Annotated in this window: 59 protein-coding genes, 5 tRNA genes and 4 pseudogenes (1 of these 68 cut by a window edge); 21 read left to right on the top strand and 47 right to left on the bottom strand. The window is 41.0% G+C overall.

Annotation, left to right across the window (positions count from 1 at the left end; genetic code table 11):
• Positions 1-94: 94 nt before the first annotated feature.
• The 4 genes from HMPREF9064_RS00465 to HMPREF9064_RS00450 all read right to left on the bottom strand — a co-directional run bounded on the left by HMPREF9064_RS00465 (position 95) and on the right by HMPREF9064_RS00450 (position 475).
• Positions 95-170 (bottom strand) — tRNA-Thr (locus HMPREF9064_RS00465).
• A gap of 3 nt (positions 171-173) precedes the next feature.
• A tRNA-Gly gene (locus tag HMPREF9064_RS00460) sits at positions 174-248 on the bottom strand.
• Positions 249-285: 37 nt separating this feature from the next.
• Positions 286-370: transfer RNA gene (locus HMPREF9064_RS00455), tRNA-Tyr, on the bottom strand.
• A gap of 29 nt (positions 371-399) precedes the next feature.
• Positions 400-475, bottom strand: a tRNA-Thr gene (locus HMPREF9064_RS00450).
• 241 nt (positions 476-716) lie between these two features.
• Between HMPREF9064_RS00450 and coaA the strand changes: the two genes are divergently transcribed.
• Positions 717-1,646 (top strand): type I pantothenate kinase, encoded by a 930-nt coding sequence (coaA, locus tag HMPREF9064_RS00445; RefSeq protein ID WP_006719810.1) that lies wholly within the window; start codon positions 717-719, stop codon positions 1,644-1,646.
• A gap of 53 nt (positions 1,647-1,699) precedes the next feature.
• Here the strand turns inward: coaA and gyrB are convergent, their stop codons facing one another.
• The 3 genes from gyrB to cyaY form a co-directional block, all read right to left on the bottom strand.
• Positions 1,700-4,120, bottom strand: a complete 2,421-nt coding sequence (gyrB, locus tag HMPREF9064_RS00440; protein ID WP_006719812.1) for a DNA topoisomerase (ATP-hydrolyzing) subunit B — start codon at positions 4,118-4,120, stop codon at positions 1,700-1,702.
• 96 nt (positions 4,121-4,216) lie between these two features.
• Complete coding sequence (gene recQ, locus HMPREF9064_RS00435; RefSeq protein WP_006719813.1) at positions 4,217-6,106, bottom strand: DNA helicase RecQ; 1,890 nt, start codon at positions 6,104-6,106, stop codon at positions 4,217-4,219.
• On the bottom strand, positions 6,106-6,414 hold the full coding sequence (gene cyaY / locus HMPREF9064_RS00430) for an iron donor protein CyaY (protein WP_006719815.1): 309 nt from the start codon (positions 6,412-6,414) through the stop codon (positions 6,106-6,108). Before cyaY ends, recQ begins: the two co-directional genes overlap by 1 nt.
• Positions 6,415-6,535: 121 nt before the next feature.
• Between cyaY and lptM the strand changes: the two genes are divergently transcribed.
• Positions 6,536-6,655 carry an LPS translocon maturation chaperone LptM gene (gene lptM / locus HMPREF9064_RS10070; RefSeq protein ID WP_006719816.1) on the top strand — a complete coding sequence of 40 codons (120 nt, stop codon included), beginning with the start codon at positions 6,536-6,538 and terminating at the stop codon, positions 6,653-6,655.
• An 18-nt stretch (positions 6,656-6,673) separates the two neighbouring features.
• Entirely contained in the window at positions 6,674-7,924 is a 1,251-nt protein-coding gene (lysA, locus tag HMPREF9064_RS00425) for a diaminopimelate decarboxylase (RefSeq protein ID WP_006719818.1), read from the top strand.
• Positions 7,925-7,995: 71 nt separating this feature from the next.
• On the opposite strand, the gene HMPREF9064_RS00420 is transcribed toward lysA, so the two are convergent.
• The 4 genes from HMPREF9064_RS00420 to HMPREF9064_RS00405 form a co-directional block, all read right to left on the bottom strand.
• Complete coding sequence (locus HMPREF9064_RS00420; RefSeq protein WP_006719820.1) at positions 7,996-8,385, bottom strand: RidA family protein; 390 nt, start codon at positions 8,383-8,385, stop codon at positions 7,996-7,998.
• A 75-nt stretch (positions 8,386-8,460) separates the two neighbouring features.
• Entirely contained in the window at positions 8,461-8,919 is a 459-nt protein-coding gene (gene recX, locus HMPREF9064_RS00415) for a recombination regulator RecX (protein WP_006719822.1), read from the bottom strand.
• Positions 8,920-9,000: 81 nt separating this feature from the next.
• Positions 9,001-10,053 (bottom strand): recombinase RecA, encoded by a 1,053-nt coding sequence (gene recA, locus HMPREF9064_RS00410; protein ID WP_006719824.1) that lies wholly within the window; start codon positions 10,051-10,053, stop codon positions 9,001-9,003.
• A gap of 130 nt (positions 10,054-10,183) precedes the next feature.
• Positions 10,184-12,109, bottom strand: coding sequence for an ABC transporter ATP-binding protein (locus tag HMPREF9064_RS00405; protein WP_006719826.1), 1,926 nt, complete (start codon positions 12,107-12,109; stop codon positions 10,184-10,186).
• Positions 12,110-12,187: 78 nt separating this feature from the next.
• Between HMPREF9064_RS00405 and HMPREF9064_RS00400 the strand changes: the two genes are divergently transcribed.
• On the top strand, positions 12,188-12,805 hold the full coding sequence (locus HMPREF9064_RS00400) for a MarC family protein (RefSeq protein ID WP_006719828.1): 618 nt from the start codon (positions 12,188-12,190) through the stop codon (positions 12,803-12,805).
• A gap of 51 nt (positions 12,806-12,856) precedes the next feature.
• Here the strand turns inward: HMPREF9064_RS00400 and HMPREF9064_RS09660 are convergent.
• The 8 genes and pseudogenes from HMPREF9064_RS09660 to HMPREF9064_RS00370 all read right to left on the bottom strand — a co-directional run.
• Positions 12,857-13,270 (bottom strand): annotated as a pseudogene (locus tag HMPREF9064_RS09660) (transposase); the annotation flags it as partial.
• 228 nt (positions 13,271-13,498) lie between these two features.
• Positions 13,499-13,869, bottom strand: a pseudogene (locus tag HMPREF9064_RS09665) (transposase).
• Between the two features lie 87 nt (positions 13,870-13,956).
• Positions 13,957-14,844, bottom strand: a complete 888-nt coding sequence (locus HMPREF9064_RS00390) for a DUF4189 domain-containing protein (protein ID WP_032998220.1) — start codon at positions 14,842-14,844, stop codon at positions 13,957-13,959.
• A gap of 117 nt (positions 14,845-14,961) precedes the next feature.
• A pseudogene (locus HMPREF9064_RS10085) lies at positions 14,962-15,036 on the bottom strand (YbaK/prolyl-tRNA synthetase associated domain-containing protein); the annotation flags it as partial.
• Between the two features lie 73 nt (positions 15,037-15,109).
• The gene (locus HMPREF9064_RS00385; RefSeq protein WP_006719839.1) at positions 15,110-15,877 is read right to left on the bottom strand and encodes a type 2 periplasmic-binding domain-containing protein; all 768 of its coding nucleotides are present in this window, start codon (positions 15,875-15,877) and stop codon (positions 15,110-15,112) included.
• A 20-nt stretch (positions 15,878-15,897) separates the two neighbouring features.
• Positions 15,898-16,332, bottom strand: a complete 435-nt coding sequence (locus HMPREF9064_RS00380; protein ID WP_006719841.1) for a DUF4189 domain-containing protein — start codon at positions 16,330-16,332, stop codon at positions 15,898-15,900.
• Positions 16,333-16,385: 53 nt separating this feature from the next.
• The gene (locus tag HMPREF9064_RS00375) at positions 16,386-16,925 is read right to left on the bottom strand and encodes a DUF4189 domain-containing protein (RefSeq protein ID WP_006719843.1); all 540 of its coding nucleotides are present in this window, start codon (positions 16,923-16,925) and stop codon (positions 16,386-16,388) included.
• An 88-nt stretch (positions 16,926-17,013) separates the two neighbouring features.
• On the bottom strand, positions 17,014-17,454 hold the full coding sequence (locus HMPREF9064_RS00370; RefSeq protein ID WP_006719845.1) for a DUF6636 domain-containing protein: 441 nt from the start codon (positions 17,452-17,454) through the stop codon (positions 17,014-17,016).
• Positions 17,455-17,951: 497 nt separating this feature from the next.
• On the opposite strand from HMPREF9064_RS00370, the gene HMPREF9064_RS00360 reads away from it, so the two are divergent.
• Entirely contained in the window at positions 17,952-18,350 is a 399-nt protein-coding gene (locus HMPREF9064_RS00360) for a pyrimidine dimer DNA glycosylase/endonuclease V (protein WP_006719848.1), read from the top strand.
• 54 nt (positions 18,351-18,404) lie between these two features.
• Here HMPREF9064_RS00360 and HMPREF9064_RS00355 read toward each other — a convergent pair whose 3' ends face one another.
• The 8 genes from HMPREF9064_RS00355 to rpe all read right to left on the bottom strand — a co-directional run bounded on the left by HMPREF9064_RS00355 (position 18,405) and on the right by rpe (position 24,418).
• Positions 18,405-19,262, bottom strand: a complete 858-nt coding sequence (locus HMPREF9064_RS00355) for a cysteine ABC transporter substrate-binding protein (protein WP_006719851.1) — start codon at positions 19,260-19,262, stop codon at positions 18,405-18,407.
• Positions 19,246-20,010 carry an amino acid ABC transporter ATP-binding protein gene (locus tag HMPREF9064_RS00350; protein WP_006719853.1) on the bottom strand — a complete coding sequence of 255 codons (765 nt, stop codon included), beginning with the start codon at positions 20,008-20,010 and terminating at the stop codon, positions 19,246-19,248. Before HMPREF9064_RS00350 ends, HMPREF9064_RS00355 begins: the two co-directional genes overlap by 17 nt.
• Before the next feature lie 18 nt (positions 20,011-20,028).
• On the bottom strand, positions 20,029-20,697 hold the full coding sequence (locus HMPREF9064_RS00345; protein ID WP_006719854.1) for an amino acid ABC transporter permease: 669 nt from the start codon (positions 20,695-20,697) through the stop codon (positions 20,029-20,031).
• The gene (locus HMPREF9064_RS00340; protein WP_006719856.1) at positions 20,687-21,346 is read right to left on the bottom strand and encodes an amino acid ABC transporter permease; all 660 of its coding nucleotides are present in this window, start codon (positions 21,344-21,346) and stop codon (positions 20,687-20,689) included. The genes HMPREF9064_RS00345 and HMPREF9064_RS00340 overlap by 11 nt, the downstream gene beginning before the upstream one ends.
• Positions 21,347-21,519: 173 nt before the next feature.
• Positions 21,520-21,705 carry a hypothetical protein gene (locus tag HMPREF9064_RS09945; protein ID WP_006719858.1) on the bottom strand — a complete coding sequence of 62 codons (186 nt, stop codon included), beginning with the start codon at positions 21,703-21,705 and terminating at the stop codon, positions 21,520-21,522.
• A 235-nt stretch (positions 21,706-21,940) separates the two neighbouring features.
• Positions 21,941-22,945, bottom strand: coding sequence for a tryptophan--tRNA ligase (gene trpS / locus HMPREF9064_RS00335; protein ID WP_006719860.1), 1,005 nt, complete (start codon positions 22,943-22,945; stop codon positions 21,941-21,943).
• Positions 22,946-23,066: 121 nt separating this feature from the next.
• On the bottom strand, positions 23,067-23,741 hold the full coding sequence (locus HMPREF9064_RS00330; protein ID WP_006719862.1) for a phosphoglycolate phosphatase: 675 nt from the start codon (positions 23,739-23,741) through the stop codon (positions 23,067-23,069).
• A 2-nt stretch (positions 23,742-23,743) separates the two neighbouring features.
• The gene (rpe, locus tag HMPREF9064_RS00325; protein WP_006719863.1) at positions 23,744-24,418 is read right to left on the bottom strand and encodes a ribulose-phosphate 3-epimerase; all 675 of its coding nucleotides are present in this window, start codon (positions 24,416-24,418) and stop codon (positions 23,744-23,746) included.
• A 154-nt stretch (positions 24,419-24,572) separates the two neighbouring features.
• Between rpe and ftsB the strand changes: the two genes are divergently transcribed.
• From ftsB to HMPREF9064_RS0109595, 11 genes and pseudogenes are all read left to right on the top strand, one after another.
• A complete protein-coding gene (gene ftsB, locus HMPREF9064_RS0109590; protein ID WP_032998222.1) occupies positions 24,573-24,851 on the top strand; it encodes a cell division protein FtsB in 279 nt (92 codons plus the stop codon).
• On the top strand, positions 24,851-25,546 hold the full coding sequence (gene ispD / locus HMPREF9064_RS00320; protein ID WP_006719867.1) for a 2-C-methyl-D-erythritol 4-phosphate cytidylyltransferase: 696 nt from the start codon (positions 24,851-24,853) through the stop codon (positions 25,544-25,546). The genes ftsB and ispD overlap by 1 nt, the downstream gene beginning before the upstream one ends.
• Positions 25,543-26,022, top strand: coding sequence for a 2-C-methyl-D-erythritol 2,4-cyclodiphosphate synthase (gene ispF / locus HMPREF9064_RS00315; RefSeq protein WP_005702371.1), 480 nt, complete (start codon positions 25,543-25,545; stop codon positions 26,020-26,022). The genes ispD and ispF overlap by 4 nt, the downstream gene beginning before the upstream one ends.
• Complete coding sequence (truD, locus tag HMPREF9064_RS00310; protein WP_006719872.1) at positions 26,019-27,029, top strand: tRNA pseudouridine(13) synthase TruD; 1,011 nt, start codon at positions 26,019-26,021, stop codon at positions 27,027-27,029. The genes ispF and truD overlap by 4 nt, the downstream gene beginning before the upstream one ends.
• 14 nt (positions 27,030-27,043) lie before the next feature.
• Positions 27,044-27,784: a 5'/3'-nucleotidase SurE gene (surE, locus tag HMPREF9064_RS00305; protein ID WP_006719874.1), complete on the top strand. Its 741-nt coding sequence runs from the start codon at positions 27,044-27,046 to the stop codon at positions 27,782-27,784.
• Between the two features lie 27 nt (positions 27,785-27,811).
• Complete coding sequence (locus tag HMPREF9064_RS00300) at positions 27,812-28,387, top strand: YqaA family protein (RefSeq protein ID WP_006719876.1); 576 nt, start codon at positions 27,812-27,814, stop codon at positions 28,385-28,387.
• Positions 28,388-28,400: 13 nt separating this feature from the next.
• On the top strand, positions 28,401-28,589 hold the full coding sequence (locus HMPREF9064_RS00295) for a lipoprotein (RefSeq protein ID WP_006719878.1): 189 nt from the start codon (positions 28,401-28,403) through the stop codon (positions 28,587-28,589).
• An 11-nt stretch (positions 28,590-28,600) separates the two neighbouring features.
• The gene (gene nlpD / locus HMPREF9064_RS00290) at positions 28,601-29,785 is read left to right on the top strand and encodes a murein hydrolase activator NlpD (RefSeq protein WP_006719880.1); all 1,185 of its coding nucleotides are present in this window, start codon (positions 28,601-28,603) and stop codon (positions 29,783-29,785) included.
• A gap of 145 nt (positions 29,786-29,930) precedes the next feature.
• Positions 29,931-30,025 (top strand) — tRNA-Sec (locus HMPREF9064_RS09950).
• A 147-nt stretch (positions 30,026-30,172) separates the two neighbouring features.
• Positions 30,173-30,259 (top strand): annotated as a pseudogene (locus HMPREF9064_RS10120) (hypothetical protein); the annotation flags it as partial.
• 35 nt (positions 30,260-30,294) lie between these two features.
• Entirely contained in the window at positions 30,295-30,573 is a 279-nt protein-coding gene (locus HMPREF9064_RS0109595) for a hypothetical protein (protein WP_155811792.1), read from the top strand.
• Positions 30,574-30,802: 229 nt separating this feature from the next.
• On the opposite strand, the gene HMPREF9064_RS00285 is transcribed toward HMPREF9064_RS0109595, so the two are convergent.
• Positions 30,803-31,012 (bottom strand): YnbE family lipoprotein, encoded by a 210-nt coding sequence (locus HMPREF9064_RS00285; RefSeq protein WP_006719884.1) that lies wholly within the window; start codon positions 31,010-31,012, stop codon positions 30,803-30,805.
• Positions 31,009-33,735 (bottom strand): YdbH family protein, encoded by a 2,727-nt coding sequence (locus tag HMPREF9064_RS00280; RefSeq protein WP_032998044.1) that lies wholly within the window; start codon positions 33,733-33,735, stop codon positions 31,009-31,011. Before HMPREF9064_RS00280 ends, HMPREF9064_RS00285 begins: the two co-directional genes overlap by 4 nt.
• A gap of 251 nt (positions 33,736-33,986) precedes the next feature.
• On the opposite strand from HMPREF9064_RS00280, the gene deoC reads away from it, so the two are divergent.
• Entirely contained in the window at positions 33,987-34,658 is a 672-nt protein-coding gene (deoC, locus tag HMPREF9064_RS00275) for a deoxyribose-phosphate aldolase (RefSeq protein ID WP_006719887.1), read from the top strand.
• An 86-nt stretch (positions 34,659-34,744) separates the two neighbouring features.
• Here the strand turns inward: deoC and HMPREF9064_RS00270 are convergent, their stop codons facing one another.
• The 13 genes from HMPREF9064_RS00270 to zapB form a co-directional block, all read right to left on the bottom strand.
• Positions 34,745-35,173, bottom strand: coding sequence for a F0F1 ATP synthase subunit epsilon (locus HMPREF9064_RS00270; RefSeq protein WP_006719889.1), 429 nt, complete (start codon positions 35,171-35,173; stop codon positions 34,745-34,747).
• Between the two features lie 41 nt (positions 35,174-35,214).
• Positions 35,215-36,588, bottom strand: a complete 1,374-nt coding sequence (gene atpD / locus HMPREF9064_RS00265; RefSeq protein ID WP_006719891.1) for a F0F1 ATP synthase subunit beta — start codon at positions 36,586-36,588, stop codon at positions 35,215-35,217.
• Positions 36,589-36,604: 16 nt separating this feature from the next.
• Positions 36,605-37,474 carry a F0F1 ATP synthase subunit gamma gene (gene atpG / locus HMPREF9064_RS00260; protein WP_006719893.1) on the bottom strand — a complete coding sequence of 290 codons (870 nt, stop codon included), beginning with the start codon at positions 37,472-37,474 and terminating at the stop codon, positions 36,605-36,607.
• Between the two features lie 15 nt (positions 37,475-37,489).
• Positions 37,490-39,031, bottom strand: a complete 1,542-nt coding sequence (atpA, locus tag HMPREF9064_RS00255; protein WP_006719895.1) for a F0F1 ATP synthase subunit alpha — start codon at positions 39,029-39,031, stop codon at positions 37,490-37,492.
• 12 nt (positions 39,032-39,043) lie between these two features.
• On the bottom strand, positions 39,044-39,592 hold the full coding sequence (atpH, locus tag HMPREF9064_RS00250) for a F0F1 ATP synthase subunit delta (protein ID WP_032998046.1): 549 nt from the start codon (positions 39,590-39,592) through the stop codon (positions 39,044-39,046).
• A 13-nt stretch (positions 39,593-39,605) separates the two neighbouring features.
• Entirely contained in the window at positions 39,606-40,076 is a 471-nt protein-coding gene (gene atpF, locus HMPREF9064_RS00245; protein ID WP_006719898.1) for a F0F1 ATP synthase subunit B, read from the bottom strand.
• Between the two features lie 49 nt (positions 40,077-40,125).
• On the bottom strand, positions 40,126-40,380 hold the full coding sequence (atpE, locus tag HMPREF9064_RS00240; protein WP_005702422.1) for a F0F1 ATP synthase subunit C: 255 nt from the start codon (positions 40,378-40,380) through the stop codon (positions 40,126-40,128).
• A 58-nt stretch (positions 40,381-40,438) separates the two neighbouring features.
• Complete coding sequence (gene atpB / locus HMPREF9064_RS00235; protein ID WP_006719902.1) at positions 40,439-41,227, bottom strand: F0F1 ATP synthase subunit A; 789 nt, start codon at positions 41,225-41,227, stop codon at positions 40,439-40,441.
• A 19-nt stretch (positions 41,228-41,246) separates the two neighbouring features.
• A complete protein-coding gene (locus HMPREF9064_RS00230; RefSeq protein WP_006719904.1) occupies positions 41,247-41,621 on the bottom strand; it encodes an ATP synthase subunit I in 375 nt (124 codons plus the stop codon).
• A 108-nt stretch (positions 41,622-41,729) separates the two neighbouring features.
• The gene (rsmG, locus tag HMPREF9064_RS00225; protein ID WP_006719905.1) at positions 41,730-42,359 is read right to left on the bottom strand and encodes a 16S rRNA (guanine(527)-N(7))-methyltransferase RsmG; all 630 of its coding nucleotides are present in this window, start codon (positions 42,357-42,359) and stop codon (positions 41,730-41,732) included.
• Positions 42,359-44,248, bottom strand: a complete 1,890-nt coding sequence (mnmG, locus tag HMPREF9064_RS00220) for a tRNA uridine-5-carboxymethylaminomethyl(34) synthesis enzyme MnmG (protein WP_006719907.1) — start codon at positions 44,246-44,248, stop codon at positions 42,359-42,361. Before mnmG ends, rsmG begins: the two co-directional genes overlap by 1 nt.
• Positions 44,249-44,681: 433 nt before the next feature.
• A complete protein-coding gene (gene mioC, locus HMPREF9064_RS00215; RefSeq protein WP_006719911.1) occupies positions 44,682-45,134 on the bottom strand; it encodes an FMN-binding protein MioC in 453 nt (150 codons plus the stop codon).
• A 58-nt stretch (positions 45,135-45,192) separates the two neighbouring features.
• Positions 45,193-45,411 carry a cell division protein ZapB gene (zapB, locus tag HMPREF9064_RS00210; RefSeq protein ID WP_006719913.1) on the bottom strand — a complete coding sequence of 73 codons (219 nt, stop codon included), beginning with the start codon at positions 45,409-45,411 and terminating at the stop codon, positions 45,193-45,195.
• 192 nt (positions 45,412-45,603) lie between these two features.
• Here zapB and glpX point away from each other — a divergent pair, with 192 nt between their 5' ends.
• Positions 45,604-46,617: a class II fructose-bisphosphatase gene (gene glpX / locus HMPREF9064_RS00205; protein ID WP_006719914.1), complete on the top strand. Its 1,014-nt coding sequence runs from the start codon at positions 45,604-45,606 to the stop codon at positions 46,615-46,617.
• A 65-nt stretch (positions 46,618-46,682) separates the two neighbouring features.
• Here the strand turns inward: glpX and cysE are convergent, their stop codons facing one another.
• The 4 genes from cysE to HMPREF9064_RS00185 all read right to left on the bottom strand — a co-directional run bounded on the left by cysE (position 46,683) and on the right by HMPREF9064_RS00185 (position 49,535).
• Positions 46,683-47,480 carry a serine O-acetyltransferase gene (gene cysE / locus HMPREF9064_RS00200; protein ID WP_006719916.1) on the bottom strand — a complete coding sequence of 266 codons (798 nt, stop codon included), beginning with the start codon at positions 47,478-47,480 and terminating at the stop codon, positions 46,683-46,685.
• A gap of 3 nt (positions 47,481-47,483) precedes the next feature.
• Entirely contained in the window at positions 47,484-48,497 is a 1,014-nt protein-coding gene (gpsA, locus tag HMPREF9064_RS00195) for an NAD(P)H-dependent glycerol-3-phosphate dehydrogenase (RefSeq protein ID WP_032998047.1), read from the bottom strand.
• A 76-nt stretch (positions 48,498-48,573) separates the two neighbouring features.
• The gene (secB, locus tag HMPREF9064_RS00190; RefSeq protein WP_006719920.1) at positions 48,574-49,080 is read right to left on the bottom strand and encodes a protein-export chaperone SecB; all 507 of its coding nucleotides are present in this window, start codon (positions 49,078-49,080) and stop codon (positions 48,574-48,576) included.
• 14 nt (positions 49,081-49,094) lie between these two features.
• Positions 49,095-49,535 (bottom strand): rhodanese-like domain-containing protein, encoded by a 441-nt coding sequence (locus HMPREF9064_RS00185; protein ID WP_032998048.1) that lies wholly within the window; start codon positions 49,533-49,535, stop codon positions 49,095-49,097.
• Between the two features lie 322 nt (positions 49,536-49,857).
• Here HMPREF9064_RS00185 and HMPREF9064_RS00180 point away from each other — a divergent pair, with 322 nt between their 5' ends.
• From HMPREF9064_RS00180 to cydC, 3 genes are all read left to right on the top strand, one after another.
• Positions 49,858-51,180 (top strand): anaerobic C4-dicarboxylate transporter, encoded by a 1,323-nt coding sequence (locus HMPREF9064_RS00180; RefSeq protein WP_006719923.1) that lies wholly within the window; start codon positions 49,858-49,860, stop codon positions 51,178-51,180.
• A gap of 178 nt (positions 51,181-51,358) precedes the next feature.
• Positions 51,359-53,107 carry an ABC transporter ATP-binding protein/permease gene (locus tag HMPREF9064_RS00175; protein ID WP_006719925.1) on the top strand — a complete coding sequence of 583 codons (1,749 nt, stop codon included), beginning with the start codon at positions 51,359-51,361 and terminating at the stop codon, positions 53,105-53,107.
• A complete protein-coding gene (gene cydC, locus HMPREF9064_RS00170) occupies positions 53,100-54,758 on the top strand; it encodes a thiol reductant ABC exporter subunit CydC (RefSeq protein WP_006719927.1) in 1,659 nt (552 codons plus the stop codon). The genes HMPREF9064_RS00175 and cydC overlap by 8 nt, the downstream gene beginning before the upstream one ends.
• Before the next feature lie 179 nt (positions 54,759-54,937).
• On the opposite strand, the gene HMPREF9064_RS00165 is transcribed toward cydC, so the two are convergent.
• Positions 54,938-56,799, bottom strand: the 3' portion of a protein-coding gene (locus HMPREF9064_RS00165) for an ankyrin repeat domain-containing protein (RefSeq protein ID WP_155811793.1). Its footprint extends 436 nt past the window's final position; only the last 1,862 of its 2,298 coding nucleotides appear in the window; its start codon lies beyond the right edge, outside the window; its stop codon occupies positions 54,938-54,940.

The following is a 56,799-nucleotide window of genomic DNA, read 5'->3' on the forward strand; positions in this document are numbered from 1 at the left end:
TTGAGAGTCCCTCTAAACAAACACGGTTATCGATGGTTCAATTTACCAGACTAACCAAAGTATTAAAATTTGTAATGGAGAGATTATTAAGAAGTGGTGCTGATAGGCAGATTCGAACTGCCGACCTCACCCTTACCAAGGGTGCGCTCTACCAACTGAGCTATATCAGCGCTTGGAGCGGGCAGCGGGAATCGAACCCGCGTCATTAGCTTGGAAGGCTAAGGTAATAGCCATTATACGATGCCCGCCGTTCTTAATTCATCTGTCCCATCGGTCGCTTAGAAATGGTGGAGGGAGAAGGATTCGAACCTTCGAAGGCTGAGCCGGCAGATTTACAGTCTGCTCCCTTTGGCCGCTCGGGAATCCCTCCACTCTAAGTTGGAACTTGAATACGAGAAATGGTGCCGACTATCGGAATCGAACTGATGACCTACTGATTACAAGTCAGTTGCTCTACCTACTGAGCTAAGTCGGCGTCGTAAACAAGTGAGGCGTATTATAGGGATTTTTTTATGCCTGACAAGTTTTTTTTTAGTAAATAAAGTTTTTTTTGGTTATTCGTTTAATTATCAAGCAAAAACCCTCTAACGTCGGTGAATTTAGCTGATTATGCAAAAATTTTACTGCTCAATCTCTTATTTATAAGGTATATTTTGCAACCTATCATTGGCTAAAAAAGAGTAATTCAGCACGTGGACTTTTCGGTTTCTCCTTCTATGTCGGAACAACTTACGCCATTTTTATCATTTGATCGGCAACGTTGGGCGGAATTGCGTAAATCAGTACCGTTAACATTAACCGAACAGGATCTCAAACCTCTGCTTGGAATAAATGAAGAGCTTTCCATTGACGAAGTTCGTACTATCTATTTACCGTTAGTCCGTTTGATTAACTACTATATAGATGAAAATATTCGTCGCCAAAATGTGTTGCGCCGTTTTCTTGGAGAGAAAAGCACAAACGTGCCCTACATTATTAGTATTGCTGGCAGTGTAGCAGTAGGAAAAAGTACTTCTGCCCGGATTCTGCAATCGCTCTTAAGCCATTGGCCAAAACAACGTAAAGTCGATTTGATTACGACAGATGGCTTCCTACACCCGTTAGCATATCTTCAGGAACACAATTTATTGCATAAAAAAGGCTTTCCAATTTCTTACAATACGCCACAACTGATTCGTTTTTTAGCAGATATAAAATCCGGTAAGCCAAATGTTACTGCGCCAATTTATTCTCATCTAACCTATGACATTATTCCTGATCAATTTAATGTCATCGATCAACCTGACATTCTAATTTTAGAAGGGTTAAACGTCTTACAACCTAACAGAAATCAAGCCAATGAGCTGTTTGTTTCTGATTTTGTCGATTTCTCTATTTATGTTGATGCGGAAGAAGACTTATTAAAAGAATGGTATATTCACCGCTTTCTGAAATTCCGCCAAAGTGCTTTTACCGATCCGAACTCATATTTCAAACATTATGCCAATCTCTCTGAACAAGAAGCAGTTACCACGGCGGGAAAAATTTGGGATGAAATTAACGGATTGAACCTGAAAGAAAATATTCTACCTACGCGAGAACGTGCCGATTTAATTCTAAAGAAAGGCGCAAACCATGAAGTCGAATTGGTCACCTTAAGAAAATAACAAAAAAGCACCGCACTTTTTATTCAAAGTGCGGTGCTTTTTTTAAGTGAATGTTAAATATCCAGATTTGCTCTTAATGCGTTACTTTCAATGAATTCGCGACGAGGCTCTACTTCATCCCCCATTAAGGTGGTGAATAACTGATCTGCAGCCACCGCATCTTTGATAGACACTTTCAACATACGGCGAGTGTTTGGATCCATTGTTGTTTCCCAAAGCTGTTCCGGGTTCATTTCACCTAACCCTTTATAGCGTTGAATCATCAAACCACGGCGAGATTCTTTCATTAACCATTCAATCGCTTGCTCAAAAGAAGTTACTGCAACTTTACGTTCACCACGCATAACATAAGCATTTTCTTCTAATAAGCCGACCAATTTTTCACCCAATGCAATTAAACGCGCATATTCATTACCGGTTACAAACTGGAAGTTTAAGAAATAATCCGTATCAATCCCGTGCGTTCTTACCGTTAATACCACTTCATACAAGTTTCGTTCAGCATTGAATTGCAAACGATAGCTATAATGTCTGCCGTCAGTTTCTTTTCCATTTAAAGAAGCAACCAAAGAATCAGCCCAAGAATTGACCGCACTTTCCTGTTGCATTAACGCTGTGGTCAACGCCGGTTGATAAATCAATTCTTTCAACACGCTTTCCGGATAATAACGACTCAAGCGGGTCGTCATTTTTTGTACTGCAAGATATTCGGAAGCGAGATTTTGTAACGCCACACCCTGCATACCCGGCGCATTCTCATTCACATAAAGCGCCGCATTTTCCAATGCAATCGCCAATTCAAATTCCGCCATGGCTTCATCGTCTTTAATGTATTGCTCTTGTTTGCCTTTTTTCACTTTATAAAGCGGTGGTTGGGCAATATACACATAACCGCGTTCAATCAGTTCCGGCATTTGACGATAGAAGAAGGTCAATAACAACGTACGAATGTGCGAGCCGTCTACGTCCGCATCGGTCATGATAATAATGCTGTGATAACGCAATTTATCCGGGTTATATTCGTCACGACCGATACCGCAACCTAGCGCCGTAATCAATGTCCCCACTTCCGCAGAAGATAACATTTTGTCAAAGCGGGCTTTTTCCACATTCAGGATTTTCCCTTTTAACGGCAAAATTGCTTGGTTTTTACGATTACGCCCTTGTTTTGCCGAACCGCCCGCAGAGTCACCCTCTACGATATAAAGTTCGGATAATGCCGGATCACGCTCCTGACAATCCGCTAATTTACCCGGCAAGCCACCCAAGTCTAGTGCGCCTTTACGACGAGTCATTTCGCGCGCTTTACGTGCCGCTTCACGGGCACGTGCCGCATCAATAATTTTGGTCACGATGATTTTTACATCGTTTGGATTTTCCAACAAATAGGTTTGCAAATACTCGTTCATCAAAGATTCCACCGAACTTTTTACTTCGGAGGAAACCAATTTGTCTTTGGTTTGAGAAGAGAATTTCGGATCCGGTACTTTCACGGAAATCACAGCTACCAAGCCTTCACGAGCATCATCACCGGAAGTCGCCACTTTGGATTTCTTGGTGTAGCCTTCGTTTTCCATGTAGTTATTCAACGTACGGGTCATCGCCCCGCGGAAACCTGCCAAGTGCGTACCACCATCGCGTTGTGGAATGTTGTTGGTAAAGCAGTAAATGTTTTCTGCATAACCATCGTTCCATTGCAACGCAATTTCCACGCCAATGCCGTCTTTTTCTGCAGAGAAATAGAACGGTTTCGGGTGGATTGGCGTTTTACCACGATTGATATATTCCACGAACGCTTGAATACCACCTTCGTAGTGGAAATGGTCTTGTTTGTCGGTACGTTCGTCAATTAAACGAATAGAAACGCCGGAGTTTAAGAAAGATAACTCTCTTAAACGCTTGGCTAAAATATCGTATTCAAATTCAATATTAGTGAAGATAGTCGGGCTTGGCCAGAAACGCACGGTGGTACCGGTTTGGGTGGTTTCGCCGATAACGGCTAGAGGTGCTTGTGGATCGCCGAGGCTGTAAAATTGCTCATGCACCTTGCCTTGACGGCGAATGGTGAGCTGTAACTTGTCGGACAACGCGTTTACCACGGATACCCCCACACCGTGCAAACCGCCGGAGACTTTATAGGAGTTATCGTCAAATTTACCGCCCGCATGCAAAACCGTCATGATCACTTCTGCGGCAGAAACACCTTCTTCCGGGTGAATATCTACCGGAATACCGCGCCCGTCATCCTGTACGGAAACAGAATTATCGGAATGAATAGTCACCACGATGTCATCACAATACCCAGCCAAGGCTTCGTCAATAGCGTTATCCACGACCTCGAAAACCATATGGTGTAAACCTGTTCCATCGTCTGTGTCACCGATATACATACCGGGACGTTTACGCACCGCATCAAGCCCTTTCAGCACTTTAATACTGTTTGCACCATAAGTTTCTGGAGTAGTTGTTGACATAATTCTTCTCTGTGTAATTCGTAAAAAATTGGGCGGGATTATAGCAAAATTTTGCGCAATTAGCTAAACATAACTGCACTTAAACGGTACTTAGACTTATTCGGTTGCGCGGGCATTTTTATGTTCGCGGATTAAAGACAGAAACGCTTGTCCGAAACGCTCCAATTTAATCGTACCGACACCGTTAATTTGCAACATTTCAATATTGCTGACCGGTTGGTATTGCGCCATTTCTTGCAAAGTCGCATCGTTAAACACGATATATGGCGGAATATTTTCCTTATCGGCAATTTGCTTACGCAGGAAGCGCAAACGTGCAAATAAATCTTTGTCGTAAGAACCGACCGCACTTTTGTGCATCATGGCCGTAGTGACGATAGACGATAGACGTGGCGTTGCCAATTCCAACGGCATCTCTCCCCGCAAAATCGGCTTGGCGTTTTCTGTGAGCTGTAACGTATTGCCATATTCACCGATCATTTGACGCACCAAGCCCAAATGAATGAGTTGACGCAACACGGACTGCCAGTATTCCGTGCTGTGTTCTTTGCCGATGCCATACACACTCAGTTGGTCGTGCTGCTGGTCACGAATTTTCTGGTTATTCATGCCACGCAAGACGGCAATGACATAATGGGCGCCATAAGATTGACCGGTGCGATAAATTGCCGACATGATTTTTTGCGCGTCCAACAACCCATCGTATTTTTTCGGCGGATCAAGACAAATATCGCAATTTTGACAGGCGGTTTGACGATGTTCGCCAAAATAATTCAATAAGACCAAACGGCGACAGGTTTGGCTCTCGGCAAATTCACCGATGGCTTGCAATTTATGCTGTTCGATTTGGCGTTGTGGCGTTTCCGGCTTTTCCATGAGCATTTTGTTCAACCACACATAATCCGCCGGATCGTAAAACAACACCGCCTCAGCCGGCAAATCGTCACGCCCTGCACGGCCGGTTTCTTGATAGTAGGATTCAATGCTACGCGGCAAATCAAAATGTGCCACAAAGCGCACGTTGGATTTATTAATCCCCATACCGAAGGCGATCGTCGCCACCACCACTTGAATGTTATCCCGCTGAAAATCCCGTTGTACCTTTTCCCGCAAGCTATTTTCCATGCCAGCATGATACGCTGCCGCCCGCACGCCTTTGTTACACAACGTTTCCGCAATGCGCTCCACTTTGTTGCGGCTGTTGCAATAAACAATGCCACTTTTTCCTTTTTGTGCCACAACGAAACGACACAGCTGCTCCATCGGCTTAAATTTTTCTACCAAGGTGTAACGAATATTCGGACGATCGAAACTGCCCACATGAAAGTGCGGTCGATTTAGCCGGAGATTTTGCAGAATATCTTGTTGCGTTGTGGGATCTGCCGTGGCTGTCAAAGCCATAATCGGCACATTCGGGAAACTGCCTTTTAAGCCACCGAGTTGGGTATATTCAGGGCGAAAATCGTGTCCCCATTGGGAAATGCAGTGCGCCTCATCAATGGCGATAAAGCTCACCTGACATAAGGAAATAAATTGGAAAAAACTGTTGGTCATGACTTTTTCCGGGGACAAATACAACAATTTTAACTGCCCGGAAATCGCCCTATTTTGCACCTGTTGTTGCTCTTCAAAGGTTTGCGAGGAGTTTAAATAATCCGCTTCTACGCCACTGGCGCGTAGCTGATCCACTTGGTCTTTCATTAGTGAAATCAATGGCGACACCACCAAAGTCATCCCGTCAAAACACAACGCAGGAATTTGATAGCACAAGGATTTTCCCGTACCCGTCGCCATAATGACCAAGCAGTCTTGCCCATTTAGCGCCGCCTGGATAATTTCCTCTTGCCCTTTGCGAAACGCTTGATAGCCGAACACCGAATGCAACACATTCTTTGCCGTCGCATAAAGTGCGGTGGATTTTGCCGACGATTTATCGAGAAAATCCACCGCACTTTTCATGGGTTCGGATGAGGTCAGGTGATTCATTAACCGAGCTGCACCTGCTCACCATGTTTAGCAAGCGCTTCGGTTAGAGCTTGCCAGAAGTCTAAGCCGTCGTTGCTGACCCAACGTCCATTTTTATAGGCAAAATGGAAACCGCCATTGTGGCTCGCCAACCATAATTCTAACAACGGTTCTTGTTTGTTGATCACAATTTGGCTGCGATCACCAAGCGTAATCGTGAACACGGAACCTTGGCGTTCACAATCGGCATCACAATCTTGCGCTTCCAGTTGCTCTTCAATTTCATCCCAAATTTGCTCGATTTTCTGATGAAACTCAACGATATTCATAAAATCACTCCAATAAATGACAGTAGGGCGGAAATTATAAAGATTTTCTGTGCGTTGTGATAGCACAAAGCCGGATTTAGTGGTAAAAAGAACAGTCAAATTTGAGCACAAGGAACAACCAATGAAAAAACTGATTTCCGTATTTTTACTCGTGACATTGTGTGCGCTAAGTACCGGCTGTGGCGTTAAAGGTCCATTATATTTTCCTGAACAAGACAGCGCTCAGAAAACAACCAAATAACTTTTTATAGGCGACCTTATGGACTTTTTCCAATATAAAAATAATCAACTCATGGCAGAAAATTTGCCGGTCAAACAATTGGCCGAACAATTTGGTACGCCGTTGTATGTTTACTCCCGCGCCACCCTTGAACGCCATTGGCACGCGTTTAATAACGCGTTTGGCGAGCATCCGCATTTGGTGTGTTTTGCCGTAAAATCGAACCCGAATATTGCGATTTTAAACATAATGGCGAAATTAGGTTCAGGCTTTGACATTGTGTCCCAAGGGGAATTGGAGCGCGTCCTTGCCGCCGGCGGTGACGCGGCTAAAGTGGTCTTTTCCGGCGTTGCAAAATCCCGCCAAGAAATCGCCCGCGCCTTAGAAGTCAATATTCGTTGTTTCAACGTGGAGTCGGAAGCAGAATTATTGCGCATTAACCAAATCGCCGGTGAAATGGGCAAAATTGCCCCGATTTCATTGCGCGTAAATCCGGATGTGGACGCCCACACGCACCCTTACATTTCCACAGGGTTAAAAGAAAATAAATTCGGCGTGAGCGTAGAACAAGCTCGAGAAGTCTATAAATTAGCCGCCACCTTACCGAATATTAAAATCGTCGGCATGGATTGCCACATCGGCTCACAACTCACGGAATTACAACCCTTTTTAGATGCGGTAGATCGCTTAATTGTGCTCATGGAACAATTAAATCAAGATGGTATTCATTTAAAACACTTAGACTTAGGCGGCGGCTTAGGCGTGACTTACACGGACGAAACACCGCCACATCCGACAGAATATGCCAAAGCGTTGTGGGAAAAATTGAGTGCCTTTAGCGAACTGGAAATCATCGTCGAACCCGGACGCGCCATTACTGCAAACGCTGGGATTTTGGTAACCAAAGTAGAGTATTTAAAATCCAACGAAAGTCGCAATTTTGCCATTGCGGATGCGGGTATGAACGACATGATTCGCCCGGCACTTTATCAAGCCTACATGAACATTCTCGAAATCGACCGTACTTTAGCGCGTGAAGAAAAAATCTATGATGTGGTCGGCCCAATTTGCGAAACCTCCGATTTTCTCGGCAAACAACGCAAACTTGCCATTGCGGAAGGGGATTATTTAGCCCAACGATCTGCCGGTGCCTATGGCGCAAGCATGTCTTCCAACTATAACTCTCGCCCAAGAACAGCGGAAGTGATGGTGGATGGAGATAAAGCGTATCTTATTCGTCGCCGCGAGGCTTTAAACGAATTGTGGCAATTAGAAAGCTTATTGCCGTAACGCAAGGTGAAACATAAAAAATCCCGCAAACTCACTTGCGGGATTTTTTATAAACACATCGGTGAACAAAACTACGCTCTTACCGCAATGGCCTCAATTTCTAAGCCAACATCTTTCGGCAGGCGGGCCACTTCCACACAAGAACGTGCAGGGAAACTCAGATGATGATTTTCTTTGAAGAAACGCTCATATTCGCCATTGACTGCGGCAAAATCATTTAAATCTTTCACGAATACCGTTGTTTTCACAATATCAGCAACAGTGAGTCCGGCTTGTTCAATGATCGCTTTCACATTTTCCAAAGACTGACGAGCTTGTGCCACAATGTCTTTCGGCACTTCACCGGTTGCCGGATTGACCGGAATTTGTCCGGACGTCAGCACTAAATTGCCTAAATCAACGGCTTGTACATAAGGCCCAATCGCGGCTGGCGCCTTCTCTGTATGAACTACTTTCGTCATTTTTTCTCCTAACTGATGATTTTGTGGAACGCTATTCTACGTTGAAATCGATAACATGTCAGTTACCATACAACACTAATCAAACTCGCTCGGGTCAGAACCCACATAATCCGCAAAATCCTCTTGATGAAACCCATGTGACAGCATGTATTGCCAAATTTTTTGGCGCATTTTCGGCGGTTGCTTTTCCTTATAATCAGGAAACTTTTTGCGTAACACATTTAACGCCAATGCCGACCAATCAATATCGCATTCACGGACAACCGCTTCAATGGTTGCGCTTTCAATCCCTTTTAATTGACGCAATTCTTGTTTGATTCGATTGATGCCATAGCCTCGTTGAGAACGACTGTTCAAATAACTTTCAGTAAAACGCTGATCACTTTGCCAATTTTTTTGCTGGCAATAGGCAATGGCTTGGTCAATTTCTTCCTCGGAAAAGGCTTTTTCCTGCATTTTGCAACGCAGTTCAAATTCGCTGTATTCACGGTGAGAAAGTAAATTCATCACATAATTAAGGGCAAGGGAGGACATATTGTGTCACTTGTTATTATGGTTAAAAACAGATAGAAAAAGTGCGGTCATTTTTAACCGCACTTTTAGACATCACCCATCTTATTCGAAGTCAGCTTCACCGGCTTCGTCTTCAACATCGGCGGTAATGGCTGTTTCCGGATGCGCTAACAATTCATCACGCAAGGTGCTTTCAATTAATTTCGCTTGCTCCGGATTCTCTTTTAACCATTTCATTGCATTGGTTTTACCTTGACCGATTTTCTCGTTTTCATAGGCATACCATGCACCGGCTTTGCTGATGAGCTTGTGTTTTACGCCAAGATCAATCAATTCGCTTTCTTTAGAAATGCCTTCACCGTACAGAATTTGGAAATCCACTTGACGGAATGGCGGTGCCACTTTGTTTTTCACCACTTTCACGCGGGTTTCGTTACCAATCACTTCATCGCCTTCTTTGATTGACCCGACACGACGAATATCTAAACGCACAGAGGCATAGAATTTAAGCGCATTACCACCGGTAGTGGTTTCCGGGTTACCAAACATCACACCGATCTTCATACGGATTTGGTTTATGAAAATCACTAAACAGTTGGCATTTTTAATTTGTCCGGTTAATTTACGCAACGCTTGAGACATAAGACGCGCTTGCAAGCCCACATGAGAATCGCCCATGTCGCCTTCAATTTCCGCTTTCGGCGTTAAGGCTGCAACGGAGTCAACAATAATCACATCCACCGCGCCGGAACGTACTAAGGCATCACAGATTTCTAACGCTTGCTCACCGTTGTCCGGTTGAGAAACCAACAACTCTTTCACATCCACGCCCAGTTTAGAGGCATAAATTGGGTCTAAGGCATGTTCTGCATCGATAAAGGCACAGGTTTTACCCGCTTTTTGCGCTTCGGCGATAACAGAAAGCGTCAAGGTGGTTTTACCGGAAGATTCCGGGCCAAAAATTTCAACGATACGTCCCATTGGCAAACCGCCGATCCCTAACGCTAAGTCAAGACCAAAGGAACCGGTGGAAATCGCTTCAATATCCAATTTTTGGCTATCGCCTAATTTCATGATAGCGCCTTTACCAAATTGTTTTTCGATTTGACCTAACGCGGCTTCGAGCGCTTTTTGTTTTTCTTCTTGAGTTGCCATTTTTTACCTCGGGAAAATCATTATCAAAATTCGCGCTTATAATAACTGTATCAATATACAGTATCAAGTGAAATTTTGATCTTTTTAAAATTTATGTGATGTCGCTTCCAAAACAAGATTATTTTGCCGTTTATTCTGCTTGAGACATGATGTCTTCTATGCTTTCTTGGAGTGCCAACCAGTCAACTTCTACCTCTTCTAGCTGCTTTTTCACCTGCACCTGCTCGGCTAAAAGTGCGGTTAATTTTGCTTTCATTTCTGCGTCGTACAAACTCGGATCCGCCAAATCTGTTTCAATCTGCTGTAACTTAGCCCCCAATTTTTCCATTTGATTTTCCAGCTGCGTTGCTTGTTTACGTAATGGCGCAAGTTGTTGGCGAAGTTCCGCTTCTTTACGTTTTTGCTCTTTACGGTTGGCAGCAGAATTTTCATTTTCACTGGGCTCATTTTGTGCTTTTATCGCCGTTGGCTGCGCGTTTTGCTCGTTTAGCCACTTCTGATAATCTGCCAAATCCCCTTTAAATTCTTCCACTTGCTTGTCATGCACCAAATAGAATTCATCCACGGTATTCCGCAACAAATGGCGATCGTGCGATACCAACACCAAAGAACCTTGATAATCCACCAACGCTTCGGTCAACGCCTGACGCATATCTAAATCCAGGTGGTTAGTCGGTTCATCCAGCAACAGTAAGTTCGGGCGTTGCCACACAATAAGCGCCAACACCAAACGCGCTTTTTCACCACCGGAAAAAGACGCCACCGGCTGATTCACTTTGTCGCCGTGAAAAGCAAAGCCACCTAAATAATCGCGCAGTTGTTGTTCTGTTTGTTGAGGCGCAATTTTTTGTAAATGCCACAAGGCGCTTTCATCCGCGCGTAACGTATCCAATTGATGTTGTGCGAAATAGCCTAACTGCACGCCTTTCGCCAATTGAATCGTGCCACCGGTCGGTGCGATTTCACCCGCCAATAATTTAATTAAGGTGGATTTCCCTGCACCATTTTTACCGAGCAGCCCGATACGTGAACCGGGCACCAAATTCAGTTTAATTTTACTTAAAATTTCCACCGCACTTTCACCCGAACCATAACCGGCAGAAGCGTTTTCCATCATTAATAAAGGACTTGGCAGGGAAAGCGGTTCACGAAATTCAAAATGAAACGGATTATCCACATACGCCGGTGCAATTTTTTCCATGCGTTCCAATGCCTTAATACGGCTTTGCGCCTGTTTAGCCTTGGTGGCTTTGGCTTTGAAACGGTCAATATAACGCTGTAAGTGATCAATTTTCAGTTGTTGCTGGCGATACATGGCATTTTGTTGTGCTAATTTCGTTGCCCGTTGCAATTCAAAGGAAGAATAATCGCCCGTGTATTCATTGAGTTTTTGTTGTTCAATATGCAAAATCTTGCCGACAATCGGATCTAAAAAGTCGCGATCGTGCGAGATCAAAATCAATGTTCCCGGATATTGTTTTAACCAACGCTCCAACCAAATCACCGCGTCCAAATCCAAGTGGTTGGTGGGTTCGTCAAGCAATAATAAATCAGATCGACAAATCAAGGCTTGGGCCAAATTCAACCGCATCCGCCAACCACCGGAAAATGCCTTCACCGGCTGTTCCAATTCCGCCTGAGAAAAGCCCAAACCGTGCAACAATTCGCCGGCGCGTGCTTCAATCGTCCAAGCATCAATGGCATCAAGTTGATTATGCAACGTGGCAATCGCATTACCGTCGTTGTCCGCGTTCGCTTGTTGCAACGCCCGTTGCAGACGGCTGTATTCACGGTCGCCCTGAATCACATAATCAATGGCGCGGCAATCCAGTGCGGGCGTTTCTTGATTCACCCACGCCAACGCCCAGGTTGACGGGAAAGACACCTCGCCACCTTCGGCGCTCATTTCATTTTTAAGCAACGCAAATAAGGAGGATTTGCCACAACCGTTTTTGCCGACTAAGCCAACTTTTTGTCCAGGATTAATGGTAGCGTTCGCGTTTTCGAGGAGCGTAGTCAAGCCCCGTTTTAGGGTTAAATTTGTGAAAAAAAGCATTGGTTTATAATGAATTTAATATAAGATATTGATTTGTAAAAAGACGCGTTATTTTCCACTTTTTTCTCGGAGTTGCCAATGTTTGATTCTCTCGTCGTTCAATTCGTGGTGCTGTGGGCGGTCATCGATCCGATCGGTTCTATTCCCGTTTATTTAACCAAAACAGTGGGCCTTTCAGTGGAAGATCGCCGCAAAATCGCCTTAAAAGCAGTCATGATTTCCGCCGGTATTTTAATTTTCTTCCTCATCGCCGGACAAGCCTTGTTAGAAGCTATGCAAATTCCCCTCACCGCCTTCCAAATTGCCGGTGGTTTGGTGTTATTGCTGTTCGCTTTGACTATGATTTTCGGCGAAGGCAAACCGGAACAAGAAATCAGACTCTCATCCAATCTGAACGAACTGGCGGTCTATCCGTTAGCCGTGCCGTCTATTGCCTCACCCGGCGCCATGATGGCCATTGTATTACTCACAGACAACCATCGTTTCAGCCTGTTCGATCAAACCATGACAACGTTAATCATGCTTTCTGTGTTGTTGATTACCTATCTTTTATTCCTCGCCGCCAACCGTATTCAACGCTGGATTGGTAACACCGGCGCAGCAGTGATTAGTCGAGTCATGGGATTAATTTTAGCCGCCGTTGCCATTAATAATATGTTGGTAGGGATTCGCGATTTCTTTACGCAAATGAGTTAATCGATTTATTTTCTACAAAGTGATTTGCCCCCAAAAAGTTGGACAGGTTAGTTAACTTAAATATTGAGCTCGGTATTGCACTGGGCTTAATCCTTTTAAATCAAGTTTAATTCGTTCTTGATTGTAATACACCAAATATTCTTCAATTTCAGCCTGTAATTCAGCGATTGAATGATAGCTCCGTGAATAAAAACACTCTGATTTTAGTATCGCAAAAAAACTTTTAATCACCGCATTGTCGTAGCGATTTCCTCGGCGGCTCATACTTTGAACCGCTTTACCTTCCAACATCTTTACCCATTCCGCCGAGCCATACAATACGCCTTGGTCGCTATGAATAATCGGGCATTCTGTCGGTTTAAGCCGACTAAGCCCTTGTTCTAGCATACCTTTCACCAATGAAAACTTCGGGCATGTTGCAAAGTTATAGGCAATAATTTCTCGGTTAGCCAAGTCCATCAACGGTGAAAAATAAAGCTTTTCTTGCCCAACATGAAATTCCGTTACATCCGTTACCCATTTGGCGTAATTTAAATGTCACGGGGCGATAACCATCTCGTTTTCTGTTCTTTTTGTACAGCGATAAGATAGTCTCTTTTACCTCGTGATAATTTCGCTTAATCTCTTTATAGTAAAAGCTTGAACGAGGCATTTTAGCCACATAAAGTAAATCATTTAATGCGTGGTCCGGCTTCAATCTTTCAATGATTTTTCTTTTTTCTGTCGTTGTTTTTGACGGTCGAGCTTCTCCAACTCCTTTAGGTAAGCAATCTCCGCACGAGCCAAGGCGAGCTCTCGTTGTAACTTTTTAAACGCTTTAGGTGAAAAGTCTGTAGTTTCCGGGATTTCAATGTCTTTCTTTTTCATCTTTGGCTTCGCTATTTTCGGTGTTTGAAGGGTTGTATGAGGTGATTGCCATCAAGCCCTCTTTCCCGAAACGCTTTTAGCCAATAGATGACGGCAGAATGGGGAATGTTATGAAGTTTAGCCACCTCACGGATACCATAATCCTGTTCGGTGACGAGTTTGATAATTTTCAAACGAAATTGATAAGGGTAGGACATAATCTGCACCTCAAATTAGGTGTCCAGGTTTTGGGGTGCAGATCAAAAGTGCGGTCAGATTTGACCGCACTTTGAAAATATTATTTACTATTTAAGTACATTACCATCTAATGCTACGTTAAATGCTTTTCCGCCTTTAATGCCTGGTATGATGACTTGAGGACTATCAAAGTTACAAGTTTTATCTCTAAGCATATCACACGGTAGGGCGCAAAGCGAAGGGGCTGGGCTAGGCTTACAAGATGAGCCCCCTTTCGCTTGGCAATTTTCAACCGCCATTTCTTTAGCGTGCTCAGGAATAATACTATTTCCGAAGTAATCTCTCATACCTCTACTATCTCGACCACTAGCTAACCCTAAACACATATTACTTATACCAATCACTAATTGGCAGTCTTTGCCACCATACTCTTGACATTGTTTTAGTGAATCTTGTTTGGCTTGCTCAAGAGTACTATAAGCTGCATCAGAAGCCCACATCATTTGATTTATTTCTGGAGTGCGAACAATTGCAGCCCATAATCTAGGTTTAATTTTGCGTTTTTTTAGTTCTTCTGGTGTAGCAATTTTTACTGCTTCTTGATACTCACCACAACCAAATTCTTTTTCAATGTCTCCAAACCCTGTGGCATCTCTAATAGATGTGATTTTATGGCTTGCATCCGTAAATACATAAGTCCATGTATGACCACCAGTATATACTTTTTCTGTTGTTAGAAAGATTGTTCTAGAGTTTCTGCCAACTTCATAGGTTTGTAAATCATAAAGAGCAAGTCGATAAGCGTGAATATAACTTCTTTCATTGTCTTTAAAGCATTGATAAGATTCATCTGGCAAACGTTTTCGAGCAAAAAACTCATAGTCTTCTTTACCATGCCAGTATAAAGTGTCTAATGGGTTATACATTGTTGAGCAACTTGTTAAAAAGAGTGTGAACGCAACTAGACAAACTAGCTTAATCTTATGAGATAACATGAGATATATTTCCTTATTAAAAGATAAAGATACGTGATAATAATATAGTAATTTGCTCAGGTTATCAGATTTTATTGTAAGTATAAAGCGAGGACGCTTGCGCCATCGTGGGGGGGGGTGTTCAACTACGCGATAGCGAGCTTGATGTTTATCTAAAAGTGCGGTCAATTTTTCAAATGTTTTTACAGACATGGCTGTTTCCTTAAAGGGGGGATCCTTTAATAAGAATTCGAGCCCCCTTTTTTATGTGAGTACAGGAATAGATCTATTTTTTAGTCTTTTTCTCTTTTACAAAGTGTTTGCCATCAAAACGATAATAAATGCGTTCTGAGGTCATTTTTCCGTTACCACATGTATCTTCAAATTGATGTACTAACGGGAAGCTAAAGCGGTTATTTTTCAAGTCGTAATCAAAATAGGCATTCGATTCTGGTAAATCATTATTCGTATATGAGATATACGATACACCAATATTAGAAGTTGGTTCTTTACCTTGAATCAGATTGGCTTCTTCTAAACCTTTTTCCGTAATTTGATAAAATTTCGCTGCGATTGCATGATGACATTGACTGTAGATGTCAGCAGTTTCTACAAAATAGTAAGGTTTTCCATTCAATTTAGGGGCTGTTAGGCTGGTTATATCAGAATCAGAGTCTAACTCATTAAATTCCGTTTTCCAAGTGCCGTTAGGTAACTGATAACGCCAAATGCTGCCATATTCGTGCATTGTCCCGCCAGATTGCCAATCCCAAGTCAGAATCTGAAGCTTATTGTCTTTTGACGTGAGCACACCAACCCCCGCTTTAGGTGCTTTTTCCCAAGCGCAGAATTTGCCTTCTAAATTTTCAATTTTGGCTAGTGCGTCTTTAAAACGTTTTTCTGAAGACTGGTATTTTTCTTCATTGTTTTCGTTATAGTTGCCGTAGGTTTTCATCTCTGAATAACTTGCGGCTAATTCGGTATCAATGATTTCACATTGGTTAGCATAAGCAGCAGAAGAAAAGAGACACAGGCAAAGTAAGATTTTTTTCATAGAGCGTTCCTTTTTTAAGATTATCTTTCGCAAGCAGAGAAGGTGATTGTGCAATTCGCTGAATTCGTTTTACAGGCTGCCAAGGCTTCTTGTTCAACTTCTTCTCGCTTCATTCCGAAATTGCCAACTGCGGCATATTTTTCAGGGGAGTCTCCCGTTGCAAGAGCAACACAAGCATGATTAGCTTCTGTCACAATTTGACAATATTGTTTATTTGTATCCGTTGAAGCAAGCTCACAATCCTTTAGTGCTTTATTTTGAGCAGGCTTTATCATATTTCCCTCGCCATAACCAAAAGCACCATTTTTTGGATTATAAGCAATTACACTCCACCAATTAGGAAATTCTAGAATTGGCGGTCGTGGTGGATACGAGATTTGATCTTCGATTGAAGGTGTTGTTGCAAAAGCTGAAACGGATAAAGCACATAAAGCCAATGTAAGTAATTTTTTCATAATAATCCTTTTGTTAGGGCGTATCTGATACGCTCCATATTGATTTTAAGCGTTTATTGATACATAAAGTATGGATAATTCGCATCTAATTGACGGATTTCAATTTGGCAGTTTTTAGCTTTGCTTGCTTGGCAATTTAATAATGCTTCCTTTTCAACTACGCCGCAAATCCCAGAATTTGAAAAGAAGTAAGCCCAATTCCCTTTTTTATCTTTTGAAGATGCCATAGCAAGACAGCCATTTAATTGTGTTGCCGCTCCTTCGCATTCTCCTCGTTCTGCTTTTTCACAGTGCAATCTTGCATCCATGATAGCCGTAGATTCGCCTAAAAAGCCGCTTGACCATCCCCAATCTCCAGTGGCTTTATTGATGGCAATGGCAGCATAGTAGTCAGAACGTGGTGGTTCTGCTGGCACATTCGAATAACCACTAGAATATCCACTTTGAGGTGGAGCTGAATTATATAGGATCATTTTTCCGTCAGGACCAATAATTCGACACGTTCCAGTTGCTGGATCAAATTGCCCGCCACAGCTATTGGCATAGGGGGATCCAATAAGTATCATCAATGGGATTAACCAATATTTTTTCATTTTTATTCCTTGTAAAAAGTGAGAAAAATTTGACCGCTCTTGTGGTAAGGCAATTAACGTATTGTGTATTTTTCAAATACGCTACAAACTAAAATAATTTTTGTTTTGCTTGGCTAATTTTAAAACCGTGTTTTTCTTGGTTTGAGCAAGTAACTGAATCACCAGACGCAGTACATTGCCAACCTTTGCCTTTAATTGTTTCGCCGTCTTTTAAGATCTGAGAGTCTGGTACAGCGGGGGTATCACTGGCACAAACAAGTGAGGCTTTTCCTGTAGCGCCAACAGAAAATAGCTCGCCCCATTCTAATTCACAATCTTTCGGACGCGGCAAAATCGGTTTTCCTTTGATTTTAGTAACACATTCAACTTTGGGGTTTAGGTCAGGAATATCGCCAGAGCAATAAATAGTATCATTAGCAGTGCGGAAACTGATAAAAGAGTCTGAGTTTGATGCTGTTTCTATTTGCGGGGTTAAGGCAAAGCTAGAAGCAGAGAAAGTACATAAAGCGAATAAAAATAACTTTTTCATGATGAATCCTTATTGAATGGAGAGATTGGTAAAATTCCTACAAAATTTAACCGCTTGCAAACCCTTTTGAATTGCTAAGTTATGAGTTTACTTGTTTTATTTCTTACAATAAAGGTAGGATAACAAACTTAACAATAATGGGCATAAAAAATAAATATAAACCGATGAGGTTTGGAACACGCCATCATAATTGGTGCCTTGTAGCGCATTCAAATCAAATAAATATTTCCCGAATACTCCAACTTTCGCCATCCATAGCAACATCGCAAAGTATCTTCTTTATTCACTTTAAATTATGAATATTGCTCTTGTGGACCATAATAAGTTGTTAAGGTTAGGTCATACTGTTTATTTTGAATAGATCAATACTTTATTAAAATGCTCAGATAAATATCTTTTCTGAAATGCTTGAATATTTATTCTTTTAAAGAGATAAGTAAATCATAAACAAATACCTTTACGCCCCTTACTATGTTCCTTTTTATTTGGTATGACTTATGACTCGAATTAATCTTGTTCCACCTGAGGAGCTTTGTGATCAGCATCTTTTAGCTGAACATCGTGAATTAACCCGCATTCCTAATGCCGTGGCGAAAGGTAAATTTCATTTGAAAGGACAGCCTACGGAATATAAATTAGGTGAAGGGCATGTGCGTTTTTTCTTTAATAAATTGGCGTTTTTAAAGAAACGGTATGATGCATTGCATGCGGAATGTAAGGCGCGAGGCTTTAACGTACAATATATTTGGAATGAAATGTTACCTGATGATCCAAGTTTATGGTTGGACTATGAAGCCACAGAGGCGGCGTTACAGATTAATCGGGAACGTATTCAGGAAAGAATGCCATTAAAGGCGAGATTTACACCACATCTTCCAAAGAGTGGTCAAAAATAAAGGAGTTTTCACTTCCCCTGTGGGGAAATTACAGGGGAAGTGAATGGGGTTAAATTATTTATATTCAACTACGATATCACTTTCGTTTACGGTATCACCATAAACTGGCAATAAAGTTTTTTCGTAAGCTTGTTTTAAACGACCATCTTTGCCTAAGGTTTGGATTTCGTTATTTAACCAATTTAACAATTCAGGTGCATCTTTGCGAACAGCTGGTGCAATAACATCTTGATCACCAAAGTTTTTTACGCCCACAGTATAACCTGGATTTTGTTTTGCCCAAGCGAATAAGAAGGTATTGTCGTTAGATAAGGCATCACCACGGCCATCACGTAAGGCTTCAAAGGTTTCTGTATTTTGTTCGAATTTCAATAACTTCACATCTGGATAGTTTTTGGTAAAGAAAATATCAGCCGTGGTGCCTTTATCTACAATTAAAGTTTTGCCTTTTAATTGTTCAAGATCAGTAATGACTGAGCCATCTTTTGAAACAACACCGAGTGCCACTTTCATATATGGATTAGCAAAATCTACCACTTCTTTACGAGCTGGTGTCACAGTAAAGTTAGCTAAGATAATATCAACTTTCTTAGAAAGTAAGTATTCAGCACGGTTTGCGGCATCCACTAAAACAAACTCTACTTTGTTTTCGTCACCTAATAAGTCTTTACCGATCGCTTTACCAATTTCGACATCAAAGCCTTGGCTTTTACCTTGCGCATCCACATAACCAAATGGTGGTTTATCGCTAAATACACCAATGCGCACTTTGCCGTCTTTTTGTATTTGCTCAAGGCTTGAGATTGTTTTTGCTCCGTCTTTAGCGGGTTCTTTATCATTACACGCGGTTAAGCCAAATGCTAAGGTGGCAGTGGCTAAAAGTGCGGTCAATGTTTTAAATGTTTTCTTCATAGTTTGTCCCTCTCGGTTCATAATTTAAGATATTTAAGAATGTTTTCGCACGATCCGTGGTTGGATTCGTGAAGAAATCTTCCGGTTTTGCCTGTTCAATGATTTGCCCTTTATCCATAAACACAATGCGGTTAGCTACTTGACGGGCGAAGTTCATTTCATGGGTAACGATGAGCATCGTCATACCATCTTTAGCGAGACCTAAAATCACATCAAGTACTTCGCGTACCATTTCAGGGTCAAGGGCAGCAGTGACTTCATCGAACAGAATAATTTCAGGGTTCATGCAAAGTGAACGCACAATAGCAATTCGCTGTTTTTGCCCACCTGATAATTCACGCGGATAGGCATTTTTTCGGTCATATAGACCTACACGTTTAAGTAACTCATCGGCTTGTTTTTCAGCTTCTGCGCGATCGCGTTTTTGTACTTTTAAAGGGCCGAGTAAAATATTGTCAATTACTGATAAATGAGCGAAGAGTTCATAACTTTGGAATACCATCCCAATGCGTTGACGTGCTTTGACCCAAGGAATGTCTTTACCTAACTCTCCAGCATTTTGCAGCAAAATCTGACCGCTCTTTATTTCTTCTAATCCATTTAGGCAGCGTAAAAAAGTACTTTTACCACAACCCGATGGACCTAAAATAACGACAACTTTGCCTTTCTCTATAGAAAGATTGATGCCTTTGAGTGCTTCTACATCACCGTAATTTTTGACGAGGTTTTTAATTTCTAATAACGCCATGTGTTTTCCTAATAAAAATTAACTTTCCCAACGGGTTTCTAAATAACGGGAAAATAAGGATAGCGGGTAACAAATCACAAAATATAAACCGAAAATGACACCGTAAATCCAAAGCGCCGCCGATTGATTACTAAATAATGAATGCTCAATAATTTGTTGACCGACTTTAATTACTTCAACCACACCAATTAACATCGCCAAAGAGCTGGTTTTTACCATACGAGTAAAGAGGTTAATAGCACTTGGTGTCACACGCTTTAAACTTTGCGGAAGTAAAATATACACAAAGGTTTGAAACGGCGTTAAGCCTAAAGCGTAGGCTGATTCCACTTGATGTTTTTCAATGGAAGTTAATGCACCACGCACTAAATCCCCCATTTCTGCTGTTCCCCAGAAAATAAACACCAAAATACATACAGAAATGCCATCTAAGTGAATATCAAACCATTTTGCTAAACCGAAATAAGCGAGAAAAAGTAATACTAATAATGGAATGATGCGTACAAATTCTAAATAAAAGCTGCAAATGGCTTTGATAATTGGGTTTCTGTTCGTCATGATTACGCCAAAAATCACGCCTAAAATACAGGCGAAGAAGACAGAAATGAACGCAATTTCAGCCGTCACGCATAAACCGTTAAGCAAGCGTTCAATGTTGCTACCTTGGAATAATAACTCAAGCCCCATATTTTGCTCTCCGAGTCCGGCGTTCTAAATAACTGATAAACAGAGACATCGGTAATAGAATGATCAAATAAAACACCACTAATAAAAATAAGGCCTCATTGGTTTTGTAATCGAGCCCGATGACTTCTTTCGCTACAAACATCAGTTCGGCTACAGCAACGGCACTGATCACTGAGGTTTCTTTCATTAAGAACAAGCAATTTGCGCCGATTGCAGGTGTCGCAATCGCAAAGGCCTGTGGGAAAATCACATAGCGAAAAGCTTGAAAAGGGGTTAGACCAATACTTAAGGCTGATTCAATTTGCCCTTTTGATACCGCTTCCAGACCTCCACGAATAGCTTCTGCCATATAGCTTCCACCTAAAAATGCCAGGCCGATAATGCCGCAAGTAAACCCATCTAATTTCAGACCAATTTTAGAAAGCCCAAAATAGAGAAAAAATACTTGAATTAATAAAGGCGTATTGCGAGAAAGCTCGATATAGCCTTTTACTAGCCAAGTTAATGATTTGACTTTGTAGGTGGTAATCACCGCACAAATCACACCAATTACCAGCGACAATAAAATCCCCCAAAAGGCGAGATGAAGTGTCATCAGCATGGCATGAACAAAACGTGGTGTGGCACTTAAAATATAATCCCAATTCATTTTTCATGATTTAATCGTTTGCGTGGCAATATAGTAAAAAATTTTGAATCGGTGAGAAAAGAATGGAAAGTTATTACCTATAATGAAATGTAATAAGCAGAGGGTTTTAAATAAAATAAATGGTGGTTAGGAATGAAAAAACGGGGCTTTATTCAGCCCCGTCGTTGTTTATTTTAATCACGTTTCGCAATAAGTGCGGTTGGTTCTTCGTCTGTTTTTGGTTCATCTTGTATTTCAGCAGGTTTATCTTGAATAGACATGGCTGATTTTAAACTGTCTTGACGAATTTTTTTCCGCTGCTGCTTTGTCGCCAACACATAAGACGCCTCCGATGGCGCAAGCGTCCACGCTTGTGACAATTTTCCTAAGAATTAATCAATGAACAAACGCCTTACAAAATCCTCTTACGTTGGAAATATCGTCGTATCCGGTGATGGCGTAATTACATCCTAAAATTCTCTATTTTTTTATCACGATGAAAAAGTGCGGTCAAAATTTACAGTGGATTTTCACCGCACTTTTTGTTTGCCTTTAGCTTTTCCCTTGAAATAAAAAAGCGGCTTTAACGCCGCTTTTGTTTTTGTGTGGAATGACTTACTTCGCGCCAATAAACCCAATGGCGTCATACACTTTCGCTAACGTTTCTTGTGCACGTGCTTTGGCTTTTTCCGCACCGTCTTTAGCAATTTGGAGGAGTAATTCCTCGTTATTGCGGAAATGATGGTAGCGTTCTTGCAACGTAGTCAACATGGCAGAAACTTCGTCAGCAACAGCACCTTTCAAGTGACCATACATTTTGCCTTCAAATTCCAGCTCAAGTTCTGCAATGGTTTTGCCGCTCACGCCGGAGAGAATATCGAGCAGATTGGACACGCCCGCTTTATTTTTCACGTCATAACGAATCACCGGCGGCTCATCGGAGTCGGTTACCGCGCGTTTGATTTTCTTCGCAACCGCTTTCGGGTCTTCTAATAAGCCGATAACGTTGTTGCGGTTTTCGTCCGATTTAGACATTTTCTTTTCAGGCTCCAACAAGGACATCACGCGTGCGCCTGCTTTCGGGATAAACACTTCCGGCACGGCAAAGTGCGGTCCGTATAACGCATTAAAACGTTGCGCGATGTCGCGGGTGATTTCCAAATGTTGTTTTTGATCTTCGCCTACCGGCACTTGGTTGGCTTGGTAAAGCAAAATGTCTGCCGCCATTAAGACCGGATAAGTGAACAAGCCGACGTTGATATTTTCCGCATAACGGGCGGATTTATCTTTAAATTGGGTCATGCGACTCATTTCGCCGAAATACGTGTAACAATTTAATACCCAAGCCAACTGTGCGTGTTCCGGCACATGAGATTGAATGAAAATCGTGGATTTTGCCGGGTCGATGCCACAGGCTAAATATAACGCCAATACGTCCAAAGTGGCTTTGCGTAATGCTGCCGGGTCTTGACGCACGGTGATGGCATGTTGATCCACAATACAGAACAAGCATTCGTAGTCATCCTGCATTTTCACCCACTGACGCAACGCACCGAGGTAGTTACCGATAGTCAATTCACCTGATGGCTGTACGCCGCTGAACACAATAGGTTTGCTCATTTTTACATCCTTAATTTTTAAATCTTATTATTGATAGCGCAAGCATCCACGCTTGTGCTGTAGCCAAAATTAAATAAAGGCACAAACGTGGGCGTTTGCGCTATCCATTCAGAAGAATCAATCAAACAAGCGTCAATAACGCCGCGAAATCCTCAAACACCCAATCCGGATGGGATTCAGAGATTGGAATGTTGTAGTTGTAACCGTAAGTCAACCCCACCACCGGGCAGCCGGCATTATGGGCAGCAATAATATCATTGCGGGAATCGCCGACAAACAGCACTTGTTTCGGGTATAAGCCGAATTTACCGCATAAATAGAATAGCGGGCCCGGGTGCGGTTTGATGGCCGGTAAAGATTGTCCGCCCAACACTTCATCAAATAACTCTTCAATGCCGAAAGCCTTTAACACAGGGCGGGTATGTTGGGTCGGTTTGTTGGTAACCACAGCCAAACGGTAACCTTTGGCTTTAAGTTTCTGCAAGGTGTCTTTTACGTGAGGGAATAAACGGCTGCGATTGCAGATATTTTCGCCGTAAAAGATATTAAAACGCTCTTTTAATGTGGCAATTTGGCCTTCCGTCAAGGTTTTGCCCGATTGTGCCGTTGCCCATTCTAACGCGCGGGCAATTAAAATCTGCGCGCCGTTGCCAATCCAAGTGAGCACCAACGCTTCAGGCGCTTGTGGTAAATCGAATTCTGCTAATGCTGAGTTCACAGATAGCGCCAAATCAGGCAGACTGTCCACCAAGGTGCCATCTAAATCGAAACCGATTAATTTAAACTGTCCTGTCATGCTTATTTTCCTACTGCGGCTAACTGTTGACGCATTTCATCAATGACTTTTTTGTAGTCCGGCTGATCGAAAATCGCCGAACCGGCAACAAACATATCCGCACCGGCGCGGGCAATTTCTGCAATATTGCTCGCTTTCACGCCGCCATCGACTTCCAAACGAATATCTAATCCGCTCTCATCAATGCGTTTTCTCGCCTGTTTCAGTTTTTCTAAGGTTGCCGGAATGAAAGATTGTCCGCCAAAGCCCGGATTCACCGACATCAATAAAATAATATCCACTTTGTCCATCACATAATCTAAATAACTTAACGGCGTTGCCGGGTTAAATACTAAACCGGATTTACAACCGTTATCGCGGATAAGTTGCAAAGTGCGGTCGATATGTTCAGAGGATTCCGGGTGGAAGGTAATGTAGCTGGCACCGGCTTTAGCGAAATCCGGGATAATGCGATCCACCGGTTTCACCATCAAATGCACGTCAATCGGCGCAGTAATACCATAATCGCGTAAGGCTTTGCACACGGCAGGACCGAAAGTTAAGTTCGGGACATAATGGTTATCCATCACATCAAAATGAACGACATCACCACCGCACTTTAAGACATTTTCCACATCTTCACCCAAACGCGCTAAGTCAGCAGAAAGAATGGAAGGAGCAATTAAATAGGGTTTCATGGGCACCTCACAGGCTATTAAAAATTACCTTATCTTACTACGATACACCTCAATTTTTAAGAAATTATTCGGCGCCGGGCGGGCAATATCGCATTTTGGTACAATTCAAGGTAAACTAAGCGCAATTTTTTTCGATTCGATTTACCGGTTTTTTATGCGCTTATTTCTCTCTTTATTATTTGCGGTTTTAGTGCTGTTCCAATACGATTTTTGGTTCGGCAAAAACGGCTATTGGGATTATAAAAACACCACCAAAGAAATCGCCGTCCATCAACAGGAAAATGAAAAACTTTCCCAACGAAATCAAATCATTGCTGCAGAAATTAAAGACTTAAAAGAAGGGGTGGATGCCATTGAAGAGCGCGCCCGTTTACAGCATGAAATGGTGAAACCAAACGAAACTTTCTATCACATCGTCAAAGAACACAAATAATGACCTCAAATCGCAAGATTATCGCCGTTGTGCCGGCGGCCGGCATTGGCAGTCGGATGCAGGCGGACAAACCGAAACAATACCTTCCTATTCACGGACACCCCATTTTGCAGCACACCTTAAACGTGTTGCTTTCTTATCCACACATCAGCCAAATCGTGTTGGCAGTGGCTGCCGACGATCCTTACATTGCTCAACTTAACCTGACACAAAACCCGAAAATTACGTTAGTCGAAGGTGGAGAAACCCGTGCTGATTCGGTGTTAAACGGATTAAAAGCGATACAAAATGCCGGCACGGATGTTTGGGTAATGGTGCATGATGCGGCACGTCCTTGTTTAACCCACGGCGATTTGGATAAATTGCTTGAAATTAATGATGACAATGGCGCGATTTTGGCGATTCCGGCGACGGATACCATCAAGCGTGCCCTACCTTCACAACAAATTGCCCACACTGAAGATCGCAGCCAACTTTGGCTAGCGCAAACGCCACAATTTTTCCGCGCAGAGTTATTACGAAATGCGTTAATCCACGCCCAACGACAACAGCTTGCCGTGACTGATGAAGCCTCTGCCATGGAACTCGCGGGATTTCAACCGCACTTAGTGGCAGGACGTAGCGATAATATTAAAGTCACCCGCCCGGAAGATTTGGCGCTGGCAGAATTTTATTTAATGAGGAAGACAACATGATACGAATCGGCCATGGTTTTGACGTTCACGCTTTCGGCACCGACAACCCGCTCATTATCGGCGGCGTCACCATTCCCTTTGACAAAGGCTTTATCGCTCATTCCGACGGCGATGTGGCGCTCCATGCGCTAACCGATGCCTTACTCGGCGCAGTCGCCTTGGGTGACATCGGCAAATTATTTCCCGACACTGACATGCAATACAAAGGCGCAGACAGCCGCGTGTTATTGCGCGAGGCGTACCGTCAAGTACAGGAAAAAGGCTATGTCGTAGGCAACGTGGATGTCACCATCATCGCCCAAGCGCCAAAAATGCGTCCACACATTGATGCCATGCGCGCCCTGATCGCACAGGATTTGTCTGTCGACATCGAACAAGTCAACGTCAAAGCCACCACCTCAGAAAAGCTTGGCTTTACCGGTCGCGGTGAAGGCATTGCCTGCGAAGCAGTGGCATTGTTGGTACGCAAATCATGATGGATTTAGCCTATTTGCAAAAAACACCGCCAAAACAGACCGCACTTTTAAAAGCGGAATATGCGGATTTTGTGGTGAAAGAACAGCTCGGCTACGACATGAGTGGCGATGGTGAATTTGTTGCCGTGAAAGTGCGCAAAACCGATTGCAACACCTTGTTTGTAGGCGAGCAACTGGCAAAATTCGCCGGCATTTCTGCGCGCAACATGAGCTACGCCGGTTTGAAAGATCGCAAAGCCGTTACCGAGCAATGGTTCAGTCTGCAAATGCCCGGACAACCGACACCGGATTTCAATCAATTTTCTCTCGAAGGGGTAGAAATTCTCGACGTCACCCGCCACCAACGCAAAATTCGTATCGGCAGCTTACAAGGCAATCATTTTGAGATTTTGCTCCGCAACACTGAAGAAACCGACGAACTCAAAGTGCGGTTAGATTTTCTGGCAAAAAACGGCTTCCCAAATTATTTCACCGAACAACGTTTTGGCCGTGATGGCAATAACTTAGCGCAGGCGTTACGCTGGGCAAACGGCGAAATTAACGTCAAAGATCGCAATAAGCGTAGCTTCTATCTTTCTGCTGCGCGTAGCGAAATTTTTAATTTAATCGTGTCCAAACGGATGGAATTAGACTTGGCACAGCAGATTTTGGTCGGCGATGTTTTACAACTGAACGGTTCGCACAGCTGGTTTGTGGTGAACGAGTCGGAAGATTTGGCGCAGCTGCAACAGCGTTTGGCACAACAAGATGTTTTACTCACAGCGCCACTTATCGGCGAAGAAGAGAAAAGTGCGGTCGATTTTGAACATGAAATTTTCGCACAACATCAGGCGTTATTCGCGTTAATGCGCCAAGAACGTATGAAAGCGGCACGCCGCCCAATATTAATGCAGCCACAGCAATTCCAATGGCAATTTGAACCAAACGGCTTGCGCCTTCAATTTGACTTACCGGCGGGCAGTTATGCCACTGCGCTCATTCGCGAATTGGTCAATGTCGAAAATTAAAACACAGGAAGAATATGAATATTTTATTGAGTAACGACGACGGCATTCACGCGCCGGGCATTCGCGCCATGGCAGATGCCTTGCGCAAGATCGCCAACGTCACCATCGTCGCACCTGACAGCAACCGCAGTGCCGCCTCAAGTTCGTTAACCTTAGTGAAACCATTACAACCGTTACATTTAGAAAGTGGCGATTATTGCGTTAACGGTACGCCCGCCGATTGCGTGCACATTGCGCTCAACGGTTTTCTTTCCGGGCGCATCGATTTAGTGGTATCCGGCATTAACGCCGGCGCAAACTTGGGGGACGATGTATTGTATTCCGGTACCGTGGCCGCCGCCTTTGAAGGGCGCCACCTTGGCTTGCCGTCTATTGCGGTGTCTCTTGACGGCCGTCAACATTTTGAAACGGCAGCCCGTGTGGTATGTGAACTCGTCCCTAAATTACATTCTCAATTATTGGGCAAACACGAAATTCTTAATATTAATGTGCCGGATGTGCCTTATGAAGAGCTCAAAGGCATTAAAGTCTGCCATTTGGGTTACCGTTCTTCTTCCGCCGAAGTCATTAAACAAAAAAGCCCGCGTGGCGAAGATATTTATTGGATCGGGCTGAGCGGATTGCCGGAATATGAGGGCGAAGGTACAGATTTTCATGCGGTAAAAAACGGCTATGTCTCCATCACGCCAATTCAAGTGGACATGACGGCGCACCACTCAATGAAGGCTTTACAACATTGGTTAGAAAGTGAATAATTTCACCCTTCAAGATAAGGAAACGAAATGAATTTGTTTGGCACAATGTACGATAAAACCATGGCTTGGTCGAAACACCGTTTCGCCCCATTTTGGTTATCGTTTGTCAGTTTTATCGAAGCAATTTTCTTCCCCATTCCGCCGGATGTCATGCTTATCCCAATGTCCATGTCAAAACCGCAAAGTGCGGTCAAATTTGCCTTATTTACGGCGATTGCTTCCGTGTTGGGTGGCATCATCGGTTATGCATTGGGTTATTATGCGTTTGATTTTGTAGAACATTACATCAACCAATGGGGCTATCAAGCACATTGGCAAACCGCTATTCAATGGTTTGAAAAATGGGGTATTTTAGTGGTGTTTGTGGCAGGTTTCTCACCAATTCCTTACAAAGTTTTCACCATCTGTGCCGGCGTGATGCAAATGGCATTTTTACCCTTTGTCATCACCGCGTTTATTTCTCGTGCGGCAAGGTTCTTATTGGTCGCTAAATTAGCGGCTTGGGGTGGCGAAAAATTTGCAGCAAAACTGCGCAAATCCATTGAAGTCATCGGTTGGTCGGTGGTGATTTTAGCCGTTGTCGCTTATTTTATTTTACGTTAATCAAGGTTATAAAATGAAAAAATCAATTTTATTATTGTCTATGGTATTAACTCTCGCAGCCTGTTCTTCTGATGATGCTCGCAAAGACGAAAATTCACTTCCGCCGGGCATTATGCAACCGGTAGAAGGCACCGGTGCTATCGCAGGCGGTAGTTGGATGCCGGAAATTCAACAACAACGTATGCCAACAAATATGCAATAAGGAATACCTCTATGAAAAAATCCTTTTTACTTTTACCAATTACCCTTGCTGTTCTTACAGCTTGTAGCTCAGATTCTCCAGCCCCGGTAGAAAGTGCCGACGGCACATTATCACCGGGCATGATGCAGCCGGTTGACAACCCATCTATGGGCGGTAATGCCACTTGGGAACCACAAATTCAACAAAGTAGCGTACCCAACAGCATGAACACGCCAATGCCTCAAGCGCCGGCACAATCTGCGCCACAGCCGAATTTCCAACCAACTTATCAACCTCAACCGGTACAAAAACCACAAGCGGCGCCGGCAGTGCAAAATAAACCACAACAAACCTCGCAGGATTTCACGATTCCGCGCAATCCAACCACCAACGCACCGGATTACAGCCAAATTAACAAAGGCTTCTACAAAGGTAACACCTACACCGTGCGCAAAGGCGATACCATGTTCCTTATCGCGTATATTTCCGGTTTAGATGTAAAAGAATTAGCGGCTTTAAATAATATGAAGGAACCTTACAATTTAAGCGTAGGGCAAACCTTGAAAGTGTCTAACGGACGTACTCAAAGCGTGGCACAACCTGCTGTTGCGCCTCAACCACAAGCGCCAGTTCAACAACCGGTGAGCACTGAGCCAACCGTTACTTACACGCCGGGTGCAAATGGCACACAATATGGTTCTGATGGCACTATCACCGGCCCGGTAAAAGCCACCGCAGGCGGTTTACCGCCGGTAAATAGCGCACCGGTAAATCAACCAGTACAAGTTCAAAACCAACCTGTGGTAAGCCAACCAATCCCACAAGACAATGCACCGGTCGCCTCCACCATTGCTTGGCGCTGGCCAACAAGTGGTAATGTCGTTCAAGGTTTTTCTAGCTCCGATGGTGGCAATAAAGGGATTGATATTGGCGGCTCTCGTGGTCAAGCCGTTAACGCAGCAGCAGGTGGCCGTGTCGTTTACGCCGGCAATGCACTCCGCGGTTACGGAAATCTTATCATCATCAAACATAACGATGATTTCCTTAGTGCCTATGCCCACAACGACAGCATCTTAGTGAAAGATCAGCAAGAAGTGAAAGCCGGCCAACAAATCGCCAAAATGGGTAACACCGGCACCAACGATGTAAAACTTCACTTTGAAATTCGCTACAAAGGCAAATCTGTGGATCCAACACGTTATTTACCACGTCGTTAATTTCAACTTATAAAACTAAAAGTGCGGTCAGAAATTTAATCATTTTTCTGACCGCACTTTTTATTTAATCAATTCAGGCTATTATTTTGCGACTCAACTTGAATCGCCCCGACTTTTGCGCTAAAGTTCGCACCAATTTCGAAAAGGAAGATCGTCGTTTCCGGTGAAGCGGCAGGACTTCAAATCCTGTTGAGGCTGCCAGCAGTCTCGGGTAGGTTCAACTCCTACGATCTTCCGCCAATCCATGTAATCCCGCATAAATCCACATAAACAACCCACCAACCCAATATCTAAAAAGCTTTATTGTAAATCTACATAAGCTACTAGTAATCGTTTTTTAGTTACTATCATCCTCACACCAAGAAGAGGGATAAATTAGGCTTAGGAAGCTATCCTGAATTTTCCCTTGCTGATGTGCGCGCCAAGCGTGAAGAATATTGGCGCTTATTGGCATTAATGCCTTCAAGCCATTAGAGCATGTGGGGAAATTAGAGACCATCAGGAAAATATTGAACAACGTAAATCATGTTATGTGTTTCGCCTTGCACCGTGGATTAATTACCAGCAACAACTTAGCCGAAATTCAACGGGAATTTGATAAACTGCGCGTAAAAGGCATGAATACCATAGCGCCTGACGAGTTGGCGGAATTTTTAGCAAATTTTTATCAAGCAAGAGATGACGGTAGATTTTCTCTGTTGTCGTTTTATACCGTGATGTTGGAAGATAATTTTCACATTTCTAACCCTCCTCATCTTTTGGTTAAATTGCTTTTTTATAATTCCTGAAAACTTCTTTTTTATAGCGTTCAGAAACCTCCCGATTACCGCCATTTTTTATAGGCACTTTAGATTTTAGTTATATGGAATAAAAATCAAATTATGCAGTTCTAGCAATAACAGTAATTAACAATTCAGATGAACCTAGCCCAATAAACTAAAATAAAAAGCCTTTAAAACAAAAGTTTTAAAGTCTTTTTATTTCTTATAATATGGAGCGAACTTATGCGGAATTTCCTTATTTCACCGAAGACTTTACGCTAGTACCTGTTGCCGCTTGTGTTTTTTCATCCATTTTGACACTGATATTGTGATCTACTACCACATTCATGTTGATAGTGATACCTTCTTTAGGCGTATCCAGCTGAATCGTTGGGGTACAAGCTACAAGCACAAAACAAAGCAATAAGCAAAAAAAGTGCGGTGATTTTTTCAGGTGTTTTTTCATTTTTCTAACTGCCGATAAAGTCGATGTTGTAATTTTTGTTCAAATTGCGAGCCGTAGTCTATCATGTCCCACAACTCAAACATATTTTCTCTATGCATATAATTTAAAGTTATTGGATGATGGCTTTGCTTAGTAGGATTAAACCCATTGATAGTCGCACGTAATGTCATTTGCCCATTCGGCGCTAAATCAATGGAAGCCTGAGAACCGTTTAATTCCAATTCTTTAAGTAAATCCACCAAAATACCTTCTGTCCAACCACCTTTTTTTAAGCCATCCACAACACTCTCATTCACTTTAAGGTGTAATTTACCCACTTGCTCTAATGTACCATTACAAATCAAACACGTTTTATGTCCCAACCAAAAAGGAAATGTTGCATTTGCCCGTCCGTTTAAACTCAACTGATTATACTGCGCCATTTCTAGCACTTGTGCTAAGTCAATATTTTTAAAGGAAAGCAATGCCATTTGTCGCTGAGGAAAATTCAACTTATCTACTGTTAATTCTCCATCAAACAAACCTATTTTTACCTTACTTAAAGTTAACGGATGATGCTCTGAATAAGGATAAGTGCCGAATATATCAAACGTTCCATTATGTGTTGTCAGCGCCCCTATTCTCATATTTTTAACAGAAAAGTTAATCGGGTGGTTTGATTTAAGCTGTAATTTAAGGTTTTGATAATTCAAAGGAAAAGAAATATTAAGTCCCTCAATTTCACCATCCGGCATGGTGATTTTACCATGGTGTAAATTTAATATACCGGTCATGGCAATACCGCCACCATTAATAACAAAATCACTTTCGCCTTTAATGCTGCCTTGGTGGATAATCCATTCCCATTGTTGCGGAAACAAGGATTGGAAAACTTTCGCAGATTGTTCCTTCCAACTAATTTTTCCGCTAAGCACATTATTTTCATATGTTGCAAGCAAATCTAGCGGACCAAGTGAACCCGCTTTTAAATCCCCTGCAGCACTAAAGTGATCGATGCTTTTTCCATCAATCCCTAAACCAAAAACCGGTTTTTCAAACCGTCCACCATAGGCAAATTCAATCCAGTCGGTTTTTGCTTGCATCAATCCTCGAATGTGTTGTTTTTCGTAATTCCAACGTAAACGATCTTTCAGCTCTAAAGAAAGAGGTGCCATTTTGACGCCATCAATACTCACTTTTCCAGAATGCGCAAAAAGTTGGTTAAGCTCAATATGATCCCCCTCCCAAAAACCAATACCTTTCATATTTACCGGCGTCTTTAAAGATTTCCACAGCGCATCACCTTCAATTGTCCAATCCCAACGATTTGCTGCCTGCAATTCAGCTACACGAAGTTTTTGTCGTTCATCACGTAATTCAAAAATTGTTTTAATACCGGCAATAAACTCATGTGCCAGCCCATCTAATTTCAAATCCAATTGTTCAAATTGCGGTGTAAAGCCCTGTAATGTTGCTTGTAATCGACCTTCTAAACCATAACGTCCAACTAAAACATCATCTAAAGGCACTCTCACATGAATTTTTGAGTCAGGTTGTAAATTATCCATTTTAAAAATAGAGCCGGGATAAAAACGTAATAAAGGTAAATCAAGGTCACCACCAATGTGATATTTCAAGTTAGTTTGCGCCACAGTATTGTTATAACGTAAATCCCCTCGAGTCGTCAGATCAAAGAAAAACGCATTCTTCTTTTCACCGCCACCAATCTCACCATTTTTACCTGAAATAACAATTTCCCCTTTGCCTTGTTCACCAAAGGTTTGCAATATAACGTTTAAATCTAAGCCTAAAGGTAACCAACCTTCTTGTGGCTTACGAGCAGCCAAACCCAAGAAGCCTTTTATCGGCTGATACCCATCAAACGTCCAATAAAAAGTCCCCCAAGAAATATCCAATCCCTTCTCCGTAAAAGTAAAAGGAATATCAAGCAAGGGCGCGTTTCGGGTCAAATCTTGGGCTGTTATTTTCCCCTCATCCCCATTCCAAACAAATTGAAGATGTCCTTTTTCTACCGTCCATTGCGAATTCTGCCAATCCAGAATAATGTCTCCCTGTGAAGGTGGCTGCCATAATTCATCATTAAGTTGCAATGTGAAATTTAAATGATAGTTCTCTGTGGTAGAGGGTTGAAAATCCGTTTGTCCATGCCATTGAAAGGAGGAATATTGACGAACAAGAGTAGAATGATGTTCTAATATCAGTCCCTCATCCGTTCTCGCATTTGTATGAAGCTTCAGTTGTTCAGCATCATAATGCGCGGTTACTGACATATCAGAAGAAATCAATTGATGTAACATTGGCTGTTGTATTTCATCCAGCCCTTTAATGCGTAAATGTTCAATAACCAATTCACTATCAGGAATAATGTCAAAAAGTGCGGTCAATTTTGACGGTGTTTTTGACTCTTCACTCACTGGCAAATGCTCAAAACAAGCATAATCCACTACCGCATTTTCCACCTCAAGACGAGGCGGCCACCAATTCAAACGAACATTTTGTAACGTAGTAAGTGTGCATTCTGAGGTAGCCAACTGTAATTCAGAAAGTTGTAGTTCACTACTTTGCATCAACCATTGATCTGAAAGCTGTAAACGGTATTCAGGCAATAAAAAATGGTTAGCCATTTGTTCTACCTGTTTGGGCGTCAACCACCATGGCAGAGAGCACACCCCAACCACTAACACAAATAAAACAAACAAGGCATATCGCCACCATTTTTTCATTACAATCTCATATAACATTTTAATAGCCACGCAGGCAAAACCACTGTTCTCGACACATTCTAACGGAATATTGCAGTGAAAAACACGGTAAAAACCTACCGCACTTTCTCTCTCTCTTCTTAACATCCATAATAAAAAGCACAAAGATTATTCTCACTTACGGCAAAACCTTAGAAACGTTAAATGGATCACGTTCATTAAATTTATTTTAGTTATAATTATTTGATTATTTTTCTAAGGAGGAAATACAAATGGAATCAAAACAAATTGCACATTATATTGATCATACCGCACTAACCGCGGAAAAAACCGAAGCAGATATTTTGAAACTTTGTGATGAGGCTATTGCCCACCAATTCTTTTCTGTATGCATTAATTCTGGTTACATTCCTTTAGCAAAACAAAAATTAGCACATTCCAATGTAAAAATCTGTACCGTTGTAGGATTTCCGCTGGGTGCCAATTTAACTTCAGTAAAAGCGTTTGAAACAGAACAGGCCATTGCTGCCGGCGCAAATGAAATTGATATGGTAATTAACGTTGGCTGGATTAAATCGGGAAAATGGCAAGCGGTACAAGAAGATATTCAAGGTGTTCTTAATGCCTGTCATGGCGTACCACTAAAAGTAATTCTGGAAACTTGCTTGCTTACCAAAGAAGAAATTGTCCGTGCTTGTGAAATTTGTAAAGCATTGCAAGTGGCTTTTGTTAAAACCTCTACTGGCTTCAACAAAGGTGGAGCTACCGTAGAAGATGTTACACTAATGAAACAAACTGTAGGCAATATTGGTGTTAAAGCCTCCGGCGGTATTCGTGATACACAAACAGCATTAGCCATGATAAATGCCGGCGCAACTCGTATTGGGGCCAGTGCGGGTATTGCTATCGTAAACGGATTAAAAGATACAGACACTGGTTATTAAGTAAAAATAAAAAATCTGCATTCTAAATAACAAAGTAATTCGATTCTAGAATGCAGATTTAATACAGGTTTTAAAGTGCGGTGAAATTAGCGTTTAGATTTCACTAACTTCTCAGTAAGTTCGTAAGCACGAAGTTTTGCCAATTCTTTAGAAAGTTTAGACATTAACAATTCGTAATCAGCATCATGGTGATGTTGATGAATGTTTTCTTCCGCACGTTTCTTAGCAGCAAGAATACGCTCGCTATCAAGCTCTTGACCACGAATTGCGACATCCGCAAGAACAGTCACAATCGTTGGTTGAACTTCTAAAAAGCCGCCGGAAACATAGATAACTTCTTCGTTATCATTTTCTAAAGTAAATTTAACAATACCTGGCTTGATTGCTGTCAATAAAGGGGTATGCCCCGGTAAAACACCGAGCTCACCCTCAATACCTGTTGCTTGAACACTTTTCACGTTGCCGGAAAAGATTTTTTGTTCTGCACTTACGACTGTTAAATTAAATGTTGCCATGTTTTTCTCCTTCAAGTTTGATATGCATCAGCTTGAAGTGATTACATATTTTTGGCTTTTTCTAGCGCTTCGTCAATTGAACCAACCATGTAGAACGCTTGTTCCGGAACATGATCATATTCGCCGTTTAAAATACCTTTAAAGCCACGAATGGTTTCTTTTAACGGAACGTATTTACCTGGTGTGCCGTTAAATACTTCAGCAACGAAGAACGGTTGTGATAAGAAACGTTCGATCTTACGCGCACGCGCTACAACCAATTTATCTTCTTCAGATAATTCATCCATACCAAGAATTGCAATAATGTCTTTCAATTCTTTATAACGTTGTAAGATACCTTGTACGCCACGAGCAACATCATAATGCTCTTGACCAACAACTAATGGGTCTAATTGACGAGATGTAGAATCTAATGGGTCAACCGCAGGATAAATACCTAAAGACGCAATTTGACGGCTCAATACAACGGTTGAGTCCAAGTGCGCGAAGGTTGTTGCCGGAGATGGGTCAGTCAAGTCATCCGCAGGCACATAAACTGCTTGTACAGACGTGATAGAACCTGTTTTGGTTGAAGTAATACGTTCTTGTAACACACCCATTTCTTCAGCTAAGGTTGGTTGGTAACCTACTGCGGATGGCATACGACCTAATAACGCAGATACTTCCGTACCAGCAAGGGTATAACGATAGATATTATCCACGAAGAATAATACATCACGACCTTCATCACGGAATTTTTCCGCCATGGTTAAACCGGTTAACGCAACACGTAAACGGTTACCCGGTGGCTCATTCATTTGACCGTAAACCAAAGATACTTTATCCAATACGTTGGAATCTTTCATTTCGTGGTAGAAGTCGTTACCTTCACGGGTACGCTCACCTACACCTGCGAATACAGAATAACCGGAGTGTTCAATCGCAATATTACGAATTAATTCCATCATATTTACGGTTTTACCTACACCTGCACCACCGAATAAACCAACTTTACCCCCTTTTGCAAACGGGCAAATTAAGTCGATAACTTTAATACCGGTTTCTAATAATTCGGTACTGTTTGATTGTTCTTCGTAGCTTGGTGCAGAACGGTGAATAGACCAACGTTCTTCTTCGCCAATCGGACCTTGTTCATCAATTGGGTCACCCAACACATTCATAATTCGACCAAGGGTTTTTGTTCCTACCGGTACTTGAATCGGGTCATTTGTGTTTTCTACTTTCAAACCACGTTTTAAACCGTCAGAAGCACCTAATGCGATACAACGTACCACACCGCCACCTAATTGTTGTTGAACTTCAAGGGTCAAACCTGTTTCAACATTTAATGCATCATAAACTTTTGGTACTGCATCTTGTGGAAATTCGACGTCAATCACCGCACCGATGATTTGTACAATTTTACCTGTCGCCATTACCGTTCCTCTTCTATTAAATCGCAGCCGCACCGGCAACGATTTCATTTAATTCATTTGTGATACTTGCTTGACGAGCTTTGTTATACACCAACCGCAGGTCATTAATTAAATTGCCTGCGTTATCTGTTGCTGCTTTCATCGCTACCATTCGAGCCGCTTGTTCTGAAGCTAAATTATCTACAACCGCTTGATAAACTTGAGATTCTAAATAACGAACTAAAAGGCTGTCTAATAACACTTTTGGTTCAGGTTCGTAAATATAATCCCATGCCTGTTGTCTTTCGATTAAGTGATCGTTTTCCATTTCCGGTAAAGGAACTAATTGTTGTACAATCGGTTTTTGCGACATCGTATTAATGAATTTGTTGTATGCAATATAAATTGCATCAATTTCTCCATTACGATAAGCATCAAACATGGTATTTGCTACACCAATTAATTCTTCTAAAGAAGGGTTATCGCCCAAACCGGAAAGTTGGCTTTTTACCTTAAAACCAAGGGAACGGAAAAAACTAATCCCTTTAGAACCAATCAAGCCAAGCTCAGTCGTCGCATTTTGTGATTTCCAATCTTTAATTTGGTTAAGTGTGGTTTTAAACAAATTCACGTTTAAACCACCACACATTCCACGATCAGTAGAAATAACTAAAATACCAACTTTTTTTACATCCCGTTCAACTAAAAACGGGTGTTTATAACCGATACTTGCTTTAGACACATGGCTGATAACACTACGGATAGTTTCAGAATACGGACGAGATGCCGCCATACGGTCCTGCGTTTTACGCATTTTCGAGGTTGCAACCATTTCCATTGCCTTAGTAATTTTCTGCGTACTTTGTACGCTGGCAATTTTGGTTTTTATCTCTTTTGCACCTGCCATCTTATTTCTCCGTTACTACCAAGCACTATTAGCTTTGAAACTATCTAAAATACCTTTTAATGTATCTTTGATTTCATCATTATAGTTACCGGTTTTAGTAAGCTCTTGCATAAACTCGGCATAATTACGATTTGCATAATCTAGAAGTGCAGTTTCAAAACTTGCAATTTTAGATAACTCAACATCGTCTAAATAACCAAATTCAACCGCAAATAACACTACTGCTTGCTCAGCAACAGAAAGCGGAGAAAATTGTTTTTGTTTCAACAATTCGGTTACTTTTTCACCATGAGAAAGTTGTTTACGGGTTGCATCATCAAGATCTGAAGCAAACTGAGCAAATGCCGCTAATTCACGATATTGTGCAAGTGCAGTACGAATACCACCCGCAAGTTTCTTAATAACTTTAGTTTGTGCAGAACCACCTACACGAGAAACAGAAATACCCGGGTTCACCGCAGGACGAATACCTGAGTTAAACAAGTTAGATTCTAAGAAAATCTGACCATCGGTAATAGAAATCACGTTAGTAGGAACGAATGCAGAAACGTCACCCGCTTGAGTTTCAATAATTGGAAGAGCAGTTAAAGAACCGGTTTTTCCTTTTACTTCACCTTTGGTGAATTTTTCTACGTATTCTTCATTTACACGAGAAGCACGTTCAAGCAAACGTGAGTGTAAGTAGAATACGTCACCTGGATATGCCTCACGACCTGGTGGACGACGTAATAATAAGGAAATTTGACGATAAGCAACCGCTTGTTTAGAAAGATCATCATAAACGATTAATGCATCTTCACCACGATCACGGAAATATTCACCCATTGCACAGCCGGCATAAGGTGCTAAATATTGCAATGCTGCAGATTCAGATGCAGACGCAGCAACGACGATAGTGTTAGCTAGTGCGCCATGTTCTTCTAATTTACGTACTACGTTAGCAATAGTTGATGCTTTTTGACCAATCGCAACATAGATACATTTAATACCTGAGTTACGTTGGTTAATGATGGCATCAATCGCTAATGCTGTTTTACCGGTTTGACGGTCACCGATAATCAATTCACGTTGACCACGACCGATTGGTACCATGGAGTCAACCGCTTTATAACCGGTTTGTACAGGTTGATCAACGGATTTACGTTCAATTACACCTGGGGCGATAACTTCAACCGGAGAGAAACCGTCATTTTCAATTTCACCTTTACCATCAATTGGTTGACCAAGCGTGTTTACAACACGACCTAATAAACCGCGACCAACCGGTACTTCAAGAATACGGCCAGTACATTGAACTTCCATTCCTTCAGCAAGATCTGCATAAGGTCCCATTACCACAGCACCAACAGAATCTCTTTCTAAGTTTAATGCCATCGCGTAACGATTACCCGGAAGTGCAATCATCTCCCCTTGCATTACTTCGCTTAACCCATGAATACGAATAATACCATCGCTTACAGAAACGATTGTACCCGTATTACGCGCTTCACTTTCTACATTAAACTGAGCAATGCGTTTTTTTATTAATTCACTAATTTCAGTTGAATTTAGTTGCATTTTCTAATCCTCTTATAATTGCAACTCATTTGCTAAACGGGCAAGTTGTCCACGACTACTTCCGTCAATCACAAAATCTTCTGTACGAATGATAACGCCAGCAATGAGCGAGCTATCAACGTTGCAATTTAACTTAACTTTTTGGGCTAATCTTTTTTCCATTGCGGCAGCAATTTTTTCTTGTTGCATGGCGCTTAATGGTTGAGCCGATGTTACTTTAACTTCCGCAATAGCCTTATACTCTTCAACATAATGTTGAAATTCTTTAAAAACTTGCGGAAGGACAGTTAAACGCTTATTTTCAGCCATTAACCGAACTAAGTTTTGCCCATATTGATCTAATTGTTCACCACAAATTGAGATCACCGTATCTGCTAGTTTTTGAGCTGAAAAAGAACTTGTTAAGTAACTTTGCATTGCTTCGTTTTTCACTAACTCAGCAAGAAAACCTAACATTTCATTCCATTTTTCAACCGCACTTTTATCAGATCTACTTTGTTCAACGGCAAAATCAAACGCTGCTTTAGCATAAGGGCGAGCTATGGTAGTTAATTCTGACATAAGCTCAACCTTCTTATAGTTCTGCAACTAATTTATCAATAATGTCATTGTTGGCTGCTTCATCCACAGTACGCCCAACAATTTTTTCAGCACCTGCAATAGCCAAAGACGCAACTTTAATACGTAATTCTTCTTGAACACGTTTGCGCTCAGCCTCAACTTCTGCATAGCCTTGTTCAATAATTTTAGCTTTAAGTTCTTCGGCTTCTGCCTTCACTTCGTCTAAAACTTCATTGCGACGTTTATTGGCTAAATCTAAAATTTCTTGGGCTTGAATTTTTGCTTGAGAAATTTCTTTTTCAACAAGCATTTTTGTATCTGCTTGTTCTTTTTTCGCCGCTTCAGCGGAAGCTAAAGCATTCGCAATTTGGCTTTGACGTTTTTCAATTGCATTAATAATTGGTGGCCAAACAAATTTCATGCAGAACCACACGAAAATTGCGAATGCAATAAGTTGACCAATCAATGTTGCATTTAAATTCACAACGTCCTCCTTAATCTGCTTGTTTTACGTTGATAAGCAAATAAGGTGATTATTGTAATAAACCGATGAATGGGTTTGCGAAAATGAAAAGTAAAGAAATACCAACAGCAATCATCGCAATCGCATCCAATAAACCTGCAACAATAAACATTTTAGTTAATAGGCTAGATGCAAGCTCAGGTTGACGGGCAGAAGATTCTAAGAATTTACCACCTAAGATAGCAAAGCCGATAGCTGTACCTAATGCAGCAAATGCAAGAAGGATTGATGCACCGATAATTGTAGCTGTAATTACAGTTTCCATAATGTTCTCCAATAGAAGTTAAGTTTAGCCCTAGAGCCGGTTAATAAAAAAAATAAAATTAATGATCTGCTTTGTTATAAGCAATACTCAAGTAAACAACCGTCAACATCATAAAGATGAATGCTTGTAACGTAATAACCAAAATATGGAAAATAGCCCAAGCGAGGTGTAACGGAATTCCCAATGCTGCAAGTGCCATATCCGCAGAATACATCACAGCGATAAGAATAAAGATCAATTCCCCTGCATACATATTACCGAACAAACGGAAAGCCAGAGAAATCGGTTTAGCCAGTAAAGTGACGGTTTCAAGAATAAAGTTAACCGGAATAAACGCCCAATGATTAAATGGGTGTAACGTATATTCCTTAACCAATCCACCAAAACCTTTGGATTTTACTGTATAGAAAAGAATCAGGAAGAATACACAGATTGACATACCTAGTGTCGCACTAATATCAGCTGTCGGCACAGCTCTCAAATAGTGAATACCAAATAAACCTGCAAATTGCGGAAGAAAATCCACCGGGATTAAGTCGATGGCATTCATAATGAATACCCAACAAAAAATGGTTAACGCTAGTGGCGCAACAACATTACGCGGACCATGGAAATTTTCTTTTACGATACCATTAATCCATTCTACTAAAATTTCGACCAAACATTGCATTTTGCTTGGCACGCCCAGCGTTGCTTTTTTCGCAACACGTGAAAAGATGAAAAGGAAAATAATGGCTGATACGATAGAGAAAAATAAGGTATCTACATGAATATTCCAAAAACCATCACCACTTTTTAAAAATGATAAATGGTGACTGATATATTCAGAGGTTGTTTGTCCAGACATAGTAACCCTTTATAAAAAATTAAGACCTGTTAAGCAAAAATGGAATAAGATTATTCAACATTAATGCCATAAAAAAACCTATAAAAAATAGAATAAATTCTTTTATAACCAACCATTTAAATGCTACAGCGATAAGAATAATTGTTAAGTTAAATTTAACAAATTCCCCACGATAAAGTGCGGTCAGTTTTGTTGATAAATGTTGTTTGCGATAAAAAACCACATAAACAAAAAAACAAAAAGGTAAAAAAGCACAGAGAAATCCTAAACCAAAATCAACCGCACTTTTTCCATTCCAGAAAGCTAACAACACACTCAAAACGAGGATGATACCAATCTCTATTAGCATCGTTTTTTTATAACGATTTTTAGTCTGCGTTAAAACTCTGGACATTATTTTACTTTTTATATGCAAAAACTGGCTAATTATACCTTTGAACTAAAGAGATTCAACATAAAACAGTAAAAAAAGTGTTAAATAAATCACACTTTAAACAAATCATCACAAAATGACGAGATGCCGCTCCCCGGTTAGTTCGGGAACCTCTAATTTAATGACATTTTTCACCTTAAATTGAGGATTTAATTCTTTCACTTCTTCTTCGTGATAAAGCCCCTTTAACGCATAAAATAATCCATCCGATTTAGGTAAATGATGACACCACTCCGTCATGTCTTTCAAGGACGCAAAAGCACGACTTAACACGCCATCAAATTGATGATCGGGATGGTAATCTTCTACTCGGCTTAGTACCGGTTCTACATTAGTTAGCCCAAGCTCACGAATAGCATTACGAATAAAACTAATACGTTTACCTAAACTATCCAATAGAACAAACTGTTTTTGCGGATTAACGATGGCTAAAGGCAAACCAGGTAAGCCCGGGCCGGTGCCGACATCGATAAAACGGTTACCTTGTAAATAAGGGCTAACTACAATACTGTCTAAAATATGCTTAACCAACATTTCTTGCGGATCACGCACAGAAGTCAAGTTATATGCCTTATTCCATTTATCGAGCAATAAAACCAACTTAACTAATTGTTGTTGCTGTTGTTCTGTCACAGAAAGTGCGGTCTGTTTTAATAACGTTTTTAGTTTATCCGCCAACTGAATGTCTAAATTAGCCATTATTCACCACGTTTTAGCATGCCTTGCTTTTTCAAATTCACCAAAATAATGGAAATCGCCGCCGGCGTAATACCGGAAATACGGCTAGCTTGTCCGATAGATACCGGGCGGTGTTGTTCCAGTTTGATACGAACTTCGTTAGATAATCCCGCAACTTTAGAATAATCAAAATTCGGCGGTATAGCTGTATTTTCGTGGCGTTTTTGTTTTTCGATTTCGTCTTGCTGATGTTCGATATATCCTTGATATTTAATCGAAATTTCCACTTGTTCAATCGCTTCTTTATCGGCCATCGGCGGTTGAAACGGCGTAAGTGCGGTCAAAATTTGATAATTTATTTCCGGGCGACGCAATAAATCTTCACCACTGGCTTCACGCACCAACGGACTGCCTAATACTTGATTGGCTTCTTCTAAATATTCTGAACGCGGATGTAACCAAATACTGCGTAAACGCTGACGTTCTTGTTCAATATTTTCCATTTTCTGATTGAAACGTGCCCAGCGAGCTTCATCAATTAACCCTAATTCATGGGCAATCGGTGTCAAACGAATGTCGGCATTATCTTCACGCAATAACAAACGATATTCCGCTCGGGAGGTGAATACGCGATAAGGTTCTTTGGTGCCAAGCGTGCAAAGATCATCCACCAACACGCCCATGTAAGCCTGATCACGACGTGGGAACCAAACCTCTTTTTCTTGCACATAAAGACCCGCGTTAATTCCTGCTAACAAACCTTGAGAAGCAGCCTCTTCATAACCGGTCGTCCCGTTAATTTGACCGGCAAAGAATAAACCTTGAATGGATTTGGTTTCTAACGTTGGTTTTAAATCACGCGGGTCAAAATAATCATATTCAATGGCATAACCGGGCTTAATAATGCGCGCATTTTCCAACCCTTTCATGGAATTCACAATGCCCATTTGTACGTCAAATGGTAAACTGGTGGAAATCCCGTTTGGATAAATTTCATTTGTGGTTAAACCTTCCGGTTCTAAATAAATTTGATGCGAATTACGATCAGCAAAACGCATCACTTTATCTTCGATAGATGGGCAATAACGCGGACCAATTCCTTCGATCACTCCCGTGTACATTGGGCTGCGATCTAAATTATTACGGATAACTTCATGCGTTTTTTCATTCGTGTGTGTAATAAAACACGGAATTTGGCGAGGATGCTGATCAACGGATCCCATGAAAGAAAATATCGGCAACTCTGCATCGCCATGCTGTTCGGCAAGCACGGAAAAATCAATAGTACGTGCATCAATACGTGGTGGTGTTCCGGTTTTTAAACGATCTACACGTAAACCAAGATCTCTTAAACGATGAGAGAGAGTAACAGAAGCCGGATCCCCCGCACGTCCCCCTTCGTAATTTTCTAAACCAATGTGGATCTTACCGGCTAAGAACGTGCCGGCAGTTAAAATTACTGATTTCGCATGAAATTTCAGTCCCATTTTCGTCACGACACCGGTAGCACGATCTTGCTCGACTAAAATATCACTAACTTCTTGTTGGAAAATATCTAAATTCGGTTGGTTTTCAAGGGCTATTCTTACAGCCTGACGATACAACACACGATCTGCCTGTGCACGTGTTGCCCGTACAGCAGGGCCTTTGCTGCTATTCAGTGTACGAAATTGAATTCCCGCCTGATCTGCCGCTGTTGCCATTAAACCGCCCATGGCATCAATTTCTCTTACTAAATGGCCTTTTCCTATTCCGCCAATTGCCGGATTACAAGACATTTGTCCTAGGGTATCGACATTATGCGTAAGTAATAGGGTTTTTAATCCCATACGAGCAGGCGCCAATGCGGCTTCAGTCCCTGCATGACCGCCACCGATCACGATGACATCATAGGTTTCAGTGTAAAACATGATTATGAATGATCTCTATTTTGAATGAGGTACGGATCTTTTGATCCTTTAAAAAAATTGGTCGCTATTCTACTGAAAATCTTGTTTTGTTAAAAGGTCAGTTTCATTGAAAGAGAAAGATAGATCGTAAAAAGGATCTCTCGTTAATAAAAATAAGATCTTTATATAAAGATCTATTTTATTATTACTATTATAAGGATCGATGAATAGCTTGAATAAGATCTTTTTTATTTTGTAAATGAAGAACATAGATCATTTTTAAAACTGTTAAGATCTTACTGATCTTACACATCAATTCTTGTGTATAACTTCGTGGTTTATCCACAGTATGATCTTTCGAAAAACTTACCCATTTTATAAAAACAGATTTTTAACAATTTTATTTTAAGTTTATCCACAAGTGTTTTTTCTTATTAATTGATTTTTATGAAAACTAAATTGATGAAATTTTATTTGTAAAATTAGGCAACCAGTCCTCTGCACATTGTTCTTGGTCGGTTTCTGTTAATACGTCAATGCGCAAAGCATCAGTCATTTTGACCGCACTTTTTGCCAATAAACATTGTTCTACCGTATCCACGGCAAAGCAAAAGGTGTCGTAATCGGAATTTCCTAAACCGATCACCGCAAACTTCAATGTTGAAAGATCTATATCGCTTGCATCAAGTGCTTCAAATAACGGTTTGAGGTTATCCGGCAATTCTCCTGCACCATGGGTGGAAGTTACCACCAACCATAATTTTTCATTGATAACTTCATTTAATGCCGGGCCATGATGTAATTCGGTACTGAAACCCTGTTGTTGTAATAGACTTTCTAAGTGTTCGGCAACATATTCGGCACCGCCTAAGGTGCTGCCGGTGATTAAGCAAATTTTAGGTTGCATTTTTTTCTCCAAAAAAAGAAGGCTTAGATTAACTAAGCCTTTGTTTTTTATTAATCGATTAGATACCGTCAGTCATACCTATGATAGAACGTAAACGCTCTTGAATATTTTGCTGTTCGTTTCTTAACTGTTCGTTTTCACCACGTAATGCATCGTTTTCTTGTTGTGATTTGTTGTTTTTTTCTTTTAATTCTTCAACTTCTAATTGAAGTAATTGAATAGTTTCAACTGTTTGCTTAATTTTGTTTTCTAATTGATCTAATACTTCAAATGACATGGTAATTTCCTCTAAAACAAATGGATAAAAGTGGCTTTATTCTACCTAGTTAATTGGTTTTATAAAAGTGGAGAATCAAATAATCTTTGAATTAATTACCCTTCAGAAAATTTCTTGATGTTTTTGGTATGCAAACGTTTGCTTAGTGATAAAATAAGCCGATTTTTTACTTCTCATTTTTAAGGAATTCCCATGAACAGATCATTAGCCATTGAGTTTTCAAGAGTAACAGAAGTCGCCGCATTAGCCGGATTTGCTTGGTTAGGACGTGGTGATAAAAATTCGGCTGATGATGCTGCCGTGAAAGCAATGCGTTATATGTTGAATTTAGTGCATATGGACGCAGAAGTTGTTATTGGTGAAGGGGAAATTGATCAAGCACCAATGCTGTATATTGGTGAAAGAGTGGGATCCGGCATGGGAGAATTAGTATCGATTGCTGTTGATCCAATTGATGGTACACGCATGACGGCAATGGGACAAACTAATGCCATTTCCGTATTGGCGGCAGGGGGTAAAAATACTTTTTTAAAAGCGCCTGATATGTATATGGAAAAAATGGTAGTTGGCCCGGAAGCAAAAGGTATCATCGATTTAAATTTACCGCTTGAACAAAATTTGCGTCGAGTCGCCTCTAAATTGGGTAAATTATTATCTGACTTAACGGTAACAATTTTAGATAAACCACGTCATAAAGACGTCATTGATAAAATGCATCAATTAGGCGTACGCGTATTTACTATTCCAGATGGTGATATTGCGGCATCGGTATTATGTTGTTTACCGGAAGCAGAAATTGATATGGTGTATGGGATTGGCGGTGCACCGGAAGGGGTTATTGCGGCGGCGGCAATTCGTGCTTTAGGGGGGGATATGCAATCCTGTTTATTACCTCGAAATGTTGTTAAAGGGGAAACACCAGAAAATAATGCACTGGCAGCAGAAGAAATTCGTCGTTGTGAAGAAATGGGTGTTCAAGTAAATACGGTATTACAGCTTGAACAATTAGTGCGTGACGACAATTTAGTTTTTGCGGCCACCGGAATTACTAATGGTGACCTATTAAAAGGTATTCATCGTAAAGGCAATCTGGCAACCACGGAAACCTTATTAATTCGAGGAAAATCCAGAACAATTCGCCGTATTCAATCTACCCATTATTTAGACCGAAAAGACACCGCACTTTCACGTTTAATCGGCGCTTAATAAACTTTAAAGAGCGGTCACTTTTGAAGATGTTTTTAGGCTCAACCTTGAGATCGTTGTTGAGCCTAAATATTCAGCTCCATCCCCAAATCAATAAAGTTTTGGTTCATATCAAATGCCGGTTTGGCGTCTTTATCTTTTCCGATAATTCGTGCCGGTACGCCTGCTGCAGTGGCATAGTCGGGGATAGGTTGTAATACAACAGAATTCGCACCGATTTTGGCGTATTTACCCACTTCAATATTGCCCAAAATTTTTGCACCCGCACCAATCATGACGCCTTCACGAATTTTTGGATGACGATCACCACATTCTTTTCCGGTACCTCCAAGGGTGACGCCCTGTAAAATAGACACGTTATTTTCAATCACGGAGGTTTCGCCGACAACAATGCCGGTGGCGTGGTCGAACATAATACCGTGTCCGATTTTGGCAGCAGGGTGAATGTCTACGTCAAACGCAACGGAAATTTGGTTTTGCAAATAAATAGCTAGTGCTTTGCGGTTTTGTTGCCATAAATGATGGGTAATACGATAACTTTGAATAGCGTGAAACCCTTTTAAATAAAGCAAAGGGGTTGACCAAAGTTCTACCGCAGGATCTCGTTGACGAACGGCTTGAATATCAAAAGCAGCACATTCAATAATGCTTGGTTTTTCCTGATAGGTTTCTTCGATAATTTCGCGTAGTGCAATAGCCGGCATAATCGTGTTAGCTAATTTGTTGGCTAAAATGTAACTTAATGCACTGCCTAAATTATGATGTTTTAAAATCGTTGAATGGAAAAAACTGGCAAGCATAGGTTCGTTATCCACTAACTCTTTTGCTTCCTGACGAATATTTTGCCAAACCGTTGATGACATGGATTATTCCTCTTTACGTTCTCTACCTAATAAACTCAATGCGGCTTCTTTCGCATTTTTGCCACAGAACAGGACTTGGTAAATTTGTTCAGTGATAGGCATTTCAATGCCGTGTCGTTGTGCAAGTAAATGGGCTTCCTTAGTATTATAGAAACCTTCTACTACTTGACCGATATTATCCATTGCTGTTTGAGCGGAAAAACCTTGTCCTAACATCATGCCGAAACGACGGTTACGGGATTGGTTATCCGTACAGGTTAAAACGAGATCACCTAAGCCGGACATGCCCATAAAAGTATTTGGATTTGCGCCTAGGGCGATACCTAAACGAGATATTTCGGCAATACCGCGGGTGATAAGTGCTGTTCTAGCATTTGCGCCAAATCCCATGCCGTCGGACATCCCTGCGCCAATGGCAATTACGTTTTTAATGGCACCGCCAAGTTGTACACCAAGCATATCGTTATTAATGTAAACGCGAAAATGTTTGCTGCAATGAATGCGCGCTTGAAATTGCAATGCAAATTCTTCATCGTTGGAAGCTAAGGTAATTGCTGTCGGGAGACCTGAAGCCAATTCTTTGGCAAAGGTTGGACCTGAAAGCACCGCTAAGGGATAGTGGCTACCCAATTTTTCTTTAATAACCTCTTCCAACAAACGACCGGTATCTCTTTCTAAGCCTTTTGTAGCCCAAACAATACGGCTATCAGGACGTAAGTGCGGTCGAATTTGATCGAGAATTTCACCAAAACAATGACTGGGAACGGCTAATAATAAATCGCGTGAAGCTTGAATGGCTTTGGCTAAATCCGTTTCTATTTGTAACGAATCGGGAAAAACAATCTCCGGTAAAAATTCCGTATTTTGTCGCTCGCTATCAAGTTTTTGCATTTTTGTCGGATTATGTCCCCAAAGACGGGTTAAATGTCCATTGCGGGAAAATGCGATAGCCAAGGCGGTACCAAAAGAACCGGCGCCTAATACGGTAATAGAAGAATGGGTTAAGGTCGTATTCATCATTGACTCCTTGACGGATAAAAATGAGAGTAACGAAAAAATAGAACCCACTTTATCAAAAGTGGGTTTTTTGAGATTAATTTGCTTTTGCTTGCTCGGCAGATTCTTGCTCTTGTTGTTGACGTTGTAAATATTCAACAAATAAAGCATCGAAGTTAACCGGAGAAAGATTTAATGCAGGGAAAGTGCCACGGTTGACTAAGTTGGAAACCAATTCACGGGCGTAAGGGAATAACATATTTGGGCATTGAGCAGTTAAGCAATGTGCCATTTGCATATCTTCTAAACCGCTAATGGTAAATACACCGGCTTGTTTTACTTCACAAATAAAAGCCACATCGCCGGAATCTTCCAAAGTGGTTTCAACGGAAATATTTAGGCAAACTTCGTATAAATCATCGGCTAATTTAACGGTTTCAGTAGATAAATCAAAAGCCAGTTTTGGTTTCCACTCTTGATTGAAAATGTGTGGCAAATTAGGTGCTTCAAAAGAAACGTCTTTGACATAGATACGTTGAATTTGAAGTACTGCTTGGACTTCTTGTTCCTCGTTGTTTACAACATCTTTGTTTTCTTCGGTCATTTTTGTGTCCTTATTTATTTTTTAACTAAAGGTAAATTTGCTGCTCGCCAGCCTGCAATGCCTTCTTTCAAGGAATAAACGTGAGTAAATCCTTGTTTTGCCAAAGTTTCAGCAGAAGAAGCGGAAGTCACACCGTTGGCACAAACTAAAATAACAGGCGTTTCTTTATGTTGTTCGATTTTACCAACATTGTGATTTTTAATTTCGGTAGGAAGCAGGTTTAAACTGTTAATGATATGGCCTTTATTAAAGTCATCCATTGAGCGTAAATCAATAACAACAGCATTTTGATTATTGATTAACGCAATGGCTTCAGTATTTTCAATCACTTTCGTTTTGCTGGTGGCTGATTTGATGAAGTGGTAGATAACCATTAGAAAAATAGCGACCCAAGCAATAACAATTAAAGAATGATTTTTGGCAAATTCAATTGCCATCGGCATAAATTCTTCCATATATTTCTCAATAATTAGGTTTAAAAATAAGGGCTCAAGTATAACTTTACTTTGACTATTTATCAAAAGTTATTGTTTCTATGGAGGGTGTTGATTTTGTTGAAATAATCATCAAATTTTTGTTTAAAACCTGATATGGATCATAATTTAATGAGAACATTCAAAATCAGTCATACTCAGTGTTGCAACATTCTTATATAATTAGGCCGAATTTTGGGCTTTAAATCCTGATTGCCTTGGAAAGGCATCTCTATCAAAATATAACTGAGTATAATTTCTTATACGTTACACAGATTTTATTTTCATTCTCTAAGGAGGCAGTATGTCTGCTATGTTTTTACTTCAATTCGCCATCGTGTTGCTCTGTATTTTGGTCGGTGCACGTGTTGGCGGTATCGGTTTGGGTGTTTTTGGCGGCTTGGGGCTTGCTATTTTGTCTTTCGGTTTTGGTTTAAAACCGGCAGGTTTGCCAATTGACGTGATGTTTATGATTATGGCAGTAGTTTCTGCGGCAGCAGCAATGCAAGCATCAGGTGGTTTAGATTACATGATCAAAATTGCGACAAATATTTTACGTCGCAATCCAAAACATATTACATTTATCGCCCCTGCAGTGACTTGGACCTTTACGCTATTAGCCGGTACGGGCCACGTTGCCTATTCTGTATTACCGGTAATTGCTGAAGTGAGTCGTCAAAATGGCGTCCGTCCTGAACGTCCAATGTCCATGGCGGTTATCGCCTCTCAATTTGCGATTGTTGCCAGTCCGATTGCTGCCGCTGTAGTTGCAGTTGTCGCGTATCTTGAACCGCAAGGCATTCATTTAGGGGATGTGTTAATCGTTACAATTCCTTCTACTATTCTGGGAATTTTCTGCGCTTGTCTATTTGTCAATAAAATGGGTAAAGAATTAAAAGATGATCCGGAATATCAACGTCGTTTACACGATCCAAAATATGCGGAAGCCTTTAATTCAACTGTTGTCGGTAAAGAGCTTGAAATTAGCAAATCCGCCAAAATCTCCGTATCCCTTTTCTTATTTGGTGCATTACTTGTTGTGTTAATGGGAGCAATGCCTTCTCTTCGTCCGGTATTTGATGGCAAACCAATGGGTATGGCGCATACCATTGAGATCATCATGCTATCTATCGGTGCGTTAATTATCTTAACCTGTAAACCGGATGGCACTGAAATTACTAAAGGTTCTGTATTCCACGCCGGTATGCGTGCGGTAATCGCTATTTTCGGTATTGCATGGTTAGGTGATACCTTAATGCAAGCCCATATGGAAGAAGTTAAAGGTTTAGTAAAAGGTTTAGTCGAAACCGCACCTTGGACATTTGCTTTCGCCTTGTTCATACTTTCAGTGTTAGTTAACAGCCAAGGTGCTACTGTAGCAACTCTATTCCCATTGGGTATTGCTCTTGGTATTCCACCGGCAATCTTGATTGGTGTGTTTGTTGCGGTAAACGGCTATTTCTTCATCCCGAACTACGGTCCAATCATTGCGTCAATTGACTTTGATACCACCGGTACTACACGAATTGGTAAATATATTTTCAACCACAGTTTCATGCTACCGGGTTTATTAAGTATGATTTTCTGTTTAGGTTTCGGTCTGTTATTTGCTAATATCTTCCTATAACCTGATTTGAATTTTATACAAATAGCACCTTTCTTAAGGTGCTATTTTTTTGTTTTAAAATTAAGCGTCAAATATAAAAACACCAAAAATTAGAATAAAATTAATTATCATTTGTTATAAAAATGTTATGATGTAGCCCTTTTTACTCATATGATTTTTTTAAGGAAAAATAAACGTTATGATGATTGATAAACGGCTGATAAACACAGTCGCAGATAGCAAAAAATGGATTGCTATTAATGTCTTATGGAACTGGGTCGCCTTAATCGGCGGGATTATAAGTGCGGTTGTATTTGCCATTTGTTTGCAATGGGCGTTTGAGCGCACACTTACACTACAAAGTGCGGTCATTTTTACCGTCGTTTTGGTTGCTTGTCTGGCGTTGCGTGCTTGGGCAGGAAAAATGGCGGTGAAAGCCTCCTATAAAGCGAGTACGCAAGTGAAGCATAAATTGCGCACACTGATTTATCAAAAATTGTCTTCCATGCCGCTGAATCAGGTTAACCAACAATCTACCTCTTCCGTGATCCAAGTGGCATCTGAAGGCGTGGAGCAACTGGAAATTTATTTCGGTCGTTATCTTCCGCAGTTGTTTTATAGTTTGCTTGCACCGCTCACATTGTTTGTTTTCTTGGTCTTTTTTAACGCGCCAACCTCATTAATTCTTTTGGTTTGTGTGCCGTTAATTCCAATGTCCATCATTGCGGTAAATAAAATCGCGAAACGTTTATTGGCGAAATATTGGTCTATTTATGTGGGGTTAGGCAGTAGTTTTTTGGATAACCTACAAGGCTTGATTACCTTAAAAATCTATCAAGATGACGACTACAAAGCCAAACAAATGGATATTGAAGCGGAGAATTTCCGTACCATCACCATGAAAGTGTTGACCATGCAGCTGAACTCCGTTTCTTTAATGGATTTATTGGCTTACGGCGGTGCAGCGTTGGGGATTTTGATAGCGCTTTTGCAATACCAAGACGGTAATTTAAGCATTTTTGGTGTCATTTTATTTATTTTGCTTTCTTCCGAATTTTTCATTCCGTTACGCTTACTCGGTTCTTTCTTCCACGTGGCGATGAACGGCAAGGCGGCTTCAGAAAAAATCTTTACGCTGTTAGATACCCCGGTAGAAGAAAACAAAAGTGCGGTGGATTTTCCGGCTAAAAATGAAGTTACCGTGCAAATTAAGGATTTGCATTTTGCCTATTCTGCAGAAAAACCGGCTATTAACGGCTTAAACCTTAATATTCAGCCGAAGCAATTAACGGTTTTTGTGGGTAAAAGCGGTTGCGGTAAATCCACGCTGGTTTCCTTGCTTATGAGCTTTTACCAAGCGCAGCAAGGAGAAATTTTGTTTAACGGCGTCGATATTAAACAAATTAACCGTCATTCCTTATATCGTCATGTTTCGTTGGTGAGCCACAGCAGTTACATTTTCAAAGGTAGCCTCAGAGAAAATATGTTGATGGCATTGTCCGATGCTTCTGATGACGCTATTTATCAATGCTTAGAACAAGTGAATTTGGCGAATTTCGTCCGTGAAAACGGCGGGTTGGATATGACCTTATTAAGTCGCGGAACTAATTTGTCCGGCGGTCAAATTCAACGTTTAGCGTTGGCGCGAGCGTTGTTGCACAATGCCGACTTATACGTTTTCGATGAAGCCACCAGTAACATCGACGTAGAAAGTGAAGAAATCATTCTGCAATTTATTCAACAGCTTAAACACGAAAAAACTATCGTCATGATTTCTCATCGTTTGGCGAATGCGGTAAATGCCGATCAAATTTATGTGTTACAAAGCGGTCACTTGGCAGAATCGGGCGATCATGCTTCTTTAATGACTGAAAACGGAATTTATGCAGAAATGTTTAATCAACAAAAGAATTTAGAAAATATCAGAACGGGGGCAAATCATGCGTAAGAATGGATTTGTCGTCATGTGGCAGCTCATGAAATTGGTGACGCCATTGGCGCATATCATGAGTTTCACCATTATTATGGGTACCCTTGGTTTCCTCAGTGCTATTTTCATTATGGTGCTGGGTGCGATGGGGTTGTCGGAATTGCTTAATTTCCACTCCCATTTAAATTTATCGCAAATTTTGACCGCACTTATTGTGCTTGCGGTAGCGCGTGGTATTTTGCGTTATTTGGAACAAATGTCGGGCCATTACATCGCCTTCAAATTATTGGCGTTGTTGCGCGACAAAGTATTCAGCGCATTGCGTCGTTTGGCGTTTGTGAAATTGCAGGACAAACAATCCGGTCAATTGCTTTCTTTGGTTACCAACGACATTGAATTGTTGGAAGTGTTTTATGCCCACACCATCGCGCCGATCGCCATTGCCTTTTTAACCTCTGGTATTTTATTGGCGGTATTCGCTCATATTTCTTGGTGGTTCGTGTTGGTGGCATTTTTAGCTTATGTGACCGTTGGCATTATTTTGCCTATCGTCACCACCCAAATGGCGCGTGAAGATGGCCGCAAATACCGTGACTTAGTTGGCGAAATGAACGATTTCTTCCTTGACAGCATTCGTGGCATGAAAGAAATTCAACTTTTCGGCAACGAGGAAAAACGCTTACAGGAAATTCACCAACGCAGTGAAAAAATCGACCAAGCCTTTTTAAAAATCAAACAACAAGAAGGCAACGTGCGTTCGTTCACGGAAATTGCGGTGTCTTTCTTCAATATCGTGATTTTATTGGTGGGCTTAACGCTCTTTGCTTACGATTACATTGATTTTGCCGGCTTGCTCATTGGTGTGATTTTATTGATGTCCAGTTACGGTCCGGTGATTGCTTTAAGTAACCTGTCTAACAACTTATTGCAAACCCTCGCCAGCGGTGAACGTGTCTTGGCATTATTGGCAGAACAACCGGAATTAAAAGATGTTGAAAACGGCGTGAATATGACTGACATACAGCAAATTAACGTAGAAAATGTCAGTTTTGCTTATGCGGACGAACAAATTTTGTCTGATGTGAATTTGCAGATCAAAAAAGGCGAAATTCTCGGTATTCACGGCCGCAGCGGTAGCGGGAAAAGTACCCTTTTGAAATTAATGATGCGTTTTTACGATCCGCAACAAGGTCGTATTTGCATTAACGATACGGACTTAAAAAACATTAATACGGTGAATTTGCGCGACAATATCGCTTACATCACCCAACAAACCTATATTTTCAATGAAACGGTGTATGAAAATATTGTGTTGGCAAACCGTAAGGCAACAAAAGAGCAAGTGATTGAAGCGGCGAAAAAAGCCTCTATTCATGAATTTATCATGAGTTTGCCGGAAGGCTACGATACCAAAATCACTGAAATGGGGAACAACCTTTCCGACGGTGAAAAACAACGTATCGGTATTGCCCGCGCCTTCTTGCACAATGCACCGATTATTTTGTTAGATGAACCGACCAGCAATCTGGATAGCTTAAACGAAGCCATGATTTTGCAATCCTTGCTAAACGTGAAAGCAGAAAAATTGATCATCCTAGTGAGCCATCGCGCTTCCACTATGGCAATTTGTGATCAGGTTATTCCAATCGCCAACGGACGGATGTCATAGTTAAGGCTTGTTGAACGTCAAAGTGCGGTGGGTTTTCATGGTGTTTTAAAACGCTGAGAAAATCCACCGCACTTTTGATACAAACAAAAATCCCACCAGATAACTGATGGGATTTTTTTACACTGCTGTTATTGAATAGAATTTAGATAAACTGGCTTTTTTAGCATTCACAAAGTATCTTATAGTTCAATATCTTGGCTAGAGTAATATGATTTAATATCTGCACAAGATCCTTTACACCATTTTTTACCATCATAATAATCATACGTTATAGATGTATCACCACCAGCTTTTTTCATTGCTTCAAATACAAGATTATTATTTAATTCGATCGCTAGCATCAGTGGCGTGTATCCGCGAATATGTTGAACATCATGTTTATAGTTAGGATCTGCACCGGCATCAAGCAATAGTTGAACTATTTTTAATAGCTCTTCTTCTGAGGAATACTTCTCTAACTGTTTTTGAGTGACTTCAACACTTACACTTTTTATAATTTCTTCAATTTCCAGATTATCTGTAGATTTTTGCCAAGAGTAGAAAGCCTTTTCTGAATTACGTCGGAAATACTCTTGTTGTAGCTGCGCTTGCTGATTATCTAATGGATAACTTTCTTCTATTAATGTTTTAATCTTTTGTGGATTAGTTAATTGATCAAACATACTCATACAAAAGTATAATGGTGTCAATTTTTCAAAATTGACCATATCAGGTTTAGCTCCCATTTCTAAAATTTTTTGTACAACATCCGCTCTGCCGGTTTCCACTGCTAGGCGCAAAGGATATTTTTGTTTTTTAGATGTTTGAGAATTGATTGTTTTTGGTGTATGTGAATATTGAATTAATAAATCAAATAATCTCCGATTTTGTTTAACGCAGGGTAAAGCTAATACATTTAATGTTTCTAATGCAAATAGTAATGCGGATTCATTTTCACTGCTCAGTGCATTTACATCTGCATTATTATCTAGAAGTTTTTTAATAATTTTGAATATATCATTTTCTTTTTCTTTACTAATCGCTCTTTCGCCCCATCTCCAACAGAAATAAACTAATTGTGGCATTCTTTTTGTACCATCAGCAATGGAGACTATTCTGTTTGGATTCTTATAATCAGGTTTAATGCTTTCGTAATCAAAAGTAGATAAAGAGATTGATCGTGGTTTTAGCAATGGATAATCTGTTCCGTTAAACCAACCTTGTCTAGGAAAAACTTGTCCAAATGCTCTTGCCCACATATCAACTTCCCAATCTGCAATCATTTCTTTATGATTGATTTTCTCTGTGTCAGAGTTTATAGAAGGCAGTTCATAGTTAAATAGAATGGCTGCATTTTTTAAATGAGAAAGTAATTTTCTTTGTGATAATTTATCTTTTTTTTCTAAAAATGCACTGGCGACGATCGCTTCTTGAACAATATGTTTCAGAGTTTTACCTGCCCGGAATAAAGCATTGTCGACAGCTTGTTTATACATTTCTACCGCCTTTTCTAAATTACCTGACAGTAATAGCCATCGGGCTTGTAACCAATCCCAATGATATTTTTGGTTTTCAAGTTCTCCATAGTTTTTCACTATAGCGCGTAAAACGGTCAGTTCACGCCAAGCCAAGTCTTTAGCTTCAGATGTTTTTAATTTATCTAAAGATAAATGTTCAAATCGTAGCTGTCCATAATCGGTAGCCACTTGTTGCGCCAATTTTTGGTTAGTGACTTGTTGAATTTTAACGATGGCACTCAATAAAGAATAATATGAAATTGATGAAGCAGTGTTGGCCCCTTTGTTTTGATATAGTTGGTGAAATTTTTGTAAGCTAAAAAAGAAAAGATCTGACAGTTCTTCTTTACGTATTGCATCAAATATACGGGCAATGAATAACCAGAATTTGATTTTTTTCCATTCTTCTGACTTATCACCTAGTGATTTTAGTTCTTGATAAGAAAATAAATATTCACCTCTTTCCCAACGTCCTAGCTTGTTTTTTCCGTCTCGATCTAAAGTCTTTATATATTCTTGCCAAAGATGATTATTTTCTTTCAGGT

It is taken from the genome of Aggregatibacter segnis ATCC 33393 (assembly GCF_000185305.1).
In the GTDB taxonomy this organism is placed as follows: Bacteria; Pseudomonadota; Gammaproteobacteria; order Enterobacterales; family Pasteurellaceae; genus Aggregatibacter; species Aggregatibacter segnis.

Bases quoted from the DNA above. Each gene is read 5' to 3' on its own strand.
- HMPREF9064_RS00285 (WP_006719884.1), bottom strand. From the start codon at position 31,012: ATGAAAAAACACCTGAAAAAATCACCGCACTTTTTTTGCTTATTGCTT.
- nlpD (WP_006719880.1), top strand. From the start codon at position 28,601: ATGAAAAAATCCTTTTTACTTTTACCAATTACCCTTGCTGTTCTTACA.
- cydC (WP_006719927.1), top strand. From the start codon at position 53,100: ATGCGTAAGAATGGATTTGTCGTCATGTGGCAGCTCATGAAATTGGTG.
- atpE (WP_005702422.1), bottom strand. From the start codon at position 40,380: ATGGAAACTGTAATTACAGCTACAATTATCGGTGCATCAATCCTTCTT.
- HMPREF9064_RS00385 (WP_006719839.1), bottom strand. From the start codon at position 15,877: ATGAAAAAAATCTTACTTTGCCTGTGTCTCTTTTCTTCTGCTGCTTAT.
- cysE (WP_006719916.1), bottom strand. From the start codon at position 47,480: ATGTCATCAACGGTTTGGCAAAATATTCGTCAGGAAGCAAAAGAGTTA.
- gpsA (WP_032998047.1), bottom strand. From the start codon at position 48,497: ATGAATACGACCTTAACCCATTCTTCTATTACCGTATTAGGCGCCGGT.
- secB (WP_006719920.1), bottom strand. From the start codon at position 49,080: ATGACCGAAGAAAACAAAGATGTTGTAAACAACGAGGAACAAGAAGTC.
- HMPREF9064_RS00175 (WP_006719925.1), top strand. From the start codon at position 51,359: ATGATGATTGATAAACGGCTGATAAACACAGTCGCAGATAGCAAAAAA.
- HMPREF9064_RS00340 (WP_006719856.1), bottom strand. From the start codon at position 21,346: ATGAATTGGGATTATATTTTAAGTGCCACACCACGTTTTGTTCATGCC.
- rsmG (WP_006719905.1), bottom strand. From the start codon at position 42,359: ATGGCTAATTTAGACATTCAGTTGGCGGATAAACTAAAAACGTTATTA.
- atpB (WP_006719902.1), bottom strand. From the start codon at position 41,227: ATGTCTGGACAAACAACCTCTGAATATATCAGTCACCATTTATCATTT.
- HMPREF9064_RS00180 (WP_006719923.1), top strand. From the start codon at position 49,858: ATGTCTGCTATGTTTTTACTTCAATTCGCCATCGTGTTGCTCTGTATT.
- surE (WP_006719874.1), top strand. From the start codon at position 27,044: ATGAATATTTTATTGAGTAACGACGACGGCATTCACGCGCCGGGCATT.
- HMPREF9064_RS00355 (WP_006719851.1), bottom strand. From the start codon at position 19,262: ATGAAGAAAACATTTAAAACATTGACCGCACTTTTAGCCACTGCCACC.
- recA (WP_006719824.1), bottom strand. From the start codon at position 10,053: ATGGCAACTCAAGAAGAAAAACAAAAAGCGCTCGAAGCCGCGTTAGGT.
- HMPREF9064_RS00270 (WP_006719889.1), bottom strand. From the start codon at position 35,173: ATGGCAACATTTAATTTAACAGTCGTAAGTGCAGAACAAAAAATCTTT.
- atpH (WP_032998046.1), bottom strand. From the start codon at position 39,592: ATGTCAGAATTAACTACCATAGCTCGCCCTTATGCTAAAGCAGCGTTT.
- lptM (WP_006719816.1), top strand. From the start codon at position 6,536: ATGAAAAAACTGATTTCCGTATTTTTACTCGTGACATTGTGTGCGCTA.
- HMPREF9064_RS00295 (WP_006719878.1), top strand. From the start codon at position 28,401: ATGAAAAAATCAATTTTATTATTGTCTATGGTATTAACTCTCGCAGCC.
- HMPREF9064_RS00375 (WP_006719843.1), bottom strand. From the start codon at position 16,925: ATGAAAAAATATTGGTTAATCCCATTGATGATACTTATTGGATCCCCC.
- HMPREF9064_RS00405 (WP_006719826.1), bottom strand. From the start codon at position 12,109: ATGCTTTTTTTCACAAATTTAACCCTAAAACGGGGCTTGACTACGCTC.
- mioC (WP_006719911.1), bottom strand. From the start codon at position 45,134: ATGCAACCTAAAATTTGCTTAATCACCGGCAGCACCTTAGGCGGTGCC.
- recX (WP_006719822.1), bottom strand. From the start codon at position 8,919: ATGTCCTCCCTTGCCCTTAATTATGTGATGAATTTACTTTCTCACCGT.
- HMPREF9064_RS00350 (WP_006719853.1), bottom strand. From the start codon at position 20,010: ATGGCGTTATTAGAAATTAAAAACCTCGTCAAAAATTACGGTGATGTA.
- atpA (WP_006719895.1), bottom strand. From the start codon at position 39,031: ATGCAACTAAATTCAACTGAAATTAGTGAATTAATAAAAAAACGCATT.
- gyrB (WP_006719812.1), bottom strand. From the start codon at position 4,120: ATGTCAACAACTACTCCAGAAACTTATGGTGCAAACAGTATTAAAGTG.
- HMPREF9064_RS00420 (WP_006719820.1), bottom strand. From the start codon at position 8,385: ATGACGAAAGTAGTTCATACAGAGAAGGCGCCAGCCGCGATTGGGCCT.
- HMPREF9064_RS00280 (WP_032998044.1), bottom strand. From the start codon at position 33,735: ATGAAAAAATGGTGGCGATATGCCTTGTTTGTTTTATTTGTGTTAGTG.
- HMPREF9064_RS00345 (WP_006719854.1), bottom strand. From the start codon at position 20,697: ATGGGGCTTGAGTTATTATTCCAAGGTAGCAACATTGAACGCTTGCTT.
- HMPREF9064_RS00230 (WP_006719904.1), bottom strand. From the start codon at position 41,621: ATGTCCAGAGTTTTAACGCAGACTAAAAATCGTTATAAAAAAACGATG.
- lysA (WP_006719818.1), top strand. From the start codon at position 6,674: ATGGACTTTTTCCAATATAAAAATAATCAACTCATGGCAGAAAATTTG.
- atpG (WP_006719893.1), bottom strand. From the start codon at position 37,474: ATGGCAGGTGCAAAAGAGATAAAAACCAAAATTGCCAGCGTACAAAGT.
- HMPREF9064_RS00370 (WP_006719845.1), bottom strand. From the start codon at position 17,454: ATGAAAAAGTTATTTTTATTCGCTTTATGTACTTTCTCTGCTTCTAGC.
- ftsB (WP_032998222.1), top strand. From the start codon at position 24,573: ATGCGCTTATTTCTCTCTTTATTATTTGCGGTTTTAGTGCTGTTCCAA.
- HMPREF9064_RS00360 (WP_006719848.1), top strand. From the start codon at position 17,952: ATGACTCGAATTAATCTTGTTCCACCTGAGGAGCTTTGTGATCAGCAT.
- HMPREF9064_RS00185 (WP_032998048.1), bottom strand. From the start codon at position 49,535: ATGGAAGAATTTATGCCGATGGCAATTGAATTTGCCAAAAATCATTCT.
- recQ (WP_006719813.1), bottom strand. From the start codon at position 6,106: ATGAATCACCTGACCTCATCCGAACCCATGAAAAGTGCGGTGGATTTT.
- zapB (WP_006719913.1), bottom strand. From the start codon at position 45,411: ATGTCATTTGAAGTATTAGATCAATTAGAAAACAAAATTAAGCAAACA.
- atpD (WP_006719891.1), bottom strand. From the start codon at position 36,588: ATGGCGACAGGTAAAATTGTACAAATCATCGGTGCGGTGATTGACGTC.
- mnmG (WP_006719907.1), bottom strand. From the start codon at position 44,248: ATGTTTTACACTGAAACCTATGATGTCATCGTGATCGGTGGCGGTCAT.
- deoC (WP_006719887.1), top strand. From the start codon at position 33,987: ATGGAATCAAAACAAATTGCACATTATATTGATCATACCGCACTAACC.
- glpX (WP_006719914.1), top strand. From the start codon at position 45,604: ATGAACAGATCATTAGCCATTGAGTTTTCAAGAGTAACAGAAGTCGCC.
- HMPREF9064_RS00300 (WP_006719876.1), top strand. From the start codon at position 27,812: ATGAATTTGTTTGGCACAATGTACGATAAAACCATGGCTTGGTCGAAA.
- coaA (WP_006719810.1), top strand. From the start codon at position 717: ATGTCGGAACAACTTACGCCATTTTTATCATTTGATCGGCAACGTTGG.
- HMPREF9064_RS00400 (WP_006719828.1), top strand. From the start codon at position 12,188: ATGTTTGATTCTCTCGTCGTTCAATTCGTGGTGCTGTGGGCGGTCATC.
- ispF (WP_005702371.1), top strand. From the start codon at position 25,543: ATGATACGAATCGGCCATGGTTTTGACGTTCACGCTTTCGGCACCGAC.
- HMPREF9064_RS00390 (WP_032998220.1), bottom strand. From the start codon at position 14,844: ATGTTATCTCATAAGATTAAGCTAGTTTGTCTAGTTGCGTTCACACTC.
- rpe (WP_006719863.1), bottom strand. From the start codon at position 24,418: ATGAAACCCTATTTAATTGCTCCTTCCATTCTTTCTGCTGACTTAGCG.
- HMPREF9064_RS00330 (WP_006719862.1), bottom strand. From the start codon at position 23,741: ATGACAGGACAGTTTAAATTAATCGGTTTCGATTTAGATGGCACCTTG.
- truD (WP_006719872.1), top strand. From the start codon at position 26,019: ATGATGGATTTAGCCTATTTGCAAAAAACACCGCCAAAACAGACCGCA.
- cyaY (WP_006719815.1), bottom strand. From the start codon at position 6,414: ATGAATATCGTTGAGTTTCATCAGAAAATCGAGCAAATTTGGGATGAA.
- ispD (WP_006719867.1), top strand. From the start codon at position 24,851: ATGACCTCAAATCGCAAGATTATCGCCGTTGTGCCGGCGGCCGGCATT.
- trpS (WP_006719860.1), bottom strand. From the start codon at position 22,945: ATGAGCAAACCTATTGTGTTCAGCGGCGTACAGCCATCAGGTGAATTG.
- HMPREF9064_RS00380 (WP_006719841.1), bottom strand. From the start codon at position 16,332: ATGAAAAAATTACTTACATTGGCTTTATGTGCTTTATCCGTTTCAGCT.